This is a genomic window from Photorhabdus sp. S10-54 (genome assembly GCF_963878145.1).
In the GTDB taxonomy this organism is placed as follows: domain Bacteria; phylum Pseudomonadota; class Gammaproteobacteria; order Enterobacterales; family Enterobacteriaceae; genus Photorhabdus; species Photorhabdus kayaii.
In genome coordinates, this window is record NZ_CAWNXG010000007.1 from 115,343 (window position 1) to 169,057 (window position 53,715).

The window sequence follows — 53,715 nt, forward strand, 5'->3', positions numbered from 1 at the left end:
GCAACTGAGTTTATGTAATCAATTGTTGAAATATCATTGATTACATTAAATTTTGAACAAATCATCAAGTATATAGATGTTATTGGATGATCTTTTCCAAACACCTTCATTACATTTTGATAACGCCACTTTATTAAGGTGGATGTGTTTTCACTTGAAGCCAGAATATAATCCATTGCTGAATTAACTGTTCGTTCAAAGTTGAATGCTGCTGATATTAGGTCATTATTTAAAATATTTCCAATCCCATCGGAAAAACACTTTTCGCCAAAGTTTTTTGCTTTGGTCTTAAGTATTTCACATAATTTAGCTTTATTTATGTCTCCTTTTAATTTGTTAAAATTATTTGATTTTATAATCGATTCCCCTGTTAATATCCTATGAGATAAATGTAATTTATACCAATCGGAATTTGGGCTTCCACTGTTGATTATCTTCATGATTTCTTTTATCTCTTTTAAAGAGATTATTGTCACTTCTAACATTCCTATATCGGATGGTATAAATATCTCTTCGCATTCTACTTCCAGCTCTCCTTCCAATATAACATAGACATCATAATCAGATTTTGGTGTTGCAAACCCTTCAATGACTGAGCCTGATAAGTAGCAAGTATACAAATCAGTATCATTAAATTTTTTATTTATTATTACTTTTATTTCCCTTTTTACGTTAATAATGTCCATATTTTACCTTTTATCTTATAATGAAAGGACAAATAAAGGAATAAAGGTTACGGTATACCTTTATTCCTTCCTCTATTAATTATGGGATGAATTCATTAAACCATTATCATAATTTAATGTTTCATCATTAGTTAGCGGTCTAAATGCTTGTACTGTTATCATATTCACTTTATCCTCCTCTAGGATTTTTTTTAATAAATACACCGGGTTAAAATTTAATCCAGCCTTGTAATATTAACAGCTTTTATTATTTCAGTTATGTAATAGTTAATATATTTGTGAATTCCATCACAACTAAAAATATAACTTATTGAAAAAATTGTAAATTATTTGTTACTTTTTGTGATAATAATTGTATTAAACTTGGTATGCTTTCCAATAGGTTTATTTTATGTAATCATTTGAATTTATTGTCATTATTTTTGCGATCATGTATTCAATGCGGTGATCATCATATAAAATTCTGTCATTTATTAGAAAATTCTTGATGATCAAAGTTGACGTGAAATACCTATTTTATCAGCAGACCTCACCTTAGAATGAAGCGACTAAATCGTAAGACTTTAGGTTACTCAAAATCAGTAGGAATGCATGATAGGGTCATCGGCACAATATCCCCATCGTACATTCGATGGAGATATTGAATAATTATTGTGTCCAGAGGGATTTAGTAAATTTTCAGTTACAACCAGAATAACCAAGCAAACAAAGAGATGATCGCGATGCAGGCAATATTCAGCACCATACCCACTCTGACCATTTCAGTTTGTTTAATATGACCGGAGCTGAAAACAATCGCATTAGGTGGTGTAGCAACCGGCAACATAAAGGCACAGGATGCCCCGAAACCGATAATTAGCGTCAGCGTCATTATCGGCATACCCAACGCTTCCGCAACGGTTGCGAATATCGGTACTAACAAAGCGGCGCTAGCTGTATTACTGGTAAATTCAGTCAGGAAGATAATAAATGCCGCGACCGCAACAATAATCACAAACCAGTGACTTGCGCCAAAAGTAGCGGCCATACCATTTGCCATGATTTCACTAGCACCTGAGTTTTTCAAAATAGCGCTTAAAGTCAGACCACCGCCAAACAGTATCAACACACCCCACTCGGTGTTATTTTGAATCTGGGACCAACTCGCCACCCCCGTTATACCAATCAGAACGGCAGCACTGATAGCAATAATGGTATCCAGATCTTTCACTCCCCCTAAGGCAGAACTGATAACCGTGCTAAAGATCCAGCAGAATACAGTTAATAGGAAGATCAGCATGGTCATCAAACGCTTGCCAGTCCAATCCTGTTTTTCCAGCTTCATGTTGAATTTATGATTCAAATTCGGGCGCAGCATCAGATACATAATACCCACCATCATTGGCATCAAAATAACAACCAGAGGAATGCCCAATTTCATCCAACTGAAGAAATCGATACCCAGTTGAGCCGCAGCAATTGCGTTTGGCGGGCTTCCTACCAAAGTACCTAAACCACCGATACTTGCACTATAAGCGACACCTAACAACACAAATACAAACGTATGACGCTCAGAACGTACATCCAAATTGGACAAAATACCCAATACTAATGGCAGCATCATCGCGGCAGTCGCAGTGTTACTGATCCACATGGAAAGACCAGCCGTTACACCAAACAACAGCATCACTGCTACAGACAAGCGTCCACGGGCAATCATCAGCAGACGATTAGCAATCAGCCTGTCCAGCCCTTGTATGTGAAGTGCAGTTGCCAAAGCAAAGCCACCAAAAAACAGGAAGATGATGGGATTAGCAAAAGATTTCAGCGCATCTCCCGTATTCATCAATCCCATACCAACTGCCAGAATTGGAATACATAATGCAGTAATTGTGACGTGAATAGCTTCGGTAAGCCACAGCACACCAACAAATACCATTAATGCTAAACCCGCATTGGCTTTTTCACCAAACGGCAATGTATTCAGTAAAATAAATAGTAATACAACATCAGCAGCCAGAATAATTAAGCCTTTTTTATTAGAAAAATTTGGCCTTATAGCTGCGGTTAAAGATTGAGAAGCATCCATGGTGACTCCATTAGCGCCGGTGATATCTGATCCACCATTGCTACAATTGTTAAAAAAATACAAGGCGTGTGAATATAAGGAGTCTTCTCCAGGAAGCAAATGCAGTTCTTTGAATTTTGCGATCTAAAGCGCGAGAACTAACCAATTAAATCATAACAGACGGTATTTTATACAAATTTTTGTATTTATATCACATTATTACACCTTTATAGGTATAGGAAATCGTTACGTTTTATGTAAGTTTTCGGGCATAAAAAACAGGAGAACTCTCCCTCTCCCAAGCTACCGACAAACCTATTTTTTTCTCATCTTTCACTGATAACTTTATGAGGAGAAAGTTTTACTATTTGAATAAGTGAAAATTTCTATAATCCCTCGCTTTCAGATGGCACGAAAACAATAGTTCACATGATTTAACCTGAACGAGTCAGATCCACGGAGTAAATTTTCCCACATTCCATCCAAAGTATTTCATATTGAAATATTCCATTAATAACATAATCAACAAAGAAAATTTTACACAATATAAAATATTAGCATATTGAAGATATTTACCCTCTGTAGAATCATCCGCACCAAATAGGCGCCCCAAAACTCATAAATATAATTATCCATTGTGTTATAAAAGTGATAACTTTACATGGAAGTTTTTACAGTTTTACAGTTTTACAGTTTTACAGTTTTACAGTTTTACAGTTTTACAGTTTTACAGTTTTACAGTTCAATCATGATGGGTGAAATTATGAAAGATAACACTAACACGATGAGTTTCTCTGTAAACAAAGATCTGGATGTTCATTCAAAAAGCTTTGATGCTTTCATATCGTACATGGAAAACAGCAACGATTTTTGGATCATAAAAGACAGCGAATCTCGATTTGTCTATGCCAATGATATTATGATCTATTATAGTGGCCTTCCTAAAGGTTTTAATATAGAAGGGAGGCTTGATAGTGAATGTCCAGCACCGTGGTCTGAATTTGAAGATATTATACAAGCTAATGATAAAAACGTAATGGCGAATCAAAAAACCATTCCGGTACTAAACACCTTTACTTATGGCGGGAGAGAAAAAATGATCCAGCCGTTTCTAGTCGATATTACCCCTTTAATGAAGGATGGAAAATGTATTGGGGTTGTTGGGCACGGTAGAAAACTTCAAATTTATTCCATGTATCATTTTGAAAACAACAGGCATCCTGAATCATTAACTTTTGGCACACCAACTGATTTATTTACCGACAGAGAGTTCGATATCGTATTTTTTGCGTTGCAATCGCTAAGCGCTAAAGACATAGCGAGAAAATTAGGTATCACATATAGAACGGTACAAAGCAGGTTACAATTTATCTATCAGAAAATAGGGATAAATTCATTAAACCAGTTAAAAGAATATTGCAGGGGTAAGGGGTATGATAATTACGCTCCTACCCGATTTATTAACCCTAATCCCTATATACCTCTGGCATAACAATGCACAGCATTACTATCGTCACTATGCCATTAGGGTTTTGCCTAAGAGAACCTTATTATCCGACCAAAACTCACTTAACAGCTCGAAGGACGGATTTTTGGGATACCTCACATGCAAGTTATTACAGTTCAATCATGATGGGTGAAATTATGAAAGATAACACTAACACGATGAGTTTCTCTGTAAACAAAGATCTGGATGTTTATTCAAAAAGCTTTGATGCTTTCATATCATATATGGAAAATAGCAACGATCTTTGGGTTATAAAAGACAACGAATCTCGATTCGTCTATGTGAATGATGCTACGCTTTATTACAGTGGCCTTCCTAAGGGTTTTAACATAGAAGGTAAACTTGATAGTGAATGTCCAGCACCGTGGGCCGAGTTTGCAGATATTATACAAGCTAATGATAAAAATGTAATGATGAGTCAAAAAACCATTCCGGTACTAAACACCTTAACTTATGGCGGGAAAGAAAAAATAATCCAGCCGTTTCTAGCCAATGTTACACCATTAATGAAGGACGGAAAATGTATTGGGGTTGTGGGACACGGTAAAAAACTTGAAATTTATTCCATGTATCATTTTGAAAACAACAGGCATCCAGACTCATTAACTCTTGGTACACCAACTGATTTATTTACTGATAGAGAGTTCGATATCGTATTTTTTGCTTTGCAGTCATTAAGCGCTAAAGATATAGCTAAAAAATTAGGTATCACATATAGAACAGTACAAAGCAGGTTACAATTTATTTACCAAAAAATAGGGATAAATTCATTAAGCCAGTTAAAAGAATATTGTAGGGGTAAGGGGTACGATAATTATGCTCCGACCCGATTTATTAACCCTAATCCCTATATACCTCTGGCATAACAATGCACAACATTGCTGTCGTCACTATGCCATTAGGGTTCTGTCTAAGAGAACCTTATGCTCCGACCAAAGCCCGCTCAGCAGTGCAAAGAGTGATTTTGTGGGATACCTCACATGGAGGTTATCACAGCTTTACAATTCAATCATGATAGGTGAGATTATGAAAGACAACACGATGAGTTTCTCTGTAAATAAAGATCTGGATGTTCATTCAAAAAGCTTTGATGCTTTCATATCGTACATGGAAAACAGCAACGATTTTTGGATCATAAAAGACAGTGAATCTCGATTCGTTTATGCTAATGATGTTACGCATTATTACTGCAACCTACCCAAAGGTTTTAATATGGAAGGTAGGCTTGATAGTGAATGCCCAGGACCGTGGGTCGAGTTTGTAGATATTATACAAGCCAATGATAAAAACGTAATGACGAGTCAAAAAACCATTCCAGTATTAAACACTTTCATCTATGGCGGGAGACAAAAAATAATCCAACCACTTCTAGTCAATATTACCCCTCTAATGAAGGATGGAAAATGTATTGGGGTTGTGGGACACGGTAGAAAACTTCAAATTTATTCCATGTATCATTTTGAAAACAACAGGCATCCTGAATCATTAACTTTTGGCACACCAACTGATTTATTTACTGATAGAGAGTTCGATATCGTATTTTTTGCTTTGCAGTCATTAAGCGCTAAAGATATAGCTAAAAAATTAGGTATCACATATAGAACAGTACAAAGCAGGTTACAATTTATTTACCAAAAAATAGGGATAAATTCATTAAGCCAGTTAAAAGAATATTGTAGGGGTAAGGGGTACGATAATTATGCTCCTACCCGATTTATTAACCCTAATCCTTATATACCTCTGGCATAACAATGCACAGCATTACTATCGTCACTATGCCATTAGGGTTCTGTCTAACAGAACCTTAATGCTCCGACCAAAATCCACTTAACAGTGTGAAGGACGGTTTTGTGAGATATTTCACATAGAAGTTATCACAGTTTTATTGTTCAACTATGATAGGTGAAGTTATGAAAGATAAAAGCATGAATTTCTCTATAAATAAAGATCTGGATGTTCATTCAAAAAGTTTTGATGCCTTCATATCATACATGGAGAACTGTAATGAATTCTGGTACATAAAAGATAAAGAATCGAGATTTATCTATATGAATGGTTATGGACTTCATCATAGCGGGCTACCCAAAGGGTTTAATGTTGAAGGTAAACTGGATAGTGAGTGTCCGGTTTATTGGTCTGAGGTTGCTGATATCATTCAATCTAATGACCGTAGAGTGATGGAGGAAAAAAAAGTCATTCCTACTTTGATTACATTTATGTATGGTGGCAGGGATAAAATTATTCAACCATTTATGGCGGATGTCACGCCTTTAATGAAAAATGGAGAGTCGATTGGCGTAGTAGGCAGAGCTAGAAAGCTAGAAGTTTTTTCAATGCATCATATGGAAACTAATAAACCTCCTGAATCATTATCATTTGGCAACCCAACTGAGATTTTTACAGATAGAGAGTTCGATATCGTATTTTTTGCTTTGCAATCATTAAATGCTAAAGATATAGCGAGAAAATTAGGTATCACATATAGAACAGTACAAAGTAGGCTACAATTTATTTACCAAAAAATAGGGATAAATTCATTAAGCCAGTTAAAAGAATATTGTAGGGGTAAGGGGTACGATAATTATGCTCCTACCCGATTTATTAACCCTAATCCTTATATACCTCTGGCATAACAATGCACAACATTGCTGTCATCACTATGCCATTAAGGTTCTGTTTAACAGAACCTTATGCTCTGACCAAAACTCGCTTAACAACGTGAAAAGCAGTTTTGTGGAATACCTCACATGGACGTTATCGCGGTTTTACAGTTCAATCATAATGGGTGAAGTTATGAAAGATAACACGATGAGTTTCTCCATAAACAAAGATCTGGATGTTCATTCAGAAAACTTTGATGCTTTCATATCATATATGAAAAACAGTAACGATGTTTGGGTTATAAAAGACAACGAATCTCGATTCATCTATGCCAATGATACTATGATTTATTACAGCGGTCTTCCTAAAGGTTTTAATATAGAAGGGAGGCTTGATGGTGAGTGTCCAGCACCGTGGTCTGAATTTGAAAATATTATACAAGCTAATGATAACAATGTAATGACGAGTCAAAAGACCATTCGGGTACTACACACCTTCACTTATGTCGGAAGAGAAAAAATAATCCAACCATTTCTGGTCAATGTTACTCCTCTAATGAAGGATGGAAAATGCATTGGGATTGTATCGCACGGTAAAAAACTTGAAATTTATTCCATGTATCATTTTGAAAACAACATTCATCCAGAGTCATTAACTTTTGGCAAACCAACTGATTTATTTACCGACAGAGAGTTCGATATCGTATTTTTTGCGTTGCAATCGCTAAGCGCTAAAGATATAGCGAGAAAATTAGGTATCACATATAGAACGGTACAAAGCAGGTTACAATTTATTTACCAAAAAATAGGGATAAACTCATTAAGCCAGTTAAAAGAATATTGCAGGGGTAAGGGATATGATAACTACGCCCCGACCCGATTTATTAACCCTAATCCCTATATAACTCTGGCATAATAATGAACCATACCGTTATTGTCACTATTCCATTAAGGTTCTGCCTGGCAGAACCCTATTCGCCTCCCAAAAAGTTTACCCGATTTTGGAATACTACTCCTATCTGGCGATCCGTGAAATCAACAGAAATTATGAAAAATATCAAGGAGTGACGTTAATAACGCTATTTTAATCATACCTGAAGCTTTTCACAAGACACAAGAAAAGCTTCAGGAATTTAATCTCTTCTCATTGTATTTTTTTCGAGAAGTTTATTTTAATTCATTTTGAATACCTGCTTGGCCATATTTCGAAAGGCTCACAATTCAAAGCAATAGCAATAAGTTGTTCACCCTTAGGCCACGGACGGTGCAAAGCATTTGATAAAGTAGATGATGCAAGCCCCGCTTCTCTTGAAACAGCAGATAACGACGTTCCCCGTTTTTTAAGCCCTGCAATAATATCAGCCGGGTGCCAGTCGTTTTTTACAATCATTCCTTATTCTCCTCTCAGTTTGGTTATTCAAGGTGCTATATTCATACTCTCTTCAAATTAATATTTTTATATTGCTACAGCTTTTTCCCTGAGTCCGCACTGGTGCGGAATACTAAAAACAACCACACTAAGACGTAAAACCCCGCTAAGTGCAGCCAAATATTCTCCGAACAGGAAAATGTTATATCTAACGATTAAACGGTCATAAATAAAATTTAATTGTTAAGCAATGTTCTTTTATGGATATTGGAATATTCAGAAAGTTTAGTTATTTTGGGAAATATTGGAAGACGCATTAAATACATTAATAAATGTCCTAAAAAAGCGCTTCAATTACGAAGAATGACGCCAATTAAATACTTTATGGTCATCGAAAAATTACTTATGCAACGGCAAATCAGCCAGTCGATAATTATCGACTGGCTGAATGACCGTTAACGTGCTTCATTCTGTGCCGTCAGCCTGTCCTTAATGCGATAAAACCATCGCCCTCCCAATAATGCCACCACAAGTTCAAGGGAAGCTATTGCAGCTAGGGTTAGGATAAACAAGGTTTTGCCCGCGCCAACTAATATCCATCCGCCTATTGCCGGAAATCCAAATATCCCCACAAAGTAGGCGACAACGAACCAAGTGAGGGCAGCATGACGATTCTCAAGCGCAGAGTCGTTTACTGCCCATGTTTGAATAACGGGATACACCAATCCATAGCCTATCCCCGTTAACATGGCCGCCACAATCTGGAACATAGGGTGAACCGGTACGCCTAGCAAAGCCAAAATACCTATGATCAAAAATAACATCAGCGCGATGACTAACGGGATACGGGGCATCGTCGATAAACGTCGGGCTAACAAAAGCCGCGACACAACCACGGTCGCTGCATGTACAGCAAAGAATGTACTTGCATTTGCTTGAGTCCCTTCGACAAGCGAACTCTGGAACGACATCATTCCGGAGAATACACCGCCTCCCAGACCCACCATCACAATGGGACGGATCGCACTATTGGCAGCAATCTTGGTTATTTTTCTCACCCAAGGTCTCAGTGATAACTCCCGTTGACCATGCGGTTCCCTGACCCCAAAGGTCGCCAGAAGTAGTGAGGCGAGGATGCCAATGACGCCAACAAAGAGAAATGTTACTCGGATGGGCACTCCTGCTTGTTCAACCGCCGCGGCAAGGAGGATGGGACTGCCGCAAATCCCAGCCATTTGAAATGCGCTGAAGCGAGTAAACCAATGACCCCTGTCAACGTCAGTGACACGCTCCGACAATGCCATAGGCCCACTGATATAGAACATTCCCCAACCGAGTCCAATCAAGAACGCTGCGATACGCGGAATGTAACCCAATTCACCGCTGAAACCGCCTAAAAGAAAATAACCACAAGACATCGCCAGCGCCGCTAGGGCTGCAAGGCGCGATGCTTCCAGTTGCCCAGCAAACCATCCAACCAAAGGAACGCCAATCAAGGTGCCGATCAAGGCCACGCTAAGGGTCGTCCCAGTGTCAATGTCACTCCCCCCTTGTGACCGAAAATACGCGGAAATAAGAAAGGTGGCGCCATATCCCCCCGCAGTGAACAGGGTTCCGAACAGGAGAAAAAGTGCCGACATTGTTCTCATCAGTCAAACTCCATCTTAATTATTACAGGACGCCGAATGGCTTTGGCGCCATCGATCTCAGTTTATTCACCGCTTTTTCCAGACGGAGACAAACATACCGTATCTCGTCCTCATTATTAAATCTTCCTAGTCCGAAACGCACACTGGCTTGAGCCTGTGCATCACTGACTCCTATTGCTTTCAGTACATGTGACGGCGCCCTGTTAGCGGATGTGCATGCAGACCCAGAGGACAATGCAACCTCGGAAAGCTCCAGCAAAAGCGAGTCAGCATCCAAGCCGTTGAAAGAGACATTTAACAGACCGGGAAGGCATTCGATAAGATGACCATTTATCCGAACGTCAGCCACATTCTCGATAATATACGACCGAAGTAAATCCCTTAAATAACGTAACCTCATCGACTCATCAGGCAAGTTTTTAACAGACAGTTCAACGGCGCGCCCAAATCCTACTATCCCCGGAACGTTAAGGGTTCCAGAGCGTAAGCCTCGCTCATGTCCCCCTCCAACAATGAGAGGAGCGAGTGTTATATTCTTATTGCGTGAATCGATATAAAGTGCACCAACCCCCTTTGGTCCATATATTTTGTGCGCGGAAAATGAGGCAAGACTTATATTCATGCGCTGTACATCAAATTTTATTTTGCCGAGCGCTTGCGTGGCGTCGGTATGAAGAGGAATGTCATGTTCCTTACAGATCGCGCCTATCTCTTCAATTTTTTGTATTGAACCAATCTCGTTGTTAGCGGCCATAATCGAAACGAGATAGGTATCATCCCTTATTGCACGAGATATTGAATCTGGGGATACGATGCCGTCGCTTTGCGGCGGTAAGTAGGTCACCTCCGTTCCCATTGCTTCGAGCCTACCGCAACAATCAAGAACAGCTTTATGCTCAATTGTCGATGTGATGACATGCCCCCTTTTGCCCCGATGTTGAAGGCCCGCGATTGCAAGATTGTTCGACTCGGTGGAACCCGACGTGAATATAATATCGGAATGACTCGTCGCATTTATCGATGTTGATATCACTTTTCTTGCATTATCAACAGCTTCCATAGCTTTCCACCCAAATGCATGGTGATTACTGGCAGCATTTCCATAAGCGCAGGTAAAATAGGGCATCATAGTTTGAAGCACGTCGGGATCTAATGGCGTTGTAGCATTGTTATCCAAATATATCGGCCGGGTTAAGTTGTACATAAATTTTTCCCCCTTAACAAACAAAGATGAAATTATTTTTTTATTATCTTGACTATATCTATATCTGCTAGGCAGTAACTACATCGCCTTTACTCACCTCCCCCTGTTCATTAACAAGATTAAGACGAATGGCGGTTGAAACACCGAGCATATGGCTGAGTTGTAGCCCACGCACATATGCCAAAGCTCTCGACCAAGCGCAGTCCTCAAAGAACACCTCCAGAATAGCGTCTGAGCCTTTGTGATCACCGGCAGCTTTCTCAAAGTACTCCTTCGTAATTGCTGCACAAGTGAGTTTCTGAGTCGGCTCTTCGTAAGCAGCATCTGATGTCGGTGGTTTACCGTCAGCGAGGTTTTTGGACACCATCCGCCGTGTGATGATTTCGGGTATTTCTCCAGAAGCTAAGATGTGGACAAGGTGCTGCCTGGCTGAATCTTCGTGAATAACACGTATTTCACTGAGCGGAATCTGATATTTTTCTGCTACGGGCAAAAAGATATTCCTGATCGAGGCGTGGAGATGACTCAAGCGGGGGTTCCGTTTTTGAGAATTAGTGAGGTTATTTATCAGGAACTGGAGGCGGAATATCCCATGATGATCGAATGCCACGGATATCCTCGGTAATTGACCACATTCATCTTGGCTTCGTTTGGCGAACATCAGAGCAGCCTCAAAGGCTTTCAACTGAGCCTCGATAACTATCTCGCTATCCTTATTGAGATAAACTCGTGAATTCCCTGCCAGTATGCTTACGTTAGTTTCTCGCTGATTCATTTTCATCAATATCCTTTTCCATGATGGATCGTATGTATAAGGATGCCCGAAGCATCCATTAATTTTTGGAGCAAAGGGAGTTCTTAAAGAGTGATTGATATAACGTATGGAAGATAAGGAGATCTTTATAATTTCACGTACGCTGAATACCGTTTTCTCTTGCGATCTCGGTTATAAAACAAGTATGTCTGATATTAGGCAAGGGTATAATTCCCATAAAAGAAGTTGGATAAAGGTTAGCGTATCTTTTTTATCAAAAAATAGATCTTCGTCTTGTTTAAACATTTTTTCTTTTTGACCTTGCAGTCGAGGCTCTGAGCCCGGCCATCGGACATCATTTAGCTCTCAGCTTACCGGGTAATTCTGTCACACCAATACAAGGCTCTAGTTGCCAAGTATGGATATGTCCGAACTGTTGTTGAGACAGCTAACTAAAATCCGTTATATCAAGGTAAATCTTCTCAGCAACATTAAAGGGGGGATTCTCGCTATTAAGCCATCGGCGAAAAGTTTCATATGTGAAAACATGGCTGCACCGACCGACTGCCTCAGGAAAACTCAAAAATTGACGTTGTAGAAGTTATCAGGCTATTACCCTTATGAAGGAGGGTTTTAGCCTTTCATTTGGAAGAATAAAATTATTTCAGGTTTGTCATGCTCAAACATCAACCTATTACACACAGCTCAACTTAATTTTTTCTCTTCGAATCACAGCTAGCTCTCCGCTCAACAAACATATTTAAAAATCCATCAGTTATCCTCTTACTATCCGAATAAATCAGCATGGCTACCAACTCGATACAAGATCAATTCAGTGTCCGTACGTCGATAAATCAGTAGTAAATCCGGTGCTCCATGACATTCCAAATAACCAATATAGTTACCATTCAGGCGGTGTTCTTTATACTTCGGTGGTAATGGCTGGCCGGTTTGCAAAAGCGCAAGGGTTTTCATAATGATTTCTTGCGCTTTTTTATTGTTGACGTACTTTTTGGCATCCCTTTTAAATCGGCTCTGATAAACGAAAATCAACACTGTTACCAGCCTAAATCACTTTTTAATTCATCAAGCGTGTTGGCACGGTGAACACCTATCCCGTTCTCTAGATCATGAATTGCCTGTAACGTCTCGCTATTCGGTTGCAGCAACCCATCCGGTAGCCGACCTTCTGCGGCTAATCGATTAATAACCATACGTATAACGGTAGATAAATCGAGCCCAAGTGCTTTGGCATTTGCCATTGCCGCCGCTTTGCAGGCTGGTGACACCCTGGCTCTGACAACAGTATCAGTCATAGTAAATGCTCCCCTGTGTGTTTGATTAGAACACCGTAGCCTTTTTGTAGCCACACGTCAAAAGATTATAAATATGACTTGGTAGCCAATTATCTGAGGAGGGTTTTACCCCTCCTGTTTAATTCTAATACTTAATTAATTATCGATTAAGCCTGACCTTTTACTTCTTTCAAGCCATAGAAAGGAGCGCGATTACCCAAAGCTTCTTCAATACGGATTAACTGGTTATATTTAGCAACGCGATCAGAACGGCTCATAGAACCGGTTTTGATTTGACCTGCGGCAGTACCTACGGCCAGATCAGCAATAGTCGCATCTTCTGTTTCACCAGAACGATGAGAAATTACCGCCGTGTAACCTGCGTCTTTTGCCATTTTAATCGCCGCCAGCGTTTCAGTTAGAGAACCAATCTGGTTGAATTTAATCAGAATAGAGTTAGCAATGCCTTTCTCAATACCTTCTTTCAGGATCTTAGTATTGGTAACAAACAGGTCGTCGCCAACCAACTGGATTTTTTCACCCAATACTTTTGTCTGGTAAGCAAAACCTTCCCAGTCAGATTCATTCAATCCATCTTCGATAGAAACAATCGGGTACTTTCTGGTCAAATCTTCTAAGTAATGAGTGAACTCTTGAGAAGTGAAAGTCTTACCTTCACCTTTCAGTTCATAGTTACCCGTTTCTGGGTTGTAGAATTCAGAAGCGGCACAATCCATAGCCAAAGTGACATCTTTGCCCAGAACATAACCCGCTTGTTCTACCGCTTCTTTAATAGCAGCCAGCGCTGCCGCGTTAGATTCCAAGTTAGGCGCATAGCCCCCTTCGTCACCAACCGCAGTACTCATGCCTTTTGCTTTCAGAACTTTAGCCAAGTTATGGAAAACTTCAGAACCGATACGAACCGCCTCTTTCAGCGTTTTTGCTCCAATCGGTTGAATCATAAATTCCTGGATATCAACGTTGTTATCCGCGTGCTCACCACCATTGATGATGTTCATCATCGGCAACGGCATAGAGAATTTACCCGGAGTGCCATTCAATTCAGCAATGTGCTCGTACAACGGCATGCCTTTCGCTGCTGCTGCGGCTTTAGCGTTAGCCAGAGAAACCGCCAGAATCGCATTAGCACCGAATTGAGATTTATTTTCAGTACCATCCAGATCGATCATGATCCTGTCGATGTTAGCCTGATCTTTAGCATCCTGACCAATAACTGCCTGTGCAATCGAGCCATTTACTGCATCAACAGCTTTCAGTACACCTTTACCCATAAAACGGGATTTGTCACCGTCACGCAGTTCCAACGCTTCACGGGAACCGGTAGATGCACCAGAGGGTGCAGCCGCTAAACCCACAAACCCTCCTTCCAGATGCACTTCTGCTTCTACGGTTGGGTTACCACGGGAGTCAATGATTTCACGACCGATCACTTTAACGATTTTGGACATTAGGTTTTCCTCAGTACAAGTTACATTTCAGGTAAGTGACGGAACACGTCATACCGCCACTCACTGCACATCTTATTTGAGCTGGCCTTTCTGATATTTACCGGCTGCTTTAATAAAACCAGTAAATAATGGATGGCCATCACGAGGAGTGGAAGTAAATTCTGGGTGGAACTGACAAGCCACGAACCAAGGATGCTCTGGAATCTCAATAATTTCTACGAGCTTATTGTCCATTGAACGACCCGCTACCCGCAGACCCGCATCTTCAATACGTTTCAACAGTAAGTTATTCACTTCATAACGATGCCGATGACGCTCAACAATCGTATCTGCCCCATACAAGGTGCGCACTAAACTCTCTTTTGTCAGGTGGCATGGCTGACCACCCACACGCATCGTTCCACCAAGATCACTCTCTTCGCTACGCACTTCTAAATTACCGTCTTCATCACGCCATTCGGTGATCAGACCAACAACCGGAAACCGGCAATCAGGTTCAAATTCTGTTGAGCTGGCTTTTTCCAAACCCGCAACATGACGAGAAAACTCAATCAATGCTACCTGCATGCCGAGACAGATCCCCAGATAAGGAATTTTGTTCTCACGCGCATAACGGGCTGTCATGATTTTGCCTTCCACACCACGACCACCAAAACCACCAGGCACCAGAATCGCATCCAACCCCTTCAATAATTCAACGCCACGGGTTTCAACATCCTGGGAATCAATCAGTTTGATATTCACCGTTAGACGATTTTTCAATCCACCGTGCTTCAATGCCTCAATCACGGATTTGTACGCATCAGGCAGTTCAACGTATTTACCCACCATCCCAATAGTGACTTCACCGGAAGGGTTAGCTTCTTCGTAAATGACTTGTTCCCATTCTGACAAATTTGCTTCCGGGCAATCGAGGCTGAATCGTTTACAAATATAATCATCTAAGCCTTGAGATTTCAATAGCCCTGGGATTTTATAAATGGAATCAACGTCTTTTAGGGAGATAACCGCTTTCTCCGGCACATTACAGAAAAGAGCAATTTTTGCCCGCTCATTAGCCGGAATGACGCGATCTGAACGACAAATCAGAATATCCGGTTGAATACCGATAGAAAGCAGCTCTTTTACCGAATGCTGAGTCGGTTTGGTTTTGACTTCGCCAGCCGCTGCCAGATAAGGCACCAGTGTCAGATGCAGATATAACGTGTGTTCACGGCCAACTTCTACTGCCATTTGACGAATGGCTTCAAGGAATGGCAACGATTCGATATCACCGACAGTACCACCAACTTCCACCAGCACCACATCATGACCTTCACCACCACTGATGATGCGATCCTTAATTTCATTGGTGATGTGAGGAATAACTTGAACAGTCGCCCCCAGATAGTCGCCACGGCGCTCTTTACGCAAAACTTCGGAATAAACCCGACCCGTCGTAAAGTTATTGCGGCGAGTCATTTTAGTACGGATGAAACGCTCATAGTGACCTAAATCGAGATCAGTTTCAGCTCCATCTTCGGTAACAAAAACCTCCCCGTGTTGAATTGGGCTCATCGTACCTGGATCGACATTGATGTACGGGTCCAGTTTCATAATAGTGACATTGAGTCCACGGGCTTCGAGTATAGCCGCCAAAGAGGCTGCGGCAATGCCTTTACCCAGAGAGGATACGACCCCGCCGGTCACAAAAATATAATTAGTTTTCATGCTGAACCTGAAAGTTTAGGTTTAAAAGATGATGGATATAACCAGGACGGGAAAGCAGTATACCCGAACCTTAAATTCGCTACAAATAATCTGCACGAAAATAAGGTATTTTCCCCCTCCACAGCATTTTCAATGTAGACATGTGTACAGACACAAACTTCATTTTTCATGAAGCCAATCGTTATTGCCTCTTCTCAATTTCGAATGAATTTATTACCTTAATTGATTAAAAAACAGTATGATTGCTTCCACAGTGATCGTTTCGTCTGAATTGCACACAGATAAAAGACCCAATATAGGTAACAGTAGCTTATGAGTTAAGGAGCAATGCCATGATTAAACTCACTCAGGAACAATTCGATAAAATTATAGATCTAGAGGACAATACTTATATTGAAAAAATCAGGCAATGCATTTTGTCAGAACATGCCGACTTGGTTGTACATGAGGATGAGAAAAATTTGCGTAAGCGACTGAAAGAGGCGTATCGGTATTTAATCAGCGAGCTGGGCTTTAAAGATAAAAAACTGGTTAGATCATACCTTTATTTAACTGCATTTAATCTTAATTTCCATGGTGTACCAGAAATCAAAAATGCCCTTGAAGCAGGGGAAAACCCGGAACAACAATACAAAGATATCCTGAGGATAATAGATAACTTGTTGAAAAGGAGAAAGTAATATGCCTTTACCTCTGGTAGTTCCGGTAGCCCTGACTGCTGCCGAATATGCGGCATCAGCCCTTGCGGGCATATTGGTTGGCGTTGGTGTTGGCCTCGGCGTTACAGAAATGACAAAAGACAAGGATGATGAAAAAGAGCAAGCGGAAACCCGAACGGACGCGATCAGTACAACAAGGGAAAAATGCAAGGCGTGTCCAGCCATTGAGAAAGTAAGTCCCAGCTGGGAAAGCACCAGCTCATACTCGCAGGTGACCCTTGATTATCAAATCCAGATAGCCAAAACCGTTTACAAACCGGATGCAAAACTCATACAGGTATGGGAATGTCTGGGAGTCAGCTTCGATGGCTGGCGACCAAAAGCATGCCTGTTTCTGGAATCCAAAGCTAAATATGATCAGTTTTTTAGGAAGGGAGAACCGATGGAATGGTGGACGGGAGATGAACCCATGAAAGATCAAGGAAGGCGACAGCAAGACGTATGTACCTTATTGAACAACATTCCACGCTCTCACTGGCATTTTATGGGCCCTGTAAGCGCAGCTTACTATTCAAAAAGATTTTCTAGGTATCCCAATATTAAAGTATTTCATACCCCTTTACTTAGATAGTTCGAGACAATAAATGACTATTTTATCACTAGAAATAGAGTTGTATTTTGACTGGAAAGAATCGTTGACTCCCCAAATAGCCCTCACTGATTTGTATAAGATAACACAACAGACTGACCAATTCTTCGGGCATCATAAAACCTGGTATTTGACTGGGTATACTCGTAATGAAGCATTAAAACATCCTGTTTTTGAAAAACAGCATCCGACAGAAAAAGCGGTTCAAGAGTTTGAAAAAAGCTATAAAAAAAACTTCCCTTTTATAGGAAAGAAAATCTGGGATGGTGAAGTTGATGACCTTGCCTGTTCCCTATTTTATGAAAATTACCGTAGTAACAAACTAGGACAAACTAATATAACAATAAGACTCAATATTGACGAAAAAGAGTTTCAATTTTCACGATTGATTGATTTTATTACCTTTTTGGTTTTCAGCCGTAATACCCCCTATATTATGGTGGAAACTAACGGCTATACCTTGAAACGAAATCAGGTATTTCCCGACAGGTTAAGTGCAGGGTGGATGATTTATTTACCCTTCGTTATGGACCCCTCATTGTTACCAATGGCAGATGAAATCTTGCCTATTGCAAATGATAAAGAGCAATTGGGGACATTAATCATCACCAAAAAAGGCATTTTTGACGGCGAAAATCAGGACGATATTGATAAAGCCAATGATGTTGAAATTCAGTTGGTAAATCTGGGATTACTGCCATTAATTACTGAGGTTTAGTCGTTACCCTTAATCAGGTAGGCATTTCGCACTCCTTTATTTGGATAGTAGAGACAATAAATGACTATTTTATCACCAGAAATAAAACTGTATTTTGACCTACAAGAACCCTTAACTCCCGAAATAGTATTGGCTGATTTGTATCGAATTACTCAGCAAATCGATCACTTTTTTGGCCATCATAAGACCTGGTATTTGACAGGTCATACTCGTAAGGAAGCATTGGAATATCCTGTTTTTGAAGAACAACACCCAACGAAAAAAACAGTTCAAGTGTTTGAAAAAATTTACAAAGAAGATTTCCCTTTTATAGGAAAAAAAATCTGGGATGGTGAAGTTGATGACCTTGCTTGTTCCCTATTTTATGAGAACTATCGTATTGATAGACTAGGGCAAACTAAGCTAACAATAAAGCTCAACATTGACGAAAAGGAGTTTCAATTTTCACGGTTGATTGATTTTATTACCTTTTTGGTTTTCAGCCGTAATACCCCCTATATTATGGTGGAAACTAACGGCTATACATTGAATCGAAATCAGGTATTTCCCGACAGGTTAAGTGCCGGCTGGATGATTTATTTACCCTCCATTATAGATCCCTCATTGTTACCAATGGCAGATGAAATCTTGCCTATTGCAAATGATAAAGAGCAATTGGGGACATTAATCATCACCAAAAAAGGCATTTTTAACGGCGAAAATCAGGACGATATTGATAAAGCCAATGATGTTGAAATTCAGTTGGTAAATCTGGGATTACTGCCATTAATTACTGAGGTTTAACGGCGACCAGATAATTTTCTATCCTTCATCATTCCTTTGATATCTTTTCGTGAATTAGCGCCGCTTTCTGTTTCCGCTTTTCTCGCGTTGATAACAGCCCTCTTGGGCTGTTTGCCATCCCTTTCCGGTTACTGTTTCTTAACCTGTTGCCACATTTGTTCCATTTCTTCCAATGTCGCGGCTTCCAAGGTGTGGCCTTGGTTCAGGATCAGCTTTTCTACTTCTCTAAATCGGTTGTCAAACTTATTGCATGCTTTTTGCAACGCAATTTCCGGTTTGTATCCGAGATGGCGAGATAAGTTCACAACAGCAAACAATAAATCACCAATCTCCTCTTCCAAATGCTGCTGATCAACAACCGCCTGATAAGCTTCATCCATTACTTCGTCGATCTCTTCATAAACTTTGTCCAGCACTGGCCCCAAGGTATCCCAGTCAAAACCAACCGCAGCACAACGTTTCTGTATTTTATACGCTTTCATCAATGCCGGCAGACTTGCCGGAATGTCATCAAGGACCGAATGCAGATCTTTTTGCGCTCTTTCCTGCACCTTACGTTTTTCCCAACCACTGATAGCCACGTCACCGCTGATATCCTGCTGCTGACCGAAAATATGTGGGTGGCGGCGCTCCAGTTTATCGCTAATCGCATGGCAAATATCATCAAAATCAAACAACTGTTGCTCTTTGCCCATTTCAGCATAGAACACCACCTGAAATAACAGATCGCCTAGTTCTTCTTTTAGATCAGAAAAATCACCTCGTTCAATGGCATCAATGACTTCATAAGTCTCTTCTAATGTATAAGGTGCGATAGTTTTGAACGTTTGTTGTTTGTCCCAAGGACACCCCTGTTGAGGATGGCGCAATTGCGCCATAATCTCTAATAACCGTTTTATACCCGTCATCTTTCAAGTTGTCTCTTTGTTGGCTGCACTCGCTCACCCCGGTCACATAGTTCGCGATGCTCCCGGGGATTCACTCCCTTGCCGTCGCGATGCATCTTGAAATCCATTGGGTATATAGCAGATGATTTCATTTTTTATCCAAATTTTCCTGCGGTTAGTTGCCATGAAGGCGTTTGGCTTCAATAACATCCGGTAACTGATTGGTTTTCGCCAAGATCCGTCCCAGTACTTGCAGGTTATAAATCTCAATATTCATATCGATGGTAGCAATCTGCTGTTTTACATCACTGCGGCTACTCACCCCAAGCACGTTCACCTTTTCATTCGCCAGGATCGTGGTGATATCACGTAATAATCCACTGCGATCATTCGCAACCACACGCACAATCAGTGAGTAACCGCTGGAGTAACTCTCTCCCCAAACCGCATCTACGACCCTTTCCGGCGCATTTTCCTGCAATTCAGCCAGTTGTTCACAATCAACCCAGTGGATGGAGATACCCCGACCACGAGTGATAAAGCCGACAATCTCATCTCCAGGAATTGGCTGGCAGCAACGGGCAATGTGATGCATCAAGTTACCCACACCTTCTACCACAATCCGCCCATCGTCTTTAGTAGAACTACGCTGTGGATGTGATTTATTTTCTAAATTGCGAAGCGCTTCCCGATCTGCATCCTCTGCGGTGGTTTTCTTGAGTTTGCTTTGTAAGAAATTGACCAACTGGTTAATACGGATATCACCCACCCCAATTCCCGCCAGTACTTCATCAAGTGTATGGACGTTATAACGAGCAATGAGCAACTTTTCCGCCTCTTTTAGGCTGATATCCAAGTGTTCCAGTTCGTTATCCAGCATCTGACGACCTGCGATAATGTTTTTATCCCGATCCTGTTTGCGGAACCAGTTATGGATTTTCGCCCGACCACGGCTTGTGGTGACATAGCCCAAGTTTGGATTTAACCAATCACGACTTGGGTTCGGATGTTTCTGGGTGATGATTTCAATCTGATCGCCCATTTGCAATTGATAGCTGAATGGCACAATGCGACCACTGATTTTCGCCCCAATACAACGATGCCCCACATCGCTGTGAATATGGTAAGCAAAATCCAGCGGCGTAGAACCGGTAGGTAGATCAATAACATCGCCTTTCGGTGTAAATACATATACCCGATCATCAAACACCTGACTGCGGACTTCATCCAGCATCTCACCAGAATCAGCCATCTCTTCTTGCCATGTGATAAGTTTACGCAGCCATGCAATACGCCCCTCATATCCGGCACGACTACCCGCCACTGCCCCCTCTTTATATTTCCAGTGGGCGGCGATTCCCAATTCTGCATCTTCATGCATCTGACGGGTACGGATCTGGATTTCCAATGTCTTACCACCCGGCCCAAGCACTACGGTATGAATAGATTGGTAGCCATTAGGCTTCGGGTTAGCCACATAATCATCGAATTCATCCGGCAAATGACGATAGTGAGTATGTACTATCCCCAGTGCCGCGTAACAATCCTGCAAACGTTCAACCACAATCCGCACAGCCCGAACATCAAACAGCTCATCAAATGTCAGTGATTTTTTCTGCATTTTGCGCCAGATGCTGTAGATATGTTTAGGACGCCCGTATATCTCAGTAGTGACGCCCTCCTTGAGCATATGCTTACGTAATGTATTAACAAAGTGGTCAATATACTGCTCACGATCAATGCGACGCTCATGCAGCAATTTCGCAATTTTTTTATATTCATCAGGATGGAGATAACGGAAGCAGTAATCCTCAAGTTCCCATTTAAGTTGACCAATGCCTAATCGGTTAGCGAGCGGCGCGTAAATGTTGGAACACTCTTTCGCAGCCAATACACGCTCATCTTCAGTCGCCTCTTTAACTTCCCGCAAATGGGCAATCCGCTCTGCCAATTTGATAATGACACAGCGAAAATCTTCCACCATTGCCAATAACATCCGGCGAACATTATCAACCTGTACGGAACAAATTGAATCGTTATGAGTGGCTTTCAACTGACGAATAGCATCCATTTCCATAACGCCTTTCACCAGATTGGTAATTCCACTACCAAACGCCTCAGTGACCGTTTGATCGTCAAGTAATTTGGCATCCATCAATGGGAACAGCAACGCCGCACGCATACTGTCATTATCCATACTCAGCGTGGAGAGGATCTCAACCATCTCTACACCACGCCATAACAGAAGTTCTGAATCAGGATGATTTTGCGCTTTTTCGTGACAATAACGCCAGGTTTTGGCTAATTTCTCACCCAATTGAAGATTCGCTATATTTAAACTCGCGATCCACCTGTTTACTGCAAACTCTCCCGCAGGGGTTAAATGAGCACTTCTTACCGCAACCATAATCTCTCCCGACGACTTCATAGCTTTCATCTAGCCATGACCTAACGGCTAAATAGCACCATTGACTCCAAATGGCTTGTATGTGGAAACATGTCCAGCATCCGCACACTGATAATATGATAGCCAGCCTCAAGCAGAATCTTACTGTCCCGTGCCAATGTTGTTGGATTACAAGAGACGTAGACCACTTTTTCAGGGGCCAGCTTGACAATGTGTGACATGACTATTGTCGCACCAGCACGCGCCGGATCTAATAAGACTTTATTAAACCCCAACTTTGCCCAAGGTTGATGACGTATGTCAGCTTCCAAATTTTCATGGCAGAAGGATATGTTATCCAAATTATTTAATCTGGCATTATATTGCCCATTAGCTACCAGTGTGGCAACCCCTTCGACGCCAACCACCGACTGCACTATTTGACCAATAGGTAAAGTGAAATTCCCCATTCCACAGAATAGATCAAGCACGTTGTCATTCGGTTGTAAATCGAGCCACTCTATCGCCTGAGCAACCATTTGTTGATTCACCTGATCGTTAACCTGAATAAAATCTCTTGGACTGAAAACCAATTTCAGTCCACCTACCTGATACCAGGGTTCCTGCGGTTCATTCAGCGACTCAAGTGAAGTTTCATCCGCCGCCAGATAGACCGCGACATTATGTTGCACGGAAAATGTGCATAGTTTCTCTTTATCTTCCCATTTCAAGGGATCAAGATGGCGCAATATCATCAATGGACCATTATCTGCCAGCACCAATTCCACATGCCCCAACCGTTTAACCGCTTTCAAATTACTCAGACACTGAGCCAATGGTCGCAATAACTGTTCCAATTCAGGTCGCAAAACAGGGCATTCTTTTATAGCAATTAACTCATTGGATTGATTTTGACGAAATCCCATCACCAGGCGGCGCTGTTTTACTTGATAGTGTAAACCAAGCCTTGCCCGGCGCCGATAACCATATTCAGGACCCAGAATCACCGGCTTAGCAGAAACCGTTACACCAGTTTCCCGTCTAATCAGATGTTCCAGAACGCTGGCTTTACTCTCACGTTGTAAATCCGATGCAACATGTTGTTGCTGACAACCGCCACATACTCCAAAATGCGGACAACGGGGATTCACACGATATGGACTGTCAGATAGACGCTTAACCAACTTTGCTTTGGCAAATTGGCGTTTCTCTTCCGTTAGTTGTACCTGTGCCTGTTCACCGGGCAATAATCCGGTGACAAAAATAGTTTTACCCTGATGGCGAGCTACGCCCTGCCCCTGAGCATCCAGATTATCAGCAGTGACTGTAATGATATGCCGATTTACTGTTCGGCGATTGGGGGAATAAAATTGCACCATGATTCTTACGGACTATGAATTATTAAGTTCTTATTTTCCCATAATGGACGATTATGACCAAATATAGCTTACGCATCCGCATGATGAGCCTGATCCTAGTTCCAATTTTACTGGTTGGCATGTTTTTCAGTATCTCATTCCTCTGTTATCACTATCGTGAACTGAAAAACCAAATTGTTCGATCCGGGATCAGTATTATTGAACCCCTTTCTATCGCCAGTGAAATCGGCATCAATCTGCATAACCGTGAACGTGTCAATTCACTGATAACCCGGCTTCACCGCAGAAATTCTGAGATAGTTCGGGCGATTGCCATTTTTAACGATGATAATCAGCTATTTGATATCTCAAACTATAAATACAATTCAGCTCAACTACAGATCTCGCCAGATATGCCTCTGCCAACCACCTTGACAAAAATGGAGGTTAAAAACAGTATTATTCTACGTATGCCCATTATTTCAGAACACCATCTGTCTCAGAATCATCAGAATTCTGATGTCCCATCTTTACATCCGATTGGTTATATCGCTATTGATCTTGATTTACGATCAGCTCACTTACAGCAATATAAAGAAATCGTTATTTTTATATTACTATTACTGATTTGCCTTGGTTGGGCATCACTGTTTGCCTACCATTTGGTTCGTAAGATCACAAAGCCTATCAGCGATATGGTCAGTACTGTCGATAGAATTCGCCAAGGACAATTAAACAGCCGTGTCAGTGGGAAATATTTTGGTGAATTAGATACGCTGAAAAATGGCATCAATGCAATGGCCAAATCGCTCTCCAGCTATAAAGAAGAGATGCAAAACGATATCGATCAAGCAACATCGGATCTACGGGAAACAATGGAGCAATTCGAAATTCAGAACGTTGAGCTGGCAATAGCGAAAAAACGCGCGCAGGAAGCGGCCAGAATAAAAACGGAATTTCTGGCAAATATGTCTCATGAATTACGTACTCCACTCAATGGCGTAATTGGCTTTACCCGCCAAACACTGAAAACACCTTTAACAATACAGCAAACTGAATATCTGTATATTATCGAGCGCTCCGCTAATCATCTACTGAATATTATCAATGATATATTGGATTTTTCGCGGCTTGAAGCGGATAAATTGGTATTGGAAAACGTTCCATTCCTTTTACAGGATATGATTGATGAGATCATGGTGTTACTGACACTCAGCGCCAAAAGTAAGAATATTCAGCTAACTCACCATATTGATCCCCAAATACCGAATCTGGTTGTAGGTGACCCTATGCGCCTCCAGCAAATACTCACCAATATCATCGGTAATGCAATTAAATTCACGGACCAAGGTTCTGTGGAGATAAAGATCAATCTGCTACAACAGCAACACCATAAAATCAATTTAGAGATTATTGTCAGCGATACAGGCATCGGTATCAGCCCTGAGCAGCAACCTCATCTATTTCAGGCTTTTCACCAAGCAGATGCCAGTATTTCTCGCCGTTATGGCGGTACCGGCCTCGGTCTGGTCATTACAAGGAAACTGATCCGAGAAATGGGCGGAAATATTAGTTTTACCAGCGAGCCAGAAAAAGGTTCTGTTTTCCGTTTTGATTTATGGCTAGGAAAAGACGATTTCATTCTAACCGGCTCAGTTGCACCACAAAAGACGCTTGTCCATCCCCCACGTTTACCGATGACCGTCATGGCCGTCGACGATAATCCAGCCAACCTCAAACTAATAGGTTCATTACTGGAAGAAACCGTAGAAAAAACAGTGCTATGTAACAATGGAGAAGAAGCTTTGCAGTCAGCAACTTCTCACCATTTTGATGTCATTCTGATGGATATTCATATGCCAGGTATGGATGGCATCTGTACTTCTGACCACATCCACCAGCTACCGCAACACCGCAGTACACCGATCATTGCGGTTACAGCCTATACTTGCCGACCAAAGAGCGATACAGACCAATCTCCATTTGAGGATTTCCTGACCAAACCTCTCGATGAAGATCGTCTGAGAGCAGTGTTAAGTCGCTATGTCAAAACGCCAAAATCACAACATATTAACTGGCCATTAGCATTACAACAGGCAATAGGAAAAGAACAGTTGGCTATAGATATGTTGCAAATGTTGGCAGATTTACTGCCAACGATTAAAACAATCACAGAAAAAGTTTTGTCAGGGGAAACAGCGGAAGATTATCAGCAACAGATCCATAAACTACACGGTAGCTGCTGTTATAGCGGCGTGCCACAACTTAAAGCTCTCTGCCAATTAATTGAACAACAATTACAACAAGGCGTTCAATTAACCGATATAGAACCTGAATTGTTGGAACTGACAGATGAAATTGATCATGTCCTTACCGCCGCAAAAAAAATATTGAGTCGCGGCGAGAATATACCCTATGGATTTCAAGATGCATCGCGACGGCAAAGGAGCGAATCCCCGGGAGCATAGATAACTATGTGACCGGGGTGAGCGAGCGCAGCCAACAAAGAGGCAACTTGAAAGATAACGGGTATATCAATTGCACACAATAAACTTACGATACTCTTCATAAGCATAATTATCTGTCATGCCACTGATGTAATCCTGAATAAGACGGGCACGATAATAGAATTCCATCAGGTCTTTTTCAGATTCATCAGTGGCAACAATTTTCTCCACGGCTTCACCATAAGCCAGACGATGTTTGGTAGAAAGTTTGTGTAGCAATCGAGTTTCCATAAAATAATCCTTGTGGAAATTGTTCTGGTTCAGTTCCACAAAATCCTGACGGGATATCTTTAATAACGGATAATAAAAATCCAATAACCCATTAATAACTCGGTATCCCTGTAACTCCAATTCTTCAATTTCTGGATGATTAAACACTCTCTTACAAGCAATACTCTTCAACGTCTTAAGTAATCGATGCTCTTCACTGCTATCTTCAAGTAGAGCTTGATTAAACGAGCCCTCAAAAATAGCCGGCAGATGATCAATAAAACGACGAGCCGTGTAAGGCACAAGTTTACCGGTAATATAAACCCGCAAATACATAAAAAATTGATCCTGCTGGCTTCGACGTAATTCGTTACCGTGAGTTCCCTTGTACGCCTTTCTGACCGTTAAGTCGAATAGATCCCCGGCCCGATGACCGCCATTTTCTTGCCACTCCTGTTCCAAATATCCCATCAGTGTATCGACGCTGAAAATCGTTTTTTCAACAGCATCATCCAAATCAGCAATGCAATAAGAGATATCATCTGCTGCTTCCATAATATAAGTCAGTGGGAAGCGACAGAACTCACCCATTTTAAGCTCACGACGTAATTCGCGAACAAAATGCTCCTCCGACCAATAAAAACCTGGCTTTTTCATCAAATAATTAAATTGATTTGGTGTTTCTTCAAGACGAAAAGCAGGGCAAGTATATTTTAGAATACAACCAACCTGGGCATAAGTCAGATTGAGTTTTAATAAGCTATGCACCATACGGATAGCCTGAGCATTCCCTTCAAACTGACATAAATCTTTACGCAACTGGCGACGAAAGAGATCTTTTTTCACATCACCACATAAACGCAATTCGAAGATTTCGCATCGATCTTCTCGCTTAATATTTTCCAAGGAAAAATTAAGATCGAGCTTTTTGGCAAACCAATCTTTAATTGCCGCTTCACCAAAATGACCAAATGGTGGATTACCAATATCATGCATTAAACAAGCCATTTCAATCAAACTTTCAAATGATAATAGCCGTTTATCCAACCCGTAATCAGCCAGCAAATTACGCGTTTTCAATTCATTAATAATCGTTTTCGAAATATAGCGCCCAACCTGTTGCACTTCCAATGAATGCGTTAAGCGACTGCGGACAGCGGCATTATTTTCCAGCGGAAAAACCTGTGTTTTTTGCTGTAAACGACGAATAGCCGCTGAATTCATAATCCGCCCACGATCGCTTTCAAACTGGCGAATAACCTGCTCTTCATCATTAGGATCAATATGATACTGACGGTATTTACGCTGATAGTTAAGCTTCTGACTAAAGTCTATCCCGGACATTTATCCCCCCGACTTGTGAGATAGCACAGTTTTACACTACAGATTATCTGATTGTTCCGTATTAGATGTTAAACTCAAACACGGAATGATTTTATATGATTAATTAATCAACAGCGAGTATGACATCATGAAAGTAGGCGTGATAGGTGCTATGGAGCAAGAAGTGACGTTACTGCGTGATCAAATTGAAGATCGCCAAACATTGTCACGAGGTGGCTGCGAAATCTATACCGGTAAACTCAACGGCGTGGAGATCGCACTGTTAAAATCAGGTATTGGTAAAGTTTCTGCTGCAATTGGTACAACTTTACTGCTTGAACATTGTCAGCCTGATGTAATTATTAACACCGGATCAGCGGGTGGCCTTGATCCAAAACTGCAAATCGGTGATATCGTGATATCCCGCGAAGTTCGCTATCATGATGCTGATGTTACCGCTTTTGGTTATGAGCCCGGCCAGATGGCACAATGCCCCCCAGCTTTCGTGGCGGATGACCAGCTAATTGATCTGGCAGAAAAATGTATTCATTCACTAAATCTGAACGCAGTACGTGGGCTGATTTGCAGTGGTGATGCATTTATTAATGGTGCGGAACCACTAGCGCGTATCCGGGAAACTTTCCCACAAGTGACGGCGGTAGAAATGGAAGCGGCAGCAATAGGGCATGTCTGCCATCAATACAACACCCCATTTGTAGTGGTACGTGCTATCTCTGATGTGGCGGATAAAGAATCTCATATCAGCTTTGATGAATTTCTTGCCGTGGCAGCTCGCCAATCTACATTAATGGTCAACGCAATGCTGACAACTCTGAATAAAGACAAATAATATATTACTGACACGCCCTGATGAATATTTTCGGGCGTGTTTGCGGGCGACATATTTAATGTTTTAAAGAGCACCCTTCAATGAAATGGATAAAAAGCACGGGTTCAATTGGATTATCGCTTTTACTGTTTCTCAGTAGTTTCAGCCATTCTCTGTATGCAGCTCCCTTACGGGTAATCAGTTTATCTCCGTCAACCACAGAATTAGCCTATGCCGCCGGGCTAGGTGACAATCTGATCGCAGCCAGCGCGTATTCTGATTATCCCCCTCAGGCCCGTAAACTTGAGCAAGTAGCTAACTGGCAAGGCATCAATCTGGAACGCATTATTACCCTTAAACCTGAGCTGATTCTGGCATGGCGTGGCGGTAATCCCCAACGTCCACTGGAACAACTTGCTGCTTTTGGCATTAAAATCTTTTATTCCGATCCCATAACCACCGAACAGATAGCGCAGGATTTAGAACGACTCGCTGAATATAGTCCTCACCCAGAACAAGCAAAAAAATCCGCGACTGAACTTCGTCAACGATTTGCCAATTTGCAACAAAAATATGCCACTACAACTCCCAAACCGGCCTTTTTACAATTCGGCACTTATCCTCTGTTTACCGCTTCCGGCCATACATTGCAAAGTGAAGTGCTTTCAATCTGTGGCGGCAAAAATATTTTTGCCAACAGCCCCGTCCCCTGGCCCCAAGTCAGTCGTGAACAAATACTCACGAGGAAACCTGAGATAATTGTTATCAGTGGTGGACAGGAACAAGTCAAACTAATTGAAAATTTCTGGCATCCACAATTGCATGCCAAAGTGATTACATTACATGAAGATTGGTTCCATCGCGCAGGGCCACGCATCATTCTGGCAGCCGAACAGCTATGCCAGCAATTGAATGACAAAGATTATTGATAAAGCAAAATCGTTTAATAGGATTGCAAGAGGACTCCCGAAAATGGGTCATAATATTCAGACCCATTACGGGAAATCGCCTGGAATCAGATACTGAAAGAAGAACCACAACCACAAGTTGTCTTAGCATTAGGGTTCGTGACGATAAAACGTGAACCTTCCAGACCTTCGGTATAATCAACACAACCGCCAACCAAATACTGTAGGCTCATCGGATCAACAACCAACTCCACACCTTGTTTCTCAATGGTCATATCACCTTCATTCATTTGATCATCAAAGGTAAAACCATACTGAAAGCCACTGCATCCACCACCGGTGATATAAACCCGTAAACGCAAGTTTGGGTTTTCTTCATCCGAAACCAAAATTTTCACTTTGTTAGCTGCGGCATCCGTAAACTGCAAAGGTAATACGATATCATCGCTCATCATTTTTACTCCAGACTGGAACTCGGCAAAAATATTCAGAAGACAACAAAAATTTGCCGATCATTAATAACTCGAATTATCCAATACCTGATTAGTTCGTTCAAGTATTGTCATTTTGACAACACACTAACCGCTAAAAAATTATCACACATTTGTTTACCATCGCGGCTACCTTAGCGACAAACGCTGGCTTTTTACGATAGCTTCAAAGAGCAGTAAACCGTCACGTGTAGTTAAACCCTCCGTCAATCAATTAACAATTAAGAAAGAAAAAATATTGATTTATCATCATGATTAGTTACTTTATTGAATATTTTTCAAAGTAACCATATGGAGTTCCTATGCGAAAAATGTTGCCACTGATGCTTGCTGTCACCTTGACAGGTTGTGCCGCTCATAGCAAACAAGCCGATATTGACAGCTATACCTCGAAAAAAATTAATGAAATTATAGAAAACCAAGTAAAACCGGGAAACAAAGATAATCCCGGAGAAATAATAAAAAACGTCTCTTATCAATTACTGGGCACACCTTATGCCGCCAACAAACTTATTGGCTCCCCTACTGAACCTGAAAAATTAGTTATAGACCTCAACGGACTAGACTGTTTTACTTTCCTTGATTATGTAGAATCGCTAAGAAAATCCAACGACCAAAGTGATTTTGTAAAAAATCTCATCCAGACAAGATATATCGACGGAAAGATTAGCTTTTTACAAAGAAAACACTTCTTTACAGATTGGTCAATCAGAGAAAAATTAAATGCCAAAGATGTAACGGATGAAATAAGTTCTTCTTACATAAAAATCACAAAAAGCCTGAATAAAAAGGCTGATGGTAGCGAATATATCCCCGGACTGGGTGTTACCAAAAGAGAGATTAAATATATTCCAGGCGATAAAGTCAACGATGCCGTTATTAAGAATCTAAAAACGGGCGATTATATAGGAATATATACCCATCTTGCCGGATTGGATGTCACACATACAGGGATTTTTATTATGACAGATCATGGCCCAATGCTGAGGAATGCATCCTCACTTGCTGCGAATAAAAAAGTTGTCGATTCTCCATTTCTTGATTACGTAAAGAATAAACCCGGAATTATCGTTCTAAGAGCCTTATAATCCGAGGGGCAAACGACAACCCCACTTAAAAATAGATTCAGGAGCCTTTCATGAGCCAATCCGACATCCTCTATTCTCAGGCAAAGCAACTTATTCCCGGCGGCGTCAACTCTCCGGTACGTGCATTTAATGGTGTTGGCGGTACTCCGTTGTTTATCAAACATGCTGATGGCGCTTATCTCTATGATGTTGATGGTAAAGCCTATATCGATTATGTCGGTTCCTGGGGGCCAATGGTACTGGGACATAACCACAGCACTATCCGTAATGCCGTTATCAAAGCCGCAGAGCAAGGATTAAGTTTTGGCGCCCCCACCGCCACGGAAGTGGAAATGGCACAGTTGGTGACTGAACTGGTGCCATCAATGGATATGGTGCGCATGGTTAACTCAGGCACAGAGGCGACCATGAGTGCTATCCGTCTGGCCCGTGGCTATACCCATCGCGATAAGATCATCAAATTCGAAGGTTGCTATCACGGCCATGCTGATTGCTTGCTGGTGAAAGCCGGTTCTGGCGCGTTGACTATCGGCCAACCAAATTCACCGGGGGTTCCGGTTGATTTCGTCAAACATACGCTGACCTGTATTTACAACGACCTAAGTTCAGTTAGGGAAGCGTTTGAACAATATCCGCAAGAGGTCGCCTGTATTATTGTTGAACCGGTTGCCGGTAATATGAACTGCGTACCGCCACTACCTGAATTCCTACCCGGTCTGCGCGCACTGTGTGATGAATTCGGTGCTCTGTTGATCATCGATGAAGTGATGACCGGTTTCCGCGTCGCTCTATCCGGCGCACAATCTTATTACGATGTCGAACCCGATATAACTTGCCTTGGCAAAATCATTGGTGGCGGTATGCCCGTTGGCGCTTTCGGCGGGCGTTATGAAGTGATGGAGAAATTAGCTCCCATTGGCCCTGTTTATCAGGCAGGAACCTTATCCGGCAATCCGATTGCAATGGCCGCCGGCCTTGCTTGCCTGAAAGAAGTTTCTCAACCCGGTGTACATCAACGCCTGACTGAGCTAACAGATAATCTGGCTGCTGGCCTGATGAAAGCAGCAAAAGCTGCCGGTATTCCTCTGGTGGTTAATCATGTCGGCGGGATGTTTGGCATTTTCTTTACTGATGCAGAAACCGTCACTTGCTATCAGGATGTGATGAATTGCGATATTGAGCGTTTTAAACATTTCTTCCACCTGATGCTTGATGAAGGGGTTTATTTAGCGCCTTCTGCATTTGAAGCGGGTTTTATGTCTATTGCTCATACTGATGAAGATATTCAGCGTACTGTTGATGCTGCCGCTCGCTGCTTTGCCAAGCTAAAATAATTTCTTTTTTTTCAAATAATAGCGCCGTATTCTTACGGCGCTCATTCTTTCCATCCTTCCCATCATATACGGCGGCATATTCGTATTCAGATGTCACGATTAGCCTCATCCCTGAATCCAATCTCTTTATGTCTCAGAAAAATTTAGCCATAAAACTGACTGATACTCTCTTTTTCTTGGCCGGATACGATGACATTTAACAGCCGTTCATAATATGTAGCCATCCTATCAATAACTGCTTCTGTATACAGTTCCGGATTGTAATTGAGTTCACAACTGATATTTTGTGGCATGTATAAGAAATTCATCCCAAATGATTCAAAAGGAATTATTTCGGTCTCTATCACTTCCACATCAAGGTTTGGCAGTGATAATTTTTCATCTTTAGACATGTCGATAAAATCATAGAAACTTTGTGCATCCAAATAGTTAAACAGAACGTTAAATATATTATCCCTCGCCTTTTCTCCCACCGCGTCAATCACGACAGACATGTGGATATTAGAATTCTCTATGGCGCGATGAATAGACTGACTAACCTGCTTAATGATTCCTTGTAGGCTCATTTCCTTACTGATATTTGATTTTACTATCAAGTCACCCAAGAATAACCCTATTGTTTGATGGCTTTCTATGAGAGTTCGGTCAGCTTTTGGTGAGGTAACAATATGTTGTGATTCACCAGAGTGCATAAAAAGACAAGTGTGGAACAAAGCCATAAATAACATATAAGGTGTGATCTTCTGAGTTTCACAATATTGCAAAACAGCTTTATCCAGCGAATCTGGTATTTTGATATGGCGGGCGTGAGACCGATATTTTGAAGCCAGATGTTTTCTGAAAGAAACAGGAAAATCGCGTTCTGGATTAACATCAGAAAATTGTTGTTGCCAGAATTTAATTTGTTTTTTAGCTGCCTCAGTCGCATGGATTTCTTGCAAGTCATAAACATAACCAGAATATTGCATGGCAACGGGTGGCAACATGTTTTCTTGCTCCTGTGAATAAGCCGTATATAACTGTTTAAACTCATTCATAATGATATTGACAGACCATCCATCGGAGATAATATGGTGTACATCAATAAATAATACCGTGATTGTTTCCGAAACAGGCAGTAGGAATGTCTTGATTAGCGGGCCATTATAAACATCAAAAGGTGTTCTTAATTTCTCTTCCCAGAGCTTATTAATTTCAATAATGATTTGTTCTCTCTCGATTCCTCTTGGTAACGCTTCAATAACTTGAAGATTAATTTTCATACTATTATCAGGCTGCATGAAAATTTGCCCATTTTCTTTATAAAACTTAAAACGCAAACTTTCATGTCGCGCTAAGATGGTATTTAAACTTTTTTCCAACGCACTGTGATTCAACTCTCCTTCCATCAGTAAAGTAATAGGTACGTGGAAACTGTCCTCCAACAGCGCTTCTTGAATAAAATACCAATACATTTTCTGACAATAAGAAATAGGCATTTTTCCATCAAATGTATTGTGATCAGATATATTGTGTGTTGTCTTCGGTGCGGATATTTCATGCTTATGACTGTGACAAATTACACTGGCAATCTGAGCAATGGTTGGATTTGCAAATAACTCATGCATACTGAAATTATTGGCCAAAGTATTTCTTATGGAAGCGGTTATTTTAACTGCCAAGAGTGAGTGACCACCGAGTGAGAAGAAATTATCATAAATGCCAATTTGATTGATTTTTAGATGTTCTTGCCATAACTGACAAAGTTTTTCTTCGATTTCATCTCTCGGTGCAATATAAGCCTGACGACGTAAGCCATTTTCATCTGGAATAGGTAACGCTTTTTTATCCACTTTATTGTTCAAATTCAGTGGAATACGTTCCAATGGGATATAGAGACTGGGCACCATATAGTCAGGTAGTTGTTTTTTCAAGGCGGATTCCAATAGCTCTGCAAGTTCTCCACTAATAGCAGGAAGTTGCGGATAATTAGCTAAATGCGTCTGGCTGTAATCTGAGCGCGCCTGCACTTGAGGTAATTCACCTCGGCTGAAAATCACATCCAGTAAATCAGGTTGCTGCTGTGACCATGTAAGTTCACACTGGTAGCCGCACTGTTCCGCATATTGAAGTAAGGATTCGAGTGCCAAAACTTGCTCCGCGGCTTCTGGAGAAAAACCGTCGGCATCTTTTAGTGGAAAAACAATCTGATTAGATGGCCAATGGCGTAGCCCTTCCGCTAAATCAAAATCATCTTTGATACGGGCATTAGGAATACCTGAGACACCAAATGTATCGAATTTCCCTATCTCTAACACATTACGAAGATCTTCAATAGAATTAAAATCGCACCAAGTTATGGGTAAATTGCAACATAACTCCGCATTTTTATCGCATTTATGTAATATCACTTCATAACGATAGCGCAGCATTTCATTGTCGCCAACACCACGTTTAACCAAAATATCAACTCTTCCAATTTCAGGGTAACGCGTCGGCAATTGTGCAAAATAGGTTGGACTCAGTAAAAACTCTTTTTCTTTCTGTAGACGCTGTTGAATGCGGTTTGCCAGCGTACCCACCGAAATACGTTGCCCATTCAGGCGATTTTTCTCGATGGCTGTTACATGTGCAGTTAACAAATCTAAGTTACGGATATCTCCCAGTAAAATTTTCCCCCCGGTTTTAACCGCAGGCAATAACTGTGTAATGACTTTTTCCAGATATTGAATATTGGGGAAATATTGGACAACGGAATGCATCACAACGGTATCGAACTGATCAGGCGTGATTGTGCCTAAATTCAGTGCATCTCCCCTGATTAGCTCCACGTGTGACCAGCCACGCTGCCGCAAAATTTTCTGGTGATGTGTCAATACCTCCGCTGAAATATCAGTGACCAATACTGATTCGCACCGTTCAGCATAGCGATACAACAATAAACCCGCCCCACAGCCAATTTCCAATAAGCTGCGGGGATGCAGGGATTCAATCCGCTGCATGGTACCCGCCCGCCATTCTTCCATTTGGTCCAATGCGATCGGCTGTCCGGTATAATTATTTATCCAACCATCAAAATCACTATTGTTATCGCTCTCATCGGTAGTATCGGTGACAATATTTTTTGTTATCTCCCGCCGATACCGACCATCAAAGATCTCTGTCCAGCTTTCAAGGTAATCTGCATTAAAAGCGGCTGCTTTCTCCGGCAGCCAATTCGTACTCGGGCAAACATAAGCAATGAGTTTCCTATCCTCACTGTCATAACCATCAGCGATCACGGCAGCATTACTTAAAATCTCCTGCCCCGCCAGCACCGATTCGATTTCCCCCAATTCAATACGATGGCTGCGAATTTTAACCTGCGAATCCAAGCGGCCAATGAATTCCAACTCACCTTCTGGCGTCCAGCGTACTAAATCACCAGTACAGTAAAGTCGGTCTGCCGGGTTGGTACTGAAGGGATCTCGGATAAATTGTTTTTCCGTGATATCCGGTGCATTCCGGTAACCACGTGCCAGTTGAATGCCACCGATATGCAGTTCCCCGACAGCCCCAAGAGGCACCAGATTACCGTCGGAATTCAGGATACGCATCACAGTATTCGGCAGCGGTTTTCCAATCGTCACTCGCTTATCTGCTGTTAATAAGGCGGAGGTCACAATCGAAGTACACTCTGTTGGGCCATAAACGTTAAACAGCTTTCTGCCCTGTGACCACTGCGCGGCAATATGCGGCACCACAGCCTCCCCTGCCAGCAACAAAGTTGAAATTGTGCGCCATTTGTTAAAATCCAAATGAGGCAACAGCGCCGGCGGGAGTACAGCGTGGGTAATGTGGTGTTTTTCAACCATCTCATCCAACCATTCAGGCGAACGGCGGTGTGTTTCTGAAATCAAATACAATGTGGCACCATAGGCCAAAGTCATTGCCATTTCCAACACTGCGGCGTCGAAGCTCCAGGAAGCAAACTGCAACCCGCGAATATCAGCATCCGCACCAAATAACGTGGCTTGTGCTTGTACCAGATTCACCCAACCCTTGTGCTCCAGCATCGCTCCTTTTGGTCGGCCAGTAGAACCAGAGGTATAAATGACATAGGCCAGATGATTTTCTGTCAGGGGTACTGAACGATGAACGATATTGCCAGTGGGCAGGTTTTGCACATGTGACTGTACCGTTTCAGCATCCAGACAGATAACGCGTTGCTGGCTGATAGGCAATTTATCAACCAGCGGTGTTTCGGTCAGGATAAATTCAGCACCACTGTGCTCCAACATGTATTGCAGGCGGGCTTGCGGATAACTGGCATCCAAAGGCACATAAGCTCCACCCGCTTTGAGGATGCTCAGCAGTGCAATCACCGTTTGCAATGACCGGGGAAGGCAAATTGCAACCAGAATATCTGGCTGGATACCCTGCTCAATCAGGTAATACGCCAACTGATTGGCCTGAGCATTAACAGCCTGATAACTTAAAGCCTCTTCACCAAAAACCAGCGCGGTTTTTTCAGGATTCAGTGCCACTTGTTCTTCAAACAACTCATGAAAGCAGCGCCCTTGTGGGTAATGGTTCTGTGGCCCATTTAATTCATGCAGTAAGGTATGCTTTTCAACTTCTGTCAATAATGGGAGTTCATGAATGGAGGGTTCTTTATTTACTGAATCATCTGTCATCACCTCAACAATGCCAGAAAGCAAGGTTTCGTAATTGGCGATAAATCTTTCAATGGTACTGCTATAGAACAGACTCGTATTTGAAACCCATATTATAGATAATTCTCCTGTCTGTTCTTCTTCAAAAACATGGATTTCCAAATCAAACCGAGTCGTTCTAAGTAAATTATCCTCGGATTCAATAATATTATCCTGTTCCAGTATTGTGTCACGTTGGTTATTCTGTACTGCAAACATGATTTGGAAGATGGGGTTATGGTTTGGGTTCCGTTCCGGACTGAGCTTTTCTACCAACATCTCAAACGGCAAATCTTGATGTTCGTAAGCATCCAGAATGGTACGGCTGTTTTGTTTTAATAATCCACTGAACGTCGGCTGACCGGATAAATCTGTTCTGATAACCAATGAATTAACAAAAAAACCGATCAGCGGTTCAATATCAGGATGTTGTCTGCCGGCAATTACTGTTCCAACCAGAATATCTTTCTCATTACTATAGCGGCTCAGCAATACAGTAAAAGCCGTTTCCAGAAACATGAATAAGGTAACGTTATGCTTAGCACACAGTCCTCTAATTGCTTGGGTTAACCGCGAGGAAATATGTTGTGTATGAAAACACCCTTCGATATTTTGTTTCTCTGGCCGTGGATTATCCAGCGGCACACGGTGGATTGGTGAAATTCCGGCTAACTGCTTCTGCCAATATGTCAGCTGTTTTTTCAGCACATCACCTTGCAGCCAGCCCTGTTGCCACTGGGCATAATCGGCATATTGAATTTTCAGCGGCGGTAGCGGATTTGTCTCACCCTGACAATAAGCTTTGTATAACGTGAAAAATTCATAGAGAAATATTGCCATCGACCAGCCATCGAAGGCGATATGATGTATCGTATAAATAATAAGGTAATCATTTTCTGCCAATTTTATTAACCTAATGCGCAACATCAGATCTGTATTAAGGTTAAAAATTAGATTCTCTTCTTCCTTACTGAGTTGTTTTACCTGATCGTTTTTCTCAGTTTCAGGTAACGCAGATAAATCATGATGTGTAATCGGTAAATCATAATCAGTGGCAATAAATTGCCGCGGTTCGTTATTGATGATTTTAAAATGGGTACGCAAGACTTCATGGCGTTCAAGTAATGCCTTAACGACTGCCTCAAACGCCTTTATGTTAATGGATTCCCGCAGCCTGAAATCCCCCATACAATTATACTGGGGACTGCTTCCATCCAGTTGATCAATAAACCATAGTCGTTGTTGAGCAAATGAAAGCGGATAATGTTCTGCTTTGCCATCACGCTGAATATCTTGCAAAAAGTGATGCGTTTTAGTTTGCTCTTCTGAATCGAGCTGGTTCAGAAAATCAATCAACTCCTGTTTATGCCATTTCCATTCACTGAGCAAAGCGGGTGAAATACTGCTGCGGCTGGTCTCGTATTGTAAACGGTTATCAGTAACGAACAGAGTAATTCCCTGATCTAAAGCCTCATTGACAATTCGCGCTGCATTTTTCATATATCACCTTTCAACAGTTCTTGTGCTGTTTCTTTCCCAGCCTGAAAATGTTTTCTTTTTTCTTTGATAAGATGAATAGTGACAACCTGTGATAGCTGCTCAAGTGTCGGGTGTTCAAAAACACTTCTCAACGGAACTTCTATTTCTAATTCGTTACGTATTGAACTAATAAGGCGCGTTGCCTGAAGTGAATGTCCACCCAAGGTGAAGAAATTGTCATAGATGCCTACTTGACTGACATTCAATAACCGCTTCCATAACTGACCGATCTTAATTTCTATTTCATTCCTTGGCGCCACATAGTTTTGTCGGCGTAAATCGTCTTCATTTGGGATCGGTAACGCTTTTTTGTCCACTTTGTTATTTAATGTGAGTGGCATTCGTTCCAAAGGAATATAAAGACCTGGAACCATATATTCTGGCAATTGTTGTTTCAGTACGGATTCGAGTAATTCTGAAAGTTCCCCACTAATGGCCGAAATTTGCGGATAATTAGCTAGATGGGTTTGATTATAGTCAGTACGTGCTTGTACAGGTGGTAACTCCCCACGACTAAAAACCACATCCAGCAAATCAAGTTGCTGTTGTGACCATGTAATGCCGCATTGATAACCACATTGTTCAGCATATTGCAGTAAGGATTCGAATTCCTGAACCTGTTGTAATGCCTGTGGGGAGAAACTGCCGACATTTGCTGGTGGCGTTATCATCTGATTGGCTGACCAGTGACGCAGCCCTTCTGCCAAAGTGAGGTCATCTTTAATTCTGGCATTGGGGATACCTGAAATACCCAATATATCCTCCGTGCCCATCTGTAACAAATTACGCAGACTTTCAAAAGAATCGAAATTATGCCAATTTGAAAACAATTCATTACAAGATTTGGTATTTTCACCTCTTTTGTGCAATATGACATCGTAACGATAACGCAACATTTCATTGTCGCCGATGCCACGTTTAACCAGAATATCAACCCGGCCAATTTCAGGGCAACGCTCAGGCAATTGGGCAAAATAAGTTGGACTGAGTAAAAACTCGGGTTCTTGTTGTAAACGCCGCTGAATACGGTTCGCCAGCGCCCCTACCTGAATACGTTGCCCGTTAAGATGACTTTGCTCTATCGCTGTAGCATGGGCGGTTAATAGATCTAAATTACGGATATCTCCCAACAAAATTTTCCCATCCGCTTCAACCGCCGGTATTAACTGTTCAAGTACTTTTTCCAGATATTGAACATTAGGGAAATATTGGACAACAGAGTTAATCACGACAGTATCAAATTCATCAGCACTCAAGGTTCCTAAGTTGAGTGCATCTCCTCTTCTGAGCTGCACATGTGACCAGCCACGTTGTTGCAGAATATGTTGATGCCGATTTAAAACCTCAGCCGAAATATCGGTAGCCACCACTGATTCGCACCATTCAGCATAGCGATACAACAATAATCCGGTACCACAACCAATTTCCAGTAAGCGATGAGGATGCAGGGCTTTAATCCTGTGCATGATTCCTGCTAACCATTCCTCCATTTGCTCAAGGGCAATCGGCTGTTCAGTATAGCTGTTCATCCAGCCACCGAAATCACTGTCTAATGCGACTATATCACCTCTCTGAGCGCTCCCTTTTTGAGTACTATCCGTTATGGGTTGACGGTACTGCTCATCAAAAATTTCTGTCCAGTTCTCAACGCTGCTTGCGTTAAATTCAACAGCTTTTTCACCTAACCACCCTGTACTTGGGCAGACATACGCAATGAGTTTTTTATCTTCATCTTGACCATAAGCGATCACAACAGCACTACTTAAAGCGTCATGCCCGGACAAGACTGTCTCGATTTCACCCAACTCTATGCGGTGACTACGGATCTTAACCTGAGAGTCAACACGGCCGATAAATTCCAACTGACCATCCGGTGTCCAGCGTACTAAATCGCCGGTTCGATAAAGCCTGTTTTCCCAACCATCCGTTGAGTGTGAGCTGCATGGATCACGGATAAACTGCCTTGCTGTGATTTCCGGTGAGTTTCGGTAACCACGTGCTAACTGAACACCGCCAATATACAGTTCCCCGATAACGCCTATCGGAGCCAAATTACCTTCCGGATCAAGAATACGCATCACAACGTTAGGCAAAGGTTTTCCAATCGTAATCTTCTCGTCAGTTAGTAAAGCTGTGGTGACAATGGATGTACATTCTGTCGGGCCATATACGTTAAACAGTTTTCTATTCTGTGACCAACGAACAGCAATCTGTGGTGGTACTGCTTCACCCGCCAAAAGCAAAGTTGAGACAGAACGCCATTTGTTAAAATTCAGATGAGGAAGCAGCGCCGGAGGTAGTACAGCATGGGTTATCTGATGTTTTTCAACGACCTCATCCAACAATTCAGGGGAACGCCGTTGGGTTTCGGAAATCAAATACAGTGTTGCGCCATAGGCCAATGTCATAGACATCTCTAAGATCATGGCGTCAAAACTCCAAGAGGCAAACTGCAACCCCCAGCAATGTGAGTCAATACCAAATAAATCTGCTTGCGAGAATGCCAGATTAACCCACCCTCTATGTTCCAGCATCACCCCTTTCGGTTTACCGGTAGAGCCAGAAGTATAAATCACATAAGCCAGATGATTTTCCGTGAGCGGAAGTGGGCGCTCAGTAATATTATCGGTAGGCATCTGTTGTAGCTGAGACTGTACTATCTCTGTATCCAGACAAATCACTTTCTGCTGGCTAATTGGCAGTTTTTCAACGAGGTGAGTTTCGGTCAGGATGAATTCGACTTCACTGTGATCCAACATATATTGGAGGCGGGCTTTCGGATAACTGGGGTCTAACGGTACATAAGCGCCACCCGCTTTAAGAATACCCAATAATGCCACAACAGCTTGCAATGACCTTGGTATGCAAAGTGCAACCAACGTGTCCGGTATGATCCCTTGTTCAAGCAGATAATGTGCCAATTGGTTAGCTTGCTCATTTAATGACTGATAGCTCAGGGTGTCATCGCCCAAAATCAGTGCATTTTTTTCAGGGTGTTGTGATACCCGCTCTTCGAAGAGTTCATGGAAACATTTCCCGGTCGGATAAGGAATTTGTGGCCCGCTCCATTCATGCAGTAAGGTATTCCGTTCAGCATCCGCCAATAATGGAATGTCATGAACGGACGGCTCGTTGATACCAACATGATGCTTCATCACATCAACAATATTGGTCAGCAAAATTTCGTAATTGGCGATTAATCTGTTAATGGTCGCATTTCTGAACAGGCTGGTGTCAGAGATCCATCCAATGGATAACTCACCTTGGTCTTCTTCATAGATATGGACTTCCAAATCAAATCGAGTGGTCAGAAGGGAACGTTCTTTAGATGTAACAATACTATCCTGCTCCAGAGTTGTATCCCGTTGATTATTCTGTACTGCAAACATGATTTGGAAAATAGGATTATAATTTAAATTCCGTTCTGGACTGATTTTCTCCACCAGCATCTCAAAAGGCAGGTCTTGATGTGCATAAGCATCCAGGATCGTACGACTATTTTGTTTTAATAGTTCACTGAATGTAGGCTGACCGGATAAATCCGTTCTGATCACCAGTGAATTGACGAAAAATCCAATCAAAGACTCAGTGTCACGGTGTCTTCGCCCTGCAAGTGGCATTCCAACCAAAATATCCTTTTCACTACTGTAACGACTCAACAACACAGCAAAAGCCGTTTCCAAAAACATAAATAACGTCACTTCATGTTTGGCGCACAGTGCTCGTATTTCTTGGGTCAAAGCTTTTGAAATACGTTGTGGATGAACATTTCCTTCAAAATTTTGTTTTTCTGGCCGTGGATTATCCAGTGGAAAACGGTGAAGTGGAGAAATACCTGATAATTGGTTTTGCCAGTAATCCAGTTGTTTTTGCAGAATATCACCTTGCAGCCAGTCCCGTTGCCATTGGGCATAATCAGTATATTGAACTTGTAATAGCGGCAGAGGATTACCCTCGCCTCGGCAATAAGCACGATATAATGTCAGCAGCTCACTGATAAAGATTGCTAACGACCAGCCATCACAGGCGATATGATGAATCGTATAGAGAATGAAATAATCATCATCTGTTAATTTCAGCAACCGAATACGCAGCATCAGGTCGGTGCTGAGATTAACAGCTTGTTTCCACTCCTGCTCACCGAGTTGTTTAAGCTGTTGTTCCTGCTCAAATTCTGAAAGTGTGGACAGATCATGTATTGTAATAGGCAAATCATAAGAAGTCGCGATAACCTGCCGGGGCTCATTATCAATAATTTTGAAATAAGTACGCAGCGATTCATGACGTTCAAGCAATGTTGCTATAGCCGCCTCAAAAGCTTTGAGATTAAGCGACTCTCTCAACCTGAAATCACCTGTGCAGTTATACTGCGGACTGCCTTCGGTAAGTTGATCGATTAACCACAAACGCTGTTGAGCAAATGAAAGTGGGTAATGTTCCGCACGCTCATAACGCGGAATACCTTGCAGTCGGTGAGTGTCCGAATCCTCTTCTGAATCGATTTGCTTCAGGAAATCAATCAATTCTTGTTTATGTTGTTTCCATTCACTGAGCAGTTCCGGAGGAATGCTATCTCGGCTGGTTTTATATTTCAGTTTGTTATCAATAACAAACAGAGTAATCCCTTGATTTAAAGCTTCATTGATAATTTGTGCTGCATTTTTCATATATCACCTTCCAATAGTTCTTGTGTTGTCTCTTGCCCAGCCTGGAAATGCTTTCTTTTTTCTTTAACCTGATGAATCGTGGCGATTCGTGCTAATCGCTCAAGTGTTGGATGCTCAAAGACACTGCTCAACGGTATTTCAATGTTTAGATCATTGCGTATTAAGCTGATAAGGCGGGTTGCCTGAAGAGAGTGACCACCCAGCACAAAAAAGTTGTCATAAATGCCGACTTGGCTAACGCCCAACACTTCTTGCCATAACTGGCTAATTTTTCTCTCCACTTCATTTCTTGGCGCAACATAACTTTGTTGGCGGAAATCATTTTCATTTGGAATAGGCAACGCTTTTTTGTCCACTTTGTTATTTAACGTGAGTGGCATTCGCTCCAGCGGAATATAAAGGCTTGGAACCATATATTCTGGTAATTGTTTTTTCAGTGCTGATTCAAGTAGCTCCGAAAGTTCAGTTTTAATATCGGAAGACTGAGATGCGTTGTCGGCATTAAATTTCAGCCCTTTTTTATCCAGCCAATCTTTGGTTGGACAAACATAGGCAATCAATCTCTTATCGTTCCCATAAGTAATAACCGCAGCACTGCTTAAGGCGTCATGTCCTACCAGTGCAGTTTCGATTTCTTCCAACTCAATCCTAAATCCTCTAATCTTGACTTGAGAGTCAATCCGGCCAATAAATTCCACACTACCATCAGGCAACCAACGGGCTAAATCTCCCGTTCGGTATAAACGTAGGGATTGGGATTTGTCCGTTAAATCAGTAATAAATTTCGTTGCGTTTGTTTCAGGGGCATTCAAGTACCCGCGCGCCAGTTGGATGCCACCAATACATAATTCCCCGGCAACACCAATAGGTACTAGATTGCCTGATGGATCAAGAATACGGATAACGGTATTGGGCAATGGTTTCCCAATCGTAATTTTGTCATCAGTTAATAAGCCCGAAGTCACAATGGCAGTACACTCTGTCGGGCCATATACGTTGAACAGTTTTCTGCCCTGTGACCAACGAACAGCGCTCTGTGGTGGTACAGCTTCCCCTGCTAAAAGTAAGGTTGAAACGGAACGCCATTTATTAAAGTCCAGGTAAGGCAGCAAAGCAGGTGGTAATACAGCATGGGTAATCTGATGTTTATCAACTAACTCATCCAAATATTCAGGGGTATGCTGTTGGGTTTCTGAAATTAAATAAAGTGCTGCTCCATACGCCAGTGTCATAGATATTTCTAAGATCATGGCATCAAAACTCCAAGAAGCGAACTGCAATCCCCGGCTATATGAATCAACACCAAATAAACCCGCCTGTGAAAGTGCCAGATTTACCCACCCCTTATGTTCCAACATAACCCCTTTCGGTTTACCCGTAGAACCAGAGGTATAAATGACATAAGCCAGATTATTTTCCGTTATTGGGAATGGGCGTTCAGCGATATTATCCGTAGGCATGTGCTGCAATTGTGATTGCATTGTCTCCGTATCCAAACAGACGACTTTCTGCTGGCTGATTGGGAGTTTTTCTATCAAATCTGTTTCGGTCAGAATGAATTCAGCTTCGCTGTGTTCCAACATATATTGAAGACGAGGTTTCGGATAGCTGGGATCTAACGGCAAATAAGCTCCCCCTGCTTTAATAATCCCCAGTAGCGCTACTACAGCGCGTATTGAACGAGGAATACAGAGCGCGACCAATGCTTCTGGTTTGATCTTTTGCTCTGTCAAGTAATGAGCGAGTTGGTTAGCTTGTTTATTTAGTTCCTGATAGCTTAATGAATTGCCGTCAAAAATAACTGCTGTTCTTTCACGATATCGGGCAACTTGCTCCTCAAACAGTTCATGAAAACAGCCTCCATGCTGGCTACGATCCTGTAGGCCATTCCATTCATGTAATAAAGTGTGTATTTCAGCTTCTGCTAATAGTGGAATCTCATGGACAGAAGGTTCCCTGTGTATCAGATCGGAGCCAATACATGGCTTCATGACACTAACAATATTAGCAAGCAAGGTTTCATAATTAGCGAGTAATCTTCCAATAGTCATATTTTTGAATAAGCTGCTGTCATAAACCCATAAAAGGGATAATCCTCCCTCCTCTTCTTCATAAATATGAATTTCCAAATCAAATCGGACTTTTAAAAGAAGACGTTCTTCAAACTCAATATTATTATCCCGCGCCAGTATCGTATCACGTTGAGTATTCTCCAGAGTAAAAGCGATTTGGAATATAGGGTTATAATTTAAGTTTCGTCCCGGACTCATTTTTTCTACCAGCATTTGAAATGGCAAATCTTGATGTGCATACGCATCCAAGATAGTGCGACTGTTCTGCTTTAATAACTCACTGAAAGTGGACTGGCCGGATAAATCCGTTCTGATCACCAGAGAGTTAACAAAAAAACCAATCAAAGGCTCAATATCATGGTGTCTTCTCCCTGCAAGTGGTGTTCCGACCAGAATGTCTTTTTCATTACTGTAACGACTCAACAATACGGCAAAGGCTGTCTCCAGAAACATGAATAATGTGACTTCATGTTGGTGACATAATGCTCTTATTTCTTGTGTTAAATCCTTTGAAATACGTTGATCATTAAGATGCCCCTCAAAACTCTGTTTCTCTGGTCGTGGGTTATCCAGTGGAAGACGGTGAAGTGGAGAAATACCTGATAACTGGGTTTGCCAATAATCCAATTGTTTTTTGAGAATATCACCTTGCAGCCAATTTCGTTGCCATTGAGCATAATCGGTATATTGGATTTTAAGTGGCGGTAATGGGGCTATTTCTCCTTTATTATACGCACGATATAAGGTGATAAGTTCATTGATAAAGATTTCTATTGACCAACTATCACAGGCAATATGGTGAATGGTATAGATAATCACATAATCATTTTCAGCCAGCTTTATCAGGCGAATACGCAACATCAAATCAGTACTGAGGTTAAAAACCAAGTTATCTTCTTCTTTACTGAATCTTTTGACTTGAGATTCTTGCTCAGTTTCAGAGAATGCAGTCAGATCATGTAGTGTAATGGGTAAATCATAGGAATGTGTTATGACTTGCCGTGGCTCATTATCAATAATTTTAATATGGGTACGTAACGCTTCATGGCGCTCAAGCAACGTTTCTACAGCAGCCTTAAAAGCATTGAAATTCAGTTGTTCCCGTAATCTCAAATATCCAGGACAATTATATTGGGGGCTACCTTCGGTAAGTTGGTCGATAAACCACAGGCGTTGTTGAGCAAATGAGAGTGGATAATGTTCTGCATGGCCATCACGTTGGATATTCTGTAATTGATATGTTTGAATTTCTTCTTCTGCATCGATCTGGCTCAAGAAGTCGATCAACTCTTGTTTATAATTTTTCCATTCACTAAACAATTCCGCAGGAATACTATCACGGCTAGTTTCGTATTGTAATCGGTTATCAGCAACAAACAGAGTAATTCCTTGATTTAAAGCCTCATTTACAATTTGCGCTGCATTTTTCATATATCTCCTTGAAAATATAATATCAAATTATTTACACATGTGATTATTTATTATGTCCGTAATTATAAAATAACAAATTTTTAATCATGTTAGCATATGGGCATCGAAAATCATTAATAACGTTGTTTGATTTTGTTATCAAAACAGCGATAAAATATGAAAATTTTTTAATTGATGAACAATATAAAATCACATAAAATTAACAGCCATTTAAGCAGATAATGAGCTTCATCCATAAAGCTTATTCATTAACTATTTACCTGTTATTCGTCTAAATATATATCTAAAAAATCTTAATCATAAAAATAACCGATATTCTCTTTTTCCTAACCAGATACAATGGCATCATTAATCGCTCATAATATCTGATGACGCTATCAATAGCTTATTTGGAATAGAGTTCTGGATTATATGAAAATTCATATAGGATATTTTAGGGCTTATTGATAAAAATCACCCCAAATGACTAGAAAGGAGTTGGAGTAATCATATAGGTTCTATGCTCAGGTTAGTAAATAATTCTTCTTCATCACTTTTCTATATCGATATAATTAAATAGTCCAATTTCTTGCAAAATGGCATCCACGTTGGGGCGTCATGCTGCCGCATCAGCCAAAGAGTTGAACGAAAGTAATGGTCAGGCCGCTGAATAGGAAGCCGAAGAGCCGGAAACAGGCTCAAGCTGATAAATCAGCATCGGCAAACACATAATCCCCATCTGCATCAAGCCTCTCACACAAACGTCCTGTAATGCAGGGCTTTTTTAACAACAACTCCTAAGCTGCCTATATTTATAGCTTGTTTTTGAAAATAAGAATTTCAATATTAGATATTCAATCTCAAATTTGTATCAACTAGATCAATCAACGATTTTGATACACCAAAATCAGCGGCTATCTTACTCCAAGCAGAGACTTTTTCTATGGTTTCCTCAATAATCCCATTGGCCATTTTTTTGGTGAACAGCGGGCTTAGTTTTTCCAATGAATAAAAATCTTGCCGAGTGAAGTTGTCTCTTTTACCGTTTAAACTCATCCAGTGGCTGTTTACCCATCTACTGTCAGGCTTGTAACTGTAGGCTAAATCGTAGGCCGGAGCCAAATCCCATTTTTTGTCTTTTAATATAAACGCGAAGTTTTTAGCGTGATCATCATGATTTCTAGCAATAATGTTAAAGCACATTCTTCTTAGTAGCCTTCTGCAATTGCTGAAGCCGTTTTTTCATGTGATATCATAACGCCCCCAAAATGACACATTAAAACCATTATTATCCATAATGAGCAATTATCAGAACATTATATATCAATCTAAACCTTGTATGTTAATGTCCTATTAAAAAAACATTATAGACTTTAACAGTGATAATATCCTATATATGGAACATTATGAAATGAGTTGATATCGGTAGAAACTGAAATAAGGTAATCCACGTAAACAGTATGATTACCAGTTTTACAAATTCAAAAGATATTAGCGTTGTGAATCTCCTCTAGACTTACTCTTATAAGAAATTAGACCTTCATTAAAAATTTCCTGATAAGATTTTTAGGCTATTTATTAACGCTTCAATATTGATTGCCATTATTTATACCCTATGGATTTCAAGATGCATCGTGACGGCAAGGGAGCGAATCCCCGGGAGCATAGCGAACTATGTGACTGGGGTGAGTGAGTGCAGCCAACAAAGAGGCAACTTGAAAGATAACGGGTATATAACCTCTTTATTCATATCTGACCTCTAGTATATAAGCACGGATAACGGTTTATTAACCACTATCCAATAAAGGTAGAAAATTAGAAAAAATATTCCAGAAAACGTCTATACAACTTGTTCAAATGCTAATACATCTACTCGCAAATCAGCTAAATAAATTCATCATATTTCACTTAAAAAACATATAGGAATATTCTGAAAATTGCTGATTTTATTGTCTCCAATAGGTGTAAAATATCACATTTTGCAAAAAATTACATGCAATTACACAACAAATGTGGGGATCACCGCTATTGCGATAATAATGTAAAGTCGAAAAGATAATGGCGCGGTATGTTTAGGAAGCCGGTAAACTCATAAAATCAAAACGCTGACCAGAAGATCAGCGCTTTGTTATTCATTTCATCAAATATTCATTATTGACCAAACATCTCCCGCAACCAGCCCGGTGCTTGTTCTTGTTGCTGAACAGGCTCTGACACTGCTGTCTGCTGGCACAAACTCTGTGGATCATAAGTCCAAACCGGTAATGTTCTCCAACCATTGCCACTACAGCTAAAGCTACCATCCTGATTAACCGCCATATCGACAATGCCTTCTGGTGGAATGTTATTCAGCATCAGCGGAGTCTGATTTTCCAGATAACGGCGATATACGTTCAACGCCCCTGTAGCCCCCGTCAGATTAGTCGGTTCGTTGTTATCACGACCAACCCATGCAATCACCACTTCTTTACCATCGATTCCTGCAAACCAGCTATCACGCAGATCATTGGTAGTGCCCGTTTTACCTGCCAGATTATAACGACCAAACTTGGCCGTCAGAGAACGAGAAGTCCCTCTCGCCACAACCTGCTGCATACCATACAGCGTCAGATAAGCGGCCTGAGCCGGTACAGCCCGTTCAGCCTGTGGGTAACTCTGATATATCACCGTGCCATCTTCCGTGATAACAGAACGTAATGCGGAAAGTGTCGCACGGTTGCCACCACTCGTCATCGTCTGGTATTCCTGCGCTACTTCTAATGGCGTCAAACTAAGAGAACCCAGTAACATCGCTGGAACCTGCTGAATCACCTCCTCCGGTACGCCAAGCCGGATCAAGGTGTTGCTGACATGATCAAGGCCAACCGCCAACCCAAGATTCACTGTAGGAATATTCAATGAACTCGCCAGCGCATCTATTAACATGACACGCCCACGGAAACGACGGTCATAATTTCTCGGTTCCCAAACCTTACTGTTCGGCTGTTTTACCGCAAGAGGTTCATCCGCCAGCCAAGTATTCAACCGATATTGATCAGGTTCACTCAATGCCGCCAAATAAGTAGAAGGTTTTGCCAATGAACCAATTGAACGACGTGCCATCATCGCTCGGTTAAATCCAGCATACTGAGGTTGAGAACCCCCAACCATCGCCCTGATTTCACCACTGATGCGATCGACAATCACCATTGCCCCTTCAAGGTCAGCAATTTTGCGGGTTTTTCTCAGGCTGGCAATTCCCTCTTCTACTGCGTTTTCAGCCGCTTCCTGAGATACCGGGTCCAATGTAGTGAAGATTTTCACGCCGGACAGGTCATTCACTCTATCCCCCAGTCTGTCCTGCAACTCCTTACGAACTAGCTGCATAAACGCCGGTTGTGGGGTAATAACCCCACCTTTCGGTTTTACCCCCAGTGGACGAGCGCTCAATAATTTATAAAGATCTTCATCAATAATTTGCTGATTTTGTAACAGCTTGAGCACCACATTACGGCGCTGGAGAGCGAGTGTCGGATTACGCCACGGGTTATAGAGTGAAGCACCTTTCACCATGCCGACCAGCAACGCCTGCTGATCCAAACTCAGTTCATCCACCGGACGGCCAAAATAATAAAGACTCGCCAGCGGGAACCCCCGGATCTGTTCACCACCACTTCGCCCCAGATAAACTTCGTTCAGATACAATTCGAGAATCCGATCTTTGCTATAGCGATAATCCATCAAAACCGCCATGTAAGCTTCATTCGCTTTACGCACCAAGGTACGTTCATTGGTCAGAAACAAGTTTCTCACCAATTGCTGCGTCAGGGTACTTCCCCCCTGAACAGTGCGTCCCGCCGTCAAGTTAGCCAGAAACGCACGCCCGATAGAAAGGATGCGGATACCATCATGTTGATAGAAATGGCGATCTTCTGTCGCCAGCAAGGTGTTAACCAGTAAATCGGGGAAACCAGAACGTGGCACAAATAACCGCTGCTCCCCATTGGGGGACTGCAACATGGTAATCAGCTTCGGATCAAGACGGAAGAACCCAAACTGACGCTGATTTTCCAGATTTTCGATCCCCGCCAAACGGTTATCGCTGAAAGTCAGCAAAGCGTGGATCTGCCCCTCTTTACTGTCAGGGAAATCAAACGGACGGCGCAACATTTCAATGGTTTCGCCTCTGACAGAAAACTCTCCTGGACGGGTAATTTTCGTCACCTGACGATATTGCATTCCTTCCAGCAGGTGTACCATCTCTTTCTTGCTGTAGTTCATGCCCGGTTCAAGATTAACCATGCGGCCATAAACTGCCGCCGGTAACTCCCAAACTTTTCCATCAATGCGATCGCGGATTTTGGCATCCAGATAGACACCATAAGCCGCCAATAATACGGCAAAAATAATAAATATCTTGAATAACAACCAGAACCAACGCCACTTTTTCTTAGGTGGACGGGAATACATTCCTTTCTTTGTCATGGGTTGATCCTCTTCATCATCGTAGTCATCATCATTTTCATAGACATTATCATCGTCATCCAACAGATATCGTCTTTTTAACGGCCGTTTACGGCGGGGTACCGGCTTTTTGCCTTTACGTCCGATTGGTTGACGATCTTCACCAGACATTCCAAAATTCTCCAAAGCCGCTTAGATGCTAATTAATTGATATTCATATCTTTTAGTGAATCTATTCGCCGGCAAAAAGTTGTTAAATTCTACTGCGAATATTTTTTTACCCGCCGAGTGGGTAATGTATTTGCCGGATCATCCGGCCATGGATGTTTTGGGTAACGCCCTTTCATCTCTTTTTGCACTTCTCGATACGAGCCTCGCCAAAAAGCGGCTAAGTCTTGCGTAATCTGCAATGGCCTTTGGGCTGGCGATAATAGTTCAAGCACCACAGCCACCCGCCCTTTTGCCAGAGATGGGCTTTGCTGCTCACCATACATTTCCTGCATCCGAACAGATAATACCGGTGGTTTATCACTGAAATAACGGATTGTTATCCGACTGCCAGTTGGAACAGTATAATAAATAGGCAGTTCATTATCCAGACACTGTTGTTGTTGCCAATCCAGTAAACTTTCCAGTGCCGGCAACAAATCAATCTGTTTCAGCCCTTTCAAATCACGCACACCAGTAAGGAACGGCATCAACCAATCATCAAGAGAAACCATTAATGCATCATTATCTACTGCCGGCCACTGCATTTCAGGCAACCATTTAGCCGCACATTGGATACGGATGCACAACTGAACTGCCGCAGGTGACCAGTTGAGCTCATGTAATCCCTCACTGCGTAACCAGTTTAGCAGGGCCAGCTGTAATTGCTCATCTGAAAGCTTTGCCAATCGTTGGGCTTTTACTGTCAAGCACCCACATTGCAGTCGTTTCCATGCTCGCAATGTCCCTTTGTTATCATCCCATTCAACGACACTCTGCTCGCTAAATAAATTCGGCTGCTGTTGTATCAGCCGTTCAATATCCAGAGGGCAAGCCAGCAAAATACGCGCATCAGGATTTCTGCTGTTTTGTAATAATGAAGGAGCCACTAGCCACGATTCGCCAGATAACTTTTCTTCATCATCGATCATCACCCCCAAACCATTAGCCAGTTGAAAACGCCCTCCCTTATCCCGATTTTTGGCTATTCTGTCAGGGAAACCTTGGGCTAATAGCATTGCAACAAATCCACCGTCTGGCTCACCAAAATGATCGCCCATATTCCTAGCTAACTGCTTTGCCCGCCGTAACCAATGAGCTTGTCGCTGCTCAACCCAATAAGTGATATCCGGCTGGCCACCACGGAGCGGTTCTTCCAGAATCGCGGTCAGCATAGCTGCGGTTGCCAGCATATCGGCCCCTTGTTCCAACCCTGCACATAATATTGCAGCCAAGCGCGGATCACTGCCGGATTCCGCCATTTTTCTGCCTCTGGACGTTAACTGACCATTGTTATTGACTGCACCTAACTGTAATAACAGCGATTTGGCTACTGCCAACGCTGCGTCAGAAGGCATATCTAGCCAGTACAATTGGGAAATATCATGACATCCCCACTGCAATAAGGAGAACCATAAGCCACTGAGATCAGCATTCAGAATTTCGGGCTCACTATACTCTGCCGCTCTTTCTGCCTGTTCTTGGCTGAATAGATGCCAACAAACACCGGCTTCCAACCGTCCCGCTCGACCAGCTCGTTGTGTCATAGAAGCTTGACTGATGCGTTGAGTGATCAAGCGAGTCAATCCATTTTTGGGTTCAAAACGCGTCGTGCGTTCAAGACCACTATCAATCACCAGTCGAATACCTTCAATCGTTAAACTGGTTTCTGCAATGTTAGTCGCCAAAACAACTTTACGGCGTCCACGTGATGAAGGCTCGATAGCTTTTTGTTGTTCAGCCAATGACAACGCACCGTATAACGGGCAAAGATCGGTATCCTCAGCAACTATCTCTTTAAGAAGTCCAAACACCCGTTGAATTTCCCCGCTGCCCGGCAAAAACAACAGCACAGAACCTTGCTCCTGTTGTAGTAACCGCAATACGACGGTGGCTACACACTGTTCAAAAGGTTGGTGAGCAGGCAAAGGACAATAATGTCTGGTCACAGAAAAGCTTCGCCCTTCTGAAATAATCACTGGCGCATCAGGCAATAAAGAAGAGAGCCGCTGATTATCCAGCGTCGCTGACATGATCAAAATTCGCAGATCATCCCGTAGCCCTGCCTGTACATCCAGCAACAATGCCAACGCAAAATCAGCCTGCAAGCTGCGCTCATGGAATTCATCCAGAATCACCAGAGAAACCCCTGTCAGCATCTGTCTCTTGATCATATTTCATAGATCAAGAGACTTGGACAGTAAATAACCTTCAAGGATGGTTTGTAACATGAACCATCCTTGCCACAGCCTTTCCCATCCCACTCGGCCATTTCGTTTTGAGT

At 41.9% G+C, this 53,715-nt stretch carries 34 protein-coding genes and 2 pseudogenes (1 of these 36 running past the window's edge); 15 read left to right on the top strand and 21 right to left on the bottom strand.

Translation table 11 applies throughout. The annotated features are described in order from the left end of the window. Positions 1-686 carry the 5' portion of a hypothetical protein gene (locus AACQ83_RS05830; RefSeq protein WP_112876838.1) on the bottom strand. 355 nt of this gene lie to the left of the window's left edge, so only the first 686 of its 1,041 coding nucleotides appear in the window; it begins with the start codon at positions 684-686; its stop codon lies off the left edge, out of view. Between the two features lie 536 nt (positions 687-1,222). Here AACQ83_RS05830 and AACQ83_RS05835 point away from each other — a divergent pair. Next, a pseudogene (locus AACQ83_RS05835) lies at positions 1,223-1,330 on the top strand (IS1 family transposase); the annotation flags it as partial. 38 nt (positions 1,331-1,368) lie between these two features. Here AACQ83_RS05835 and AACQ83_RS05840 read toward each other — a convergent pair. Next, entirely contained in the window at positions 1,369-2,754 is a 1,386-nt protein-coding gene (locus AACQ83_RS05840) for a DASS family sodium-coupled anion symporter (protein WP_112876839.1), read from the bottom strand. 742 nt (positions 2,755-3,496) lie between these two features. Between AACQ83_RS05840 and AACQ83_RS05845 the strand changes: the two genes are divergently transcribed. The 5 genes from AACQ83_RS05845 to AACQ83_RS05865 all read left to right on the top strand — a co-directional run bounded on the left by AACQ83_RS05845 (position 3,497) and on the right by AACQ83_RS05865 (position 7,756). After that, positions 3,497-4,225, top strand: a complete 729-nt coding sequence (locus tag AACQ83_RS05845) for a helix-turn-helix transcriptional regulator (RefSeq protein ID WP_112876840.1) — start codon at positions 3,497-3,499, stop codon at positions 4,223-4,225. Positions 4,226-4,377: 152 nt separating this feature from the next. Beyond that, entirely contained in the window at positions 4,378-5,106 is a 729-nt protein-coding gene (locus AACQ83_RS05850; protein WP_112876868.1) for a helix-turn-helix transcriptional regulator, read from the top strand. Between the two features lie 160 nt (positions 5,107-5,266). Then, positions 5,267-5,989, top strand: a complete 723-nt coding sequence (locus tag AACQ83_RS05855) for a helix-turn-helix transcriptional regulator (RefSeq protein WP_112876869.1) — start codon at positions 5,267-5,269, stop codon at positions 5,987-5,989. Positions 5,990-6,150: 161 nt separating this feature from the next. Continuing rightward, a complete protein-coding gene (locus AACQ83_RS05860) occupies positions 6,151-6,873 on the top strand; it encodes a helix-turn-helix transcriptional regulator (RefSeq protein ID WP_112876841.1) in 723 nt (240 codons plus the stop codon). A gap of 160 nt (positions 6,874-7,033) precedes the next feature. Beyond that, positions 7,034-7,756 carry a helix-turn-helix transcriptional regulator gene (locus AACQ83_RS05865; RefSeq protein WP_112876842.1) on the top strand — a complete coding sequence of 241 codons (723 nt, stop codon included), beginning with the start codon at positions 7,034-7,036 and terminating at the stop codon, positions 7,754-7,756. A 261-nt stretch (positions 7,757-8,017) separates the two neighbouring features. On the opposite strand, the gene AACQ83_RS05870 is transcribed toward AACQ83_RS05865, so the two are convergent. From AACQ83_RS05870 to pyrG, 8 genes are all read right to left on the bottom strand, one after another. After that, positions 8,018-8,230, bottom strand: coding sequence for a helix-turn-helix domain-containing protein (locus AACQ83_RS05870; RefSeq protein WP_112876843.1), 213 nt, complete (start codon positions 8,228-8,230; stop codon positions 8,018-8,020). A gap of 434 nt (positions 8,231-8,664) precedes the next feature. Next, the gene (locus AACQ83_RS05875; RefSeq protein WP_112876844.1) at positions 8,665-9,858 is read right to left on the bottom strand and encodes an MFS transporter; all 1,194 of its coding nucleotides are present in this window, start codon (positions 9,856-9,858) and stop codon (positions 8,665-8,667) included. A gap of 22 nt (positions 9,859-9,880) precedes the next feature. After that, on the bottom strand, positions 9,881-11,062 hold the full coding sequence (locus AACQ83_RS05880; protein ID WP_112876845.1) for a cysteine desulfurase family protein: 1,182 nt from the start codon (positions 11,060-11,062) through the stop codon (positions 9,881-9,883). A gap of 67 nt (positions 11,063-11,129) precedes the next feature. Beyond that, on the bottom strand, positions 11,130-11,837 hold the full coding sequence (locus tag AACQ83_RS05885; RefSeq protein ID WP_112876870.1) for a hypothetical protein: 708 nt from the start codon (positions 11,835-11,837) through the stop codon (positions 11,130-11,132). A gap of 765 nt (positions 11,838-12,602) precedes the next feature. Continuing rightward, on the bottom strand, positions 12,603-12,872 hold the full coding sequence (locus AACQ83_RS05895) for a type II toxin-antitoxin system RelE/ParE family toxin (protein ID WP_112876846.1): 270 nt from the start codon (positions 12,870-12,872) through the stop codon (positions 12,603-12,605). 2 nt (positions 12,873-12,874) lie between these two features. Beyond that, entirely contained in the window at positions 12,875-13,132 is a 258-nt protein-coding gene (locus tag AACQ83_RS05900; RefSeq protein WP_049583252.1) for a type II toxin-antitoxin system RelB/DinJ family antitoxin, read from the bottom strand. A 146-nt stretch (positions 13,133-13,278) separates the two neighbouring features. Continuing rightward, a complete protein-coding gene (eno, locus tag AACQ83_RS05905; protein ID WP_112876847.1) occupies positions 13,279-14,580 on the bottom strand; it encodes a phosphopyruvate hydratase in 1,302 nt (433 codons plus the stop codon). A 72-nt stretch (positions 14,581-14,652) separates the two neighbouring features. Next, the gene (pyrG, locus tag AACQ83_RS05910) at positions 14,653-16,290 is read right to left on the bottom strand and encodes a glutamine hydrolyzing CTP synthase (protein ID WP_112876848.1); all 1,638 of its coding nucleotides are present in this window, start codon (positions 16,288-16,290) and stop codon (positions 14,653-14,655) included. Positions 16,291-16,622: 332 nt separating this feature from the next. On the opposite strand from pyrG, the gene AACQ83_RS05915 reads away from it, so the two are divergent. Genes AACQ83_RS05915 through AACQ83_RS05930 form a run of 4 tightly spaced genes read left to right on the top strand, consistent with a single transcriptional unit; the run spans position 16,623 to position 19,099 of the window. After that, the gene (locus AACQ83_RS05915) at positions 16,623-16,970 is read left to right on the top strand and encodes a hypothetical protein (RefSeq protein WP_112876849.1); all 348 of its coding nucleotides are present in this window, start codon (positions 16,623-16,625) and stop codon (positions 16,968-16,970) included. A 1-nt stretch (position 16,971) separates the two neighbouring features. Then, positions 16,972-17,580, top strand: a complete 609-nt coding sequence (locus AACQ83_RS05920) for a restriction endonuclease fold toxin 5 domain-containing protein (protein ID WP_112876850.1) — start codon at positions 16,972-16,974, stop codon at positions 17,578-17,580. Positions 17,581-17,593: 13 nt separating this feature from the next. Then, positions 17,594-18,316 carry an Imm52 family immunity protein gene (locus tag AACQ83_RS05925; protein ID WP_112876851.1) on the top strand — a complete coding sequence of 241 codons (723 nt, stop codon included), beginning with the start codon at positions 17,594-17,596 and terminating at the stop codon, positions 18,314-18,316. Between the two features lie 60 nt (positions 18,317-18,376). After that, positions 18,377-19,099, top strand: a complete 723-nt coding sequence (locus AACQ83_RS05930) for an Imm52 family immunity protein (RefSeq protein ID WP_112876852.1) — start codon at positions 18,377-18,379, stop codon at positions 19,097-19,099. A gap of 128 nt (positions 19,100-19,227) precedes the next feature. Here the strand turns inward: AACQ83_RS05930 and mazG are convergent, their stop codons facing one another. The 3 genes from mazG to rlmD form a co-directional block, all read right to left on the bottom strand. Continuing rightward, a complete protein-coding gene (mazG, locus tag AACQ83_RS05935) occupies positions 19,228-20,007 on the bottom strand; it encodes a nucleoside triphosphate pyrophosphohydrolase (protein ID WP_112876853.1) in 780 nt (259 codons plus the stop codon). Positions 20,008-20,161: 154 nt separating this feature from the next. Next, positions 20,162-22,393 carry a GTP diphosphokinase gene (gene relA, locus AACQ83_RS05940; protein WP_112876854.1) on the bottom strand — a complete coding sequence of 744 codons (2,232 nt, stop codon included), beginning with the start codon at positions 22,391-22,393 and terminating at the stop codon, positions 20,162-20,164. A 41-nt stretch (positions 22,394-22,434) separates the two neighbouring features. After that, on the bottom strand, positions 22,435-23,751 hold the full coding sequence (gene rlmD / locus AACQ83_RS05945) for a 23S rRNA (uracil(1939)-C(5))-methyltransferase RlmD (RefSeq protein WP_112876855.1): 1,317 nt from the start codon (positions 23,749-23,751) through the stop codon (positions 22,435-22,437). A 53-nt stretch (positions 23,752-23,804) separates the two neighbouring features. Between rlmD and AACQ83_RS05950 the strand changes: the two genes are divergently transcribed. Then, positions 23,805-26,198, top strand: a complete 2,394-nt coding sequence (locus AACQ83_RS05950) for an ATP-binding protein (RefSeq protein ID WP_240000709.1) — start codon at positions 23,805-23,807, stop codon at positions 26,196-26,198. A gap of 66 nt (positions 26,199-26,264) precedes the next feature. Here the strand turns inward: AACQ83_RS05950 and dgt are convergent, their stop codons facing one another. Beyond that, a complete protein-coding gene (dgt, locus tag AACQ83_RS05955; RefSeq protein ID WP_112876856.1) occupies positions 26,265-27,791 on the bottom strand; it encodes a dGTPase in 1,527 nt (508 codons plus the stop codon). Between the two features lie 127 nt (positions 27,792-27,918). On the opposite strand from dgt, the gene mtnN reads away from it, so the two are divergent. Both mtnN and btuF read left to right on the top strand, forming a co-directional pair. Then, on the top strand, positions 27,919-28,620 hold the full coding sequence (gene mtnN / locus AACQ83_RS05960; protein WP_112876857.1) for a 5'-methylthioadenosine/S-adenosylhomocysteine nucleosidase: 702 nt from the start codon (positions 27,919-27,921) through the stop codon (positions 28,618-28,620). 80 nt (positions 28,621-28,700) lie between these two features. Then, positions 28,701-29,528 carry a vitamin B12 ABC transporter substrate-binding protein BtuF gene (gene btuF, locus AACQ83_RS05965; RefSeq protein ID WP_112876858.1) on the top strand — a complete coding sequence of 276 codons (828 nt, stop codon included), beginning with the start codon at positions 28,701-28,703 and terminating at the stop codon, positions 29,526-29,528. A gap of 86 nt (positions 29,529-29,614) precedes the next feature. Here the strand turns inward: btuF and erpA are convergent, their stop codons facing one another. Beyond that, a complete protein-coding gene (gene erpA / locus AACQ83_RS05970; protein ID WP_112876871.1) occupies positions 29,615-29,959 on the bottom strand; it encodes an iron-sulfur cluster insertion protein ErpA in 345 nt (114 codons plus the stop codon). A gap of 341 nt (positions 29,960-30,300) precedes the next feature. Between erpA and AACQ83_RS05975 the strand changes: the two genes are divergently transcribed. After that, complete coding sequence (locus AACQ83_RS05975) at positions 30,301-31,086, top strand: DUF1460 domain-containing protein (RefSeq protein WP_112876859.1); 786 nt, start codon at positions 30,301-30,303, stop codon at positions 31,084-31,086. Between the two features lie 50 nt (positions 31,087-31,136). After that, positions 31,137-32,420, top strand: a complete 1,284-nt coding sequence (hemL, locus tag AACQ83_RS05980) for a glutamate-1-semialdehyde 2,1-aminomutase (protein WP_112876860.1) — start codon at positions 31,137-31,139, stop codon at positions 32,418-32,420. Positions 32,421-32,563: 143 nt separating this feature from the next. Here hemL and AACQ83_RS05985 read toward each other — a convergent pair whose 3' ends face one another. The 6 genes and pseudogenes from AACQ83_RS05985 to hrpB form a co-directional block, all read right to left on the bottom strand. Then, positions 32,564-38,593 carry a non-ribosomal peptide synthetase gene (locus AACQ83_RS05985; RefSeq protein ID WP_112876861.1) on the bottom strand — a complete coding sequence of 2,010 codons (6,030 nt, stop codon included), beginning with the start codon at positions 38,591-38,593 and terminating at the stop codon, positions 32,564-32,566. After that, on the bottom strand, positions 38,590-43,299 hold the full coding sequence (locus tag AACQ83_RS05990; protein WP_240000710.1) for a non-ribosomal peptide synthetase: 4,710 nt from the start codon (positions 43,297-43,299) through the stop codon (positions 38,590-38,592). Before AACQ83_RS05990 ends, AACQ83_RS05985 begins: the two co-directional genes overlap by 4 nt. Continuing rightward, complete coding sequence (locus tag AACQ83_RS05995) at positions 43,296-46,802, bottom strand: non-ribosomal peptide synthetase (protein ID WP_112876862.1); 3,507 nt, start codon at positions 46,800-46,802, stop codon at positions 43,296-43,298. Before AACQ83_RS05995 ends, AACQ83_RS05990 begins: the two co-directional genes overlap by 4 nt. A gap of 825 nt (positions 46,803-47,627) precedes the next feature. Further along, positions 47,628-47,996 (bottom strand): annotated as a pseudogene (locus tag AACQ83_RS06000) (HipA domain-containing protein); the annotation flags it as partial. 936 nt (positions 47,997-48,932) lie between these two features. After that, entirely contained in the window at positions 48,933-51,395 is a 2,463-nt protein-coding gene (gene mrcB, locus AACQ83_RS06005) for a bifunctional glycosyl transferase/transpeptidase (RefSeq protein WP_112876863.1), read from the bottom strand. An 89-nt stretch (positions 51,396-51,484) separates the two neighbouring features. After that, the gene (gene hrpB, locus AACQ83_RS06010; protein WP_240000712.1) at positions 51,485-53,590 is read right to left on the bottom strand and encodes an ATP-dependent helicase HrpB; all 2,106 of its coding nucleotides are present in this window, start codon (positions 53,588-53,590) and stop codon (positions 51,485-51,487) included. Positions 53,591-53,715: the final 125 nt, after the last annotated feature.

What these genes read in the sequence shown, in the direction of transcription:
- AACQ83_RS05975 (WP_112876859.1), top strand. Translation starts at nt 30,301, where the DNA reads ATGCGAAAAATGTTGCCACTGATGCTTGCTGTCACCTTGACAGGTTGT.
- AACQ83_RS05865 (WP_112876842.1), top strand. Translation starts at nt 7,034, where the DNA reads ATGAAAGATAACACGATGAGTTTCTCCATAAACAAAGATCTGGATGTT.
- AACQ83_RS05995 (WP_112876862.1), bottom strand. Translation starts at nt 46,802, where the DNA reads ATGAAAAATGCAGCGCAAATTGTAAATGAGGCTTTAAATCAAGGAATT.
- mrcB (WP_112876863.1), bottom strand. Translation starts at nt 51,395, where the DNA reads ATGTCTGGTGAAGATCGTCAACCAATCGGACGTAAAGGCAAAAAGCCG.
- AACQ83_RS05880 (WP_112876845.1), bottom strand. Translation starts at nt 11,062, where the DNA reads ATGTACAACTTAACCCGGCCGATATATTTGGATAACAATGCTACAACG.
- mazG (WP_112876853.1), bottom strand. Translation starts at nt 20,007, where the DNA reads ATGACGGGTATAAAACGGTTATTAGAGATTATGGCGCAATTGCGCCAT.
- eno (WP_112876847.1), bottom strand. Translation starts at nt 14,580, where the DNA reads ATGTCCAAAATCGTTAAAGTGATCGGTCGTGAAATCATTGACTCCCGT.
- AACQ83_RS05885 (WP_112876870.1), bottom strand. Translation starts at nt 11,837, where the DNA reads ATGAATCAGCGAGAAACTAACGTAAGCATACTGGCAGGGAATTCACGA.
- mtnN (WP_112876857.1), top strand. Translation starts at nt 27,919, where the DNA reads ATGAAAGTAGGCGTGATAGGTGCTATGGAGCAAGAAGTGACGTTACTG.
- relA (WP_112876854.1), bottom strand. Translation starts at nt 22,393, where the DNA reads ATGGTTGCGGTAAGAAGTGCTCATTTAACCCCTGCGGGAGAGTTTGCA.
- AACQ83_RS05855 (WP_112876869.1), top strand. Translation starts at nt 5,267, where the DNA reads ATGAAAGACAACACGATGAGTTTCTCTGTAAATAAAGATCTGGATGTT.
- AACQ83_RS05860 (WP_112876841.1), top strand. Translation starts at nt 6,151, where the DNA reads ATGAAAGATAAAAGCATGAATTTCTCTATAAATAAAGATCTGGATGTT.
- AACQ83_RS05900 (WP_049583252.1), bottom strand. Translation starts at nt 13,132, where the DNA reads ATGACTGATACTGTTGTCAGAGCCAGGGTGTCACCAGCCTGCAAAGCG.
- dgt (WP_112876856.1), bottom strand. Translation starts at nt 27,791, where the DNA reads ATGTCCGGGATAGACTTTAGTCAGAAGCTTAACTATCAGCGTAAATAC.
- AACQ83_RS05985 (WP_112876861.1), bottom strand. Translation starts at nt 38,593, where the DNA reads ATGAAAAATGCAGCGCGAATTGTCAATGAGGCTTTAGATCAGGGAATT.
- AACQ83_RS05845 (WP_112876840.1), top strand. Translation starts at nt 3,497, where the DNA reads ATGAAAGATAACACTAACACGATGAGTTTCTCTGTAAACAAAGATCTG.
- btuF (WP_112876858.1), top strand. Translation starts at nt 28,701, where the DNA reads ATGAAATGGATAAAAAGCACGGGTTCAATTGGATTATCGCTTTTACTG.
- AACQ83_RS05925 (WP_112876851.1), top strand. Translation starts at nt 17,594, where the DNA reads ATGACTATTTTATCACTAGAAATAGAGTTGTATTTTGACTGGAAAGAA.
- AACQ83_RS05875 (WP_112876844.1), bottom strand. Translation starts at nt 9,858, where the DNA reads ATGAGAACAATGTCGGCACTTTTTCTCCTGTTCGGAACCCTGTTCACT.
- AACQ83_RS05930 (WP_112876852.1), top strand. Translation starts at nt 18,377, where the DNA reads ATGACTATTTTATCACCAGAAATAAAACTGTATTTTGACCTACAAGAA.
- AACQ83_RS05870 (WP_112876843.1), bottom strand. Translation starts at nt 8,230, where the DNA reads ATGATTGTAAAAAACGACTGGCACCCGGCTGATATTATTGCAGGGCTT.
- hrpB (WP_240000712.1), bottom strand. Translation starts at nt 53,590, where the DNA reads ATGCTGACAGGGGTTTCTCTGGTGATTCTGGATGAATTCCATGAGCGC.
- hemL (WP_112876860.1), top strand. Translation starts at nt 31,137, where the DNA reads ATGAGCCAATCCGACATCCTCTATTCTCAGGCAAAGCAACTTATTCCC.
- rlmD (WP_112876855.1), bottom strand. Translation starts at nt 23,751, where the DNA reads ATGGTGCAATTTTATTCCCCCAATCGCCGAACAGTAAATCGGCATATC.
- erpA (WP_112876871.1), bottom strand. Translation starts at nt 29,959, where the DNA reads ATGAGCGATGATATCGTATTACCTTTGCAGTTTACGGATGCCGCAGCT.
- AACQ83_RS05840 (WP_112876839.1), bottom strand. Translation starts at nt 2,754, where the DNA reads ATGGATGCTTCTCAATCTTTAACCGCAGCTATAAGGCCAAATTTTTCT.
- pyrG (WP_112876848.1), bottom strand. Translation starts at nt 16,290, where the DNA reads ATGAAAACTAATTATATTTTTGTGACCGGCGGGGTCGTATCCTCTCTG.
- AACQ83_RS05950 (WP_240000709.1), top strand. Translation starts at nt 23,805, where the DNA reads ATGACCAAATATAGCTTACGCATCCGCATGATGAGCCTGATCCTAGTT.
- AACQ83_RS05850 (WP_112876868.1), top strand. Translation starts at nt 4,378, where the DNA reads ATGAAAGATAACACTAACACGATGAGTTTCTCTGTAAACAAAGATCTG.
- AACQ83_RS05990 (WP_240000710.1), bottom strand. Translation starts at nt 43,299, where the DNA reads ATGAAAAATGCAGCACAAATTATCAATGAAGCTTTAAATCAAGGGATT.
- AACQ83_RS05920 (WP_112876850.1), top strand. Translation starts at nt 16,972, where the DNA reads ATGCCTTTACCTCTGGTAGTTCCGGTAGCCCTGACTGCTGCCGAATAT.
- AACQ83_RS05915 (WP_112876849.1), top strand. Translation starts at nt 16,623, where the DNA reads ATGATTAAACTCACTCAGGAACAATTCGATAAAATTATAGATCTAGAG.